The organism is Streptomyces sp. CLCI03 (assembly GCF_053615355.1).
Genome location: NZ_CM132132.1, coordinates 3373141 through 3426888 on the forward strand (window position 1 = coordinate 3373141; position 53748 = coordinate 3426888).

Genomic DNA, 53748 nt, shown 5'->3' on the forward strand with positions numbered 1-53748 from the left:
CAAACGAGCTACGCCCCTCGCCGCCCGGCAATCAGCGGGGTGACCAGGGGCGCAGCTCAAAAGCAGTACTGAAGAAGAGAATTACTTCTCGACGATCGCGAGCACGTCGCGAGCCGAGAGGACGAGGTACTCCTCGCCGCTGTACTTCACTTCGGTGCCGCCGTACTTGCTGTAGAGCACGATGTCGCCGACGGTGACGTCCAGCGGGAGACGCTGGCCGTCCTCGAAGCGGCCCGGGCCCACCGCGAGGACGACGCCCTCCTGGGGCTTCTCCTTCGCGGTGTCCGGGATGACCAGGCCGGAGGCCGTGGTCTGCTCGGCGTCCAGCGGCTGGACCACAATGCGGTCCTCAAGCGGCTTGATGGCAACCTTGGAGCTGGTGGTCGTCACGATCCGACCTCCCCCTTCGGAGATCCGGGGTTAACTGTCTGAGGTGGCGACCAGGTCGATCCGTCGTCGCGGGTGCCGGATCTGCCTGTCGCTGTGTTGGCACTCACCAGGGGTGAGTGCCAGGTGCGAGACTATTCCGGCGATTAGCACTCGGTCAAGCGGAGTGCCAATTCCCGCCACCGGGCGTTGCGCGGACCGGGCCCGGAACCCCGGAACCGCGAGCGTACGAACGTTCGGAATCGCTACTGTCCCCGCATGACCAGGCAGAGCTCGGGCGTGGACGTGCAGCACGCCATCCCCATCGTCATCGGCCTCGCGTGCGGGATCTACGCGTTCTCGGTCGGCGTACCGCGGCTGGTGACCCAGCTGACGGGGGTGGAGGGCTCCTTCACCGCCGAACGCTGCACCTGGGAGCTGGATTCCGAGGGCGAGACGCAAGGAGAGTGCGAGGGCTCCTTCACCGCCTCCGACGGCTCGTTCACGATCCGCCCGATCGAATCCGAGGGCGTCTTCCACAGTCGGCCGCAGGAGCCGGTGACCCGCCTCGTCGGCGGACCGTCGGCCGACAAGGCGGTCCCGCCGGACCTGGCGACCTCGCTGATACCCATGGGGTTCGGCCTGACCGCTTTCGCGTTCCCCGCGTGGGCGCTGACGGCGGCCACCCGCGACGCCGCCGAACGCCGCCGGCGCCGCCGGGCATGGCCCGCCGCGGCCGACCTCCCCCCGAACTTCGGGCCGGTCAGGATCCCGCACGCCGGATCCGGTACCGAAACCGGTGCCGGATGGTCCGCCGACACCGCCGCCGGGTCCTCCGCCGGATCCGCTGCCGGGTCCGCTGCCGGGTCCGCCGCAGCCGTGGGGTCGGAACCGCCCGTCGGCACGACACCGAAGCACCACTCCTGAGGGTTTCACCGATATGTGACGCTTGAGCCGTGCGCATCCTCGTGGTCGAAGACGAAGAAGGCCTCGCCGAATCCCTGCGGCGGGGCCTCTCCGCCGACGGGCACCGGGTCGACGTCGCCCACGACGGCCACCGCGGGCTGGACCTCGCCCTCGCCGGCGGCCCGTACGACGTCGTCCTCCTCGACCTGATGCTCCCGGGTCCCGGCGGCCACGAGATCTGCACCCGCATGCGCGCCCACGGCGACACCACCCCGGTCCTCATGCTCACCGCCCGCGACGGCGAGCACGACGAGGCCGAGGGCCTGGACTCCGGCGCCGACGACTACCTGGCCAAGCCGTTCTCCTTCGTGGTCCTGGCCGCCCGGATCCGGGCGCTGGCCCGCCGCGCCGGCACCCCCGACCGCGGCACGCTGCAGGCCGGCGACCTCGTCCTGGACCCGCAGGGCCGCCGCTGTCGTCGCGGCGACCGGGACATCGAGCTCACCGCCCGGGAACTGGGTGTGCTCGCCTGTCTGATGGAGCAGCCGGGCCGGGCCGTCGCCAAGCAGGACATCCTGGACGAGGTCTGGGACACCCCGCACGGCATCGACCCGAACATCGTGGAGGTGTACGTCTCCTCCCTGCGCAAGAAGATCGACGCCCCCTTCGGCCGCCGCTCGATCCGCACCGTCCACGGCACCGGCTACCGGATGGCCCCCGACGGTGGTTAGCGGTATCCGGGCGCGTACCGCCGCGGCCGCGGCACTGGCCATGGCCGCCGTCCTCGCCGGCGGCGGGCTGTGGCTGCACGCCCTGCTGCGGGCCAACCTCCTCGACAACACCACCGGTCGCGCCGAACTCGCCGCCCGCAAGGTCGCCGCCCAGCTCGACAACCGGACCCTGCCGCCCGGCGGACGGCTGCCCGTGCCCGAGAGCGGGGTGGACCTGGTCCTCGTACAGGACGCGGCCGGCCGGACGGTCGCCACCACCGGCGACCCGAAGCACACCCCCGACCTGACCGGCGCCCCGCTGCCCGGCCCCGGCGCGGACTCCCGGTCGGCCGTACTCCCGCCCGCACGCCCCGGCGGGGAACGCCGCGCGGTGGTCGTCGTCGAAGCTCCGGGCGCGCACCGGGTGTACGCGATGACCGTGCTCGGCGACGTGGACGACGCGACCCGAGCCGTGGCGATCGGACTCCTGGCGGGCGCGCCGCCCTTGACCGCCTTCGCCGCGGCCCTGGCCTGGTGGGTGACCGGCCGCGCGCTGCGACCGGTGAGCGCGATCCGTGCCGAACTGGCGGCGGTCACCGGGAGCGAGCTGGACCGGCGGGTTCCGGACCCGGGCGGGGCGGACGAGATCGCCCGGCTGGCCCGGACCGTCAACGACACCCTCGACCGGCTGGAGCGTTCCGACGCCCGGCAGCGGCAGTTCACCGCGGACGCCTCCCACGAGCTGCGCAACCCGCTGGCCGCCGTGCGGTCCCGGCTGGAGGTGGCCCTCGCGATGGACCGCCCCGACCGGGAATCGGTCGCGGCCGCGCTGACCGACACCGAACGGCTGCAGGCGATCGCGGCGGACCTGCTGCTGCTGGCCCGCCTCGACGGCGGACCGGCACCCCGGAGCGAGCCGGTGGACCTGGCGCTGCTGGCCGCGGAGGACGCGGCCCGGCGGGGCGGGGAGCGGGGCGGGGAGCGGGGCGGGCCGCGGGTCGCGCTACGGCTCGACGCGGGGGCGCCCGTACCGGCGTCCGGCGACCCGGCGCGGCTGGAGCGGGCCTTGGCCAACCTGGTGGACAACGCCCTGCGGTACGCCCGCGCGGAGGTGGTCGTACGGGCGGCGGAGCGCGACGGCTGGGCGGTGCTGGAGGTCACGGACGACGGCCCGGGCATCCCGGAGGCGGACCGGGACCGGGTGTTCGAGCGGTTCGTCCGCCTGGACGCGGACCGTGGCCGGGCCAGCGGCGGCACCGGGCTGGGGCTGGCCATCACCCGGGAGATCGCGCGGGCGCACGGGGGCGACGTACGCGCGCTGCCGGCGCCCACCGGGGGCGCGCGGCTGGTACTGCGCATCCCGTAGCGCCGGGACCCCCTCGTGGTTCCGCGCCGGGCGCTCTCAGGATTCCTTCAGCGCTCCTCCCCCACCATCGACAGGCATGAGCGCGCACCGGAGGAAGCCGACGACCCGATCCCGCCGCCACCCGTCCCGCCGCCGACGAGCGGCCCGCACGCTGCTGGTCTGCGGCTGCGCGCTGGTGGCCCTGACCGGGGGCGGTGCCTGGTACCTGTACCGCGACCTCGCCGCCGGCATCGGCAGCTCCAAGGCCCTCGAAGGCGCGGAGAGATCGAAGTTCGGCGACAGCAACATCCTGCTCATGGGCCTGGACAGCCGCCGGGACCAGAACGGCGAGAAGCTCCCGGCCGAGGTCCTCGACAAGCTGCACGCCGGCAGCTCGGACATCGGCGGCTACAACGCGAACACCCTGATCCTGCTGCACGTGCCCGGGGACGGCAGCCAGGCGAAGGCCTTCTCGGTGCCGCGCGACGACTTCGTCGACATACCCGGCCACGGGAAGGACAAGATCAAGAAGGCGTACGGGCTGGCGAAGGAGAAGAAGCAGGAGCAGCTCGCGGCGCGGGGGGTCGAGGACGGTCGGCACCGCGAGCAGGCCGGCCGTGAGGCGGGGCGCGCGGCACAGATCGAGACGGTGCGGAACTTCCTGGGGGTCCCGATCGATCACTTCGCCGAGCTGAACCTGGCCGGTTTCCACCACCTGGCGGACGCGCTGGGCGGCGTACCGGTGTGCCTGAACAAGGCGGTGAAGGACACGTACTCGGGCGCCGACTTCCCCGCGGGTCCGCAGACGCTCGACGGCGGACAGTCGCTCGCCTTCGTACGGCAGCGGCACGGTCTGGACGGCGGCGACCTGGACCGCACCAAGCGGCAGCAGGCCTTTCTCGCGGGCGCGGCGAAGAAGCTGAACTCGGCCGGGACCTTCACGGATCCGGCGAAGTTGATCAAGTTGCTCGACGTCGCGAAACAGGACGTGGTGACGGACGAAGGGTGGGATCTGTCGGCGTTCTTGAAGCAGGCGAAGAACCTGTCCGGAGGGAAGGTGCGCTTCACGACGCTTCCCGTCGAGCGCTTCGGAAGGAACCATGGGGAGGACATCAACGTCGTAGATGATATGAAGATAAAGCGCCTCATTGCCGAACAGATCGGACCCAAAGATTCCGCCGCCCCCGGCACACCGGGCGCCCCGTCCTCACCCTCACCCTCCCCCTCGTTCTCGCCTTCGCCCTCGTTCTCACGCGAGGCAGCACCCCCGCCGTCCTCCCCGTCCGTCCCGTCCGCCCCCCAGGACGTCGGCGGCATCCCGTGCGTGGACTGAAACCACTGACGACGGCGGTCGCCCGACGGCGCACCGAGGCGCTGCTCCTGGTCTTCGTCACCGGCATCGCCGTCTTCGGCCATGCCGCCGCGGGCCTCGCCATGAACGGCGAGCTGCCACCCAAATTCATCGACTTCGCCATCAGCATGACCCTGCTGTCGCTGGTGGGGCACCTGGGCATACGCCGGTTCGCGGCCTACGCGGACCCGCTGATCTTCCCGCTCGCCATGCTGCTGACCGGCCTGGGGCTCGTACTGATCCACCGGCTCGACCAGGGCTACATCGAGCGGTGGAACTCGGAGGCGAACGCCCCGGGCCAGCTGCTGTGGACGGTGGTCGGCGTGGCCGCCTGCATCGCGGTCCTGGCCCTGCTGCGCGACCACCGGCTGCTCCAGCGGTTCATCTACATCACGATGGCGGTCGCGCTGGTCCTGCTGATCGCGCCCGCGTTCTTCGGCGCGGACACGTACGGCGCCAAGCGGTGGATCATCCTCTTCGGCTTCTCGATCCAGCCCGGCGAGTTCGTGAAGATCATGATCGCGATCTTCTTCGCGGGCTACCTGGTCATCCACCGCGACTCGCTGGCCCTGACGGGCCGCCGGTTCCTCGGCATGCGCCTGCCTCCGATGCGGCAGCTCGGACCCATCATCACGGTGTGGATCCTCTCGATGCTGGTACTGGTCTTCGAGCGGGACCTGGGCACGTCGCTGATCTTCTTCGGCGTCTTCGTGGTGATGCTGTACGTCGCCACCGAGCGCACCAGCTGGATCGTGTGCGGCCTGGTCATGGCCTCGGCGGGCGCCTTCGTGGTCGGCTCGACGGAGCCGCACGTCAAGGCGCGCGTGGCGGCCTGGCTGAACCCGCTCTCCGTCTACTGGGAGAACCCGCCCCCGGGCATCACCTCGGACCAGTCGGCGCAGGCGCTGTTCAGCTTCGGCACGGGCGGCATCTCGGGGACCGGCCTCGGCATGGGACACCCCGAGCTGATCAAGTTCGCCGGCCGCAGCGACTTCATCCTGACGACGGTGGGCGAGGAGCTGGGCCTGGCCGGGGTGATGGCCGTACTGATCCTCTACGCGCTCCTCGTGCAGCGCGGGCTGCGCATGGCACTCGGCGCCCGCGACCCCTTCGGCAAGCTGCTGGCGGTGGGCCTGGCCGCGGCGCTGGCCTTGCAGGTCTTCGTGGTCGCCGGAGGCGTCACGGGCCTGATCCCCCTCACGGGCAAGGCCCTGCCCTTCCTGGCCAAGGGCGGCTCGTCCCTCCTGGCCAACTGGATCATGATCGCGCTGCTCCTACGCATCAGCGACAGCGCGGAACGCCAACGCGAGGCGGACAGCCACGGCCCGGTGGAAACGACGATCACCCCGGTGGTGCGGGTGTAGGGGGACGGGGCTTCGGGACGGCGGGCCCGCTCGGGCGGCGCCGGGCGGGTGCGACGGGGCTTCGGGGAGCGGGGTCCACTCGGGCGGCATCAGGGTGGGGTATGGGGGTTTCCCGTCAGTCCCATCGTCCCTCCGGGTCGGGCCGGTCCCTCAAGGGCGCTCCTTCGTCGCGTCGCTTCGCGATGGCCTGCGGCCACCCTTGACCGACCGTCCCGCCCCGGAGAAACGAAAGACTGCCGAGAAGCCCCCAAAAGAACGAGTCGGTCGAAGCTTTCAGGAACGGGGCGATCAGAGATGCCCAGGGAGATACAGGTGGGCACGGCCCCGAGGCGAGGCCCATCCGGACCACGGCCCGCGCCGGGGACGCGCATCCGATCGCTACACGCTCCCCACCTCTCAGCGTCCGACGACCGTCCTGGGCTGGACATAGGCCGCCCAGGACGCGTTGGCGCTCCTCACTCACGCGTCCGACGGCCGCCTGTGGCCGTTGCGAGGCCTGCACGGCCCTGGAGCCGGCGCCGCGCGCACGACGCCCCTCGTCAGGCAGGCTGCACATTGGCGACCGAGGTGGTGAACTCACGACCGGACGCACCACGGATGTATGCCAGCTCCATCCAGCGCTCGACGCCGGCATCGGAGACGTTCTCGTTGATCACTGCCATCAACTCGCCCTCGACACCTGAAGCGATGTCACGGACGCGGCGGCGCGGGAGTCGGTGCGGCACGTACTCGTACCGATCACTCATCCGCCACCCCGTAGGTGCCGAGGAAGCGTTCCCACCCGACCAGCGCCCGGTCCAACAGATCCGTGCCGGGCTCGTCCATCACTGCCGTCCGGACCGATGGGTCGTCTTCCCTCGTGATGAAGACCATCTCGCGGTGTCGACCCACGAAGACCACTCCTCCGTCGTGAGATCGCTGCGCGAGCGGATCTCCTCCGGGGCGTCGACTCTGGTGTAGCGAAAGAGACATGACTTGATGTTCCGTCCCTCGTCAGAGCGTTGCCACTGCGTTCACAGGACGTTTGGGACGCTCTGTCGCTACGGTTCGTACGTCCCTGACCCAGCGCGGAGGCGAACCGTGAATCATTCGCTGCGTCGAGCCATGGCGAATGCCAGGATGACCGAAGTGCAGCTCGCAGAAGCCTGTCGGGTCGACGCGAAGACGGTCGGTCGCTGGATCACCGAGCCGAATCGTGTGCCCCCTGCGCGGCACCGATGGGCGGCCTGCGAGGCATTAGGCGAGGAGGAGGCAGCCTTGTGGCCCAACGCAGTCCGGTCGGCCCTCACCACGGGGCCGGACAGAGAAATAGTCCAGGTCTTTCCCTATCGATCGGCCGCGCCGGCGAGCCTGTGGAAGTCCCTCGTGACAAAAGCGCATCGCGAGCTGGTGTTCGCCGGCTACACCAACTACTTCCTTTCGCTGGAGCAGGCCAACCCGGCAGGCGCCCTGCGCCGCAAGGCCCAGGGCGGATGCCGGGTGCGGTTCCTGATCGGTGACCCGAGCAGTCCCGTAACGGCAGCACGAGAGGCAGAGGAAGACGTACCGCTGACCCTTTCCACGCGCATCGCCGTGACCCTGAGCGAGCTGGAGAAGCTACGCGACGTCAGTGGTATCGAAGGCCGTTTCGAAACCGGGCACGTCAACCTTTCCGTCTTCCGGTTCGACGACGAGATGATCGTTACTCCCATCCTCGCCCGCAGGGTCGGCCATGGTTCACCGATGATGCACCTGCGGCGCAGACAGGCGGATGGAATGTTCGACCGGTTCGCCGCTCATGTGGAAGAGCTGTGGAGCCGTGGACGTGACATCCGGGAGGAGGGTCGTGATGGCCCGGCGTGACTACGAGGACGACCCCGAAGCCCCCGAAGCGAACAACCTGGTGCCGGCCGCTTCCGCGATCGTCGTCGACGGCGACGGCCGGGTATTGCTGCAGCGACGTACGGACAACGGGATGTGGGCCCTGCCCGGCGGAAGGATGGAACTCGGGGAGAGCATCGGCGAATGCGCGGTCCGGGAGACACTTGAGGAGACCGGCATCACGGTCGAGATCGCCGGGATCGTCGGTACGTACACGAACCCCGGACACGTCTTCGCCTATGACAACGGGGAAGTCCGTCAGGAATTCTCGATCTGCCTTCTCGCCCACCCCACCGGCGGAACCCTCAGGACGTCCGACGAGTCTTTCGAAGTCGCGTGGTTCACCCCCGAAGCGACCGAGAACCTCCCGATGGTGCCCAGCATCCGCAAACGCATCAACGACTGGCGAGCGGCCGACGGCCCTGTCGTGCGCTGACCTCAAGGAGTGGTTTCATGACCGGCCAGGACATCTCAGGCCGATCGTTCAGGCCCCTGCGGCGGCGCGGTATTCAGCGGCTGGCGCAGGAGCGGTGGGGATCGGGACGTTCCGTCTGGTCCACCGATACCGAGGATCGAGAGCTGGTCGTCGATCAGATCGAGGTACGTGAGGAAGATGCGAACGGGCGAGTCTGCGACGTGCTCGGCGTTGCGACGGGGACTCGGGTGTGGGCGCGCAGCCGCCGCTTCGTGCTCGACGGCAAGCCCGTGCTGTTCGCGATGTCGTACCTGCCGTCGGACGTCGTCGCGGACTCGGCCATCACGCAGGTCGACACCGGCCCCGGTGGGGCGTACGCGCGGCTGGCCGAACTGGGGCATGCGCCCGTGCATTTCCGGGAGGAGGTCCGGTCCCGGATGCCTTCGGCGGACGAGGCCGAGCGGCTCTCGCTCTCCATGGGCACACCCGTCATCCACATCGTCCGCACCGCGTTCGCCGAAGGTGGGCGGGTCGTCGAGGTCAACGAGATGACGCTGGACTCCGCCTCCTACGTGCTGGAGTACGACTTCGACGCCTAGACGACCGGCTGCGGTGGCGGGACCGGGCGAGAACCCTTGTCTGCTCCAGGCGGGCCGCGTCCCTTCCGGTGACAACCGGGCGCCTCGTGCGCCAAGTACGCGCCGGTCCGGGTACGTCCTCTTCGCAACGACGCCGACCACCGTTGAGGAGATCGACCATGTACGCAGCTGTCCGGCGGTATGAAGGCGTGACCGACCCGGCCGAGGCCGGGCGCATCGTCGACGAGGGGTTCGTGCCGATCATGCGGCAGGTCGCCGGATTCGTGGCGTACTTCTGGGTCGACGCCGGAGGCGGGGTGATGGTGTCCACCAGCGTCTTCCGGGACCGTGCGGGCGCCGACGAGTCGATCGAGCGGGCGGCGGACTTCGTACGCGCCAACCTGGCCCAGTACCTGCCCAACCCGCCGCAGGTCACAGCCGGCGAGGTCGTCGCCTCCGCCTAGCCGTCGGAACGAGGCCGCGGGCCACCTGTGTCCGGCCCAGGACGGGCTGGAGACGCTGAGAGGTGGGGAGCGCGTAGCGATCGGACGCGCTCCCCCGAAGCCGCCGCCCCGCCCCGCCTCTCCCCGCCCTACAAGTAGTCCTCCAGCCGCCCGATCCGGTAGCCCTGTTCCTGGATGCGCTGGAGCATGCGCGTCGTCATCTGGGTTTCCGTCGTGCCCTTGAGCTCACCGGGGCCGCGGAAGTGGGCCAGGATGATGTCGCCCGGCTTGAGGGCGGAGCCCTCGGCGTACTGGAAGTTGTTGATCTGCATCGAGACCCGCCACAGCACCAGGGACGAGACTCCGCACTCCGAGGCCGCCCGGAGGGTGTCGTCGTTGTAGTTGCCGAAGGGCGGGCGGAAAAGCGGCGGGCGCCGGCCGAAGCGCTTCTCCAGGCGTTCCTGCTGGCCGCATATCTCCTTCTTCTGCCCCTCGAAGGAGAGGGTGCGCAGATTCGGGTGCGTCAGCGTGTGGTTGTTTATCGTGCTCGCGGAGCCGTTGTCGCGGATCTTCTCGAAGTGTCCGTAGTCCGCCGAGGCCACGCTGTCCGTGAGGAACATGCTGATCGGCAGCTTGAGGTCGGCCGCCATCTTCAGGAACTCGGGGTCCTTCTCCGCACCGTCGTCGAAGGTCAGGAAGACGACCTTGTCGTCGGCCGGGACGGGTATTCGGTCTATCACGGGGACCTTGCCCGGCCCGGTCTTCGGGATCTGCGGTTTCCGGGCCGGCTTGGGCGCGTACTGGAGGGGGGCCGTCAGGCCCCACTTCTTGTACGCCTCGTCGGATGCGCCCCCCGGCGCCGGCGACGGCGACCGCGACGCCGTCGACGGCGTGGCGCCGTCCGCCCCGGCCGTCGGCTGCGCCGTCTTGGCGGCCAGTCGTTCGGTGGGGTCCGCGCTGTCCCCGCACCCCGTCAGGGACAGCGCGAGCGCGCCGGCCGCCAGCGTTCCGGCTACCAACCGGCGCGCGTGCTTCACAGATAGTCCTCCAGGCGAGCCACGGCGTATCCCTTGTCCGTGACGGTCTTCATGACATGACGGATCATGTCAGGCATCGTGCCCTTCCAGTCCTCCTTGCCCCGGAAGTGAGTGAGGATGATGTCACCGGGGTGCAGATCGCGGTCCCATTCCCGGTAGTCCATCCGATTGGTGAACGCCTCCGCGTTCCACAACGGGACCGCCTTGATGCCGCAGGACTTCGCCGCGCGCAGGGTGTCCTGGTTGTAGTTGCCGTACGGCGGCCGGAAGAGGGTCGGTCGCTTGCCGAACTGCTTCTGGATCGTGTCCTGCTGGCCGCAGATCTCCTCGCGCTGCTGCTCGTAGGACAGGCCGGGCATGTAGCGGTGGTTGAGCGTGTGGTTGTTCAGGGTGACGCCCGCGTCCTGCATCTTCTTGAAGTACGGGTAGTTGTCCCGTACGACGTAGTCGCTGAGGAAGGCCGTGTACGGGATCTTCAGCTCCTGCATCATCTTCAGGAACTCGGGGTCCTTCTCCGAGCCGTCGTCGATCGTCAGGAAGACGACCTTGTCCTCGGTCGGGACGGTGGTGAAGACGTTCGGGTACTCCTCCTGGTCCTCCACCTCGAAGCCGTCGCGCGTGTGGATCTCGGGCTTCTCCTTCGGTGCCGGCGGGGCGGCGAGCGGGGTCTTGCGCAGTCCCCACTTCTTGGCCGCGACGACGCGCGCCTGTTGGGCCGCCTTGGCCTTCTCGGCGGCGCTGAGGGCGCCCGCGGCGCCCGCCTCCGCAGCCTTGGCGGCCTTCTCCTTCGCGGCCTTGTCCGGCCCGGAGTCCCCGGAGCCGCACGCCGTACCGAGGGCGGCGACGAGCAGGGCCGCCACGGCCACCCCGAACCGGCCGCGCGGACCTGCCGCGTACCGGTGACCCTGTTGCGACTTATTTCCCTTTTGTCGTACTAGCTGCATAGCAGCGCATCCTGACACCCGACACACGGTCTCCCCGGAAGACACCGCGAACGCGGTCCCACCTTCCTTCGACTGGCCCACACCGGCCGCGTCCGCCCCGTCGCCGACAATGGACCCGTGACCCCCGAAGACTTCGCCGCCCTCCTCACCCCCGAGGGCCGCGCCCTCCTCGACTCGCTCCGCGACCACGACCCCGCGCAGGAGCTGGCCCTCGCCACCCGGCTGCGCCGCGAGCACCCCGCCGCCCTGGTCTCCGCCGCGCTCGGGCAGGCCCGGCTGCGGCAGCGCGCGGTGGCGAAGTTCGGCGCCGAGGACGCCTTCCGGATGTACTTCACGCCCGGCGGCGGGGAGATGGCCACCCGCGCGTCCGTGGCCTCGTACCGGGCCGAGCGGCTCGCCGCCCTCGGCGTACGCAGCCTCGCGGACCTGTGCTGCGGCATCGGCGGCGACGCCCTCGCGCCGGCCCGGCTCGGCATCCGGGTGCTCGCGGTGGACCACGACCCGCTCACGGTCGCCGTCGCGCGCGCCAACGCCGAGGCGTTGGGCCTGGCGGACCTGATCGAGGTCCGGGAGGCGGACGTGGCGGAGGTGGACACCGCCGGCTACGACGCCGTCTTCATCGACCCGGCCCGGCGCGGGGGCCGCGGCCGGATCTTCGACCCGGAATCCTACTCACCACCGCTGTCGTGGGCGGTGGAGACGGCCCGGGCGGCGAAGTACGCCGCCATCAAGATCGCGCCCGGGATCCCGCACGAGGCCGTGCCCGCGGAGGCCGAGGCCGAGTGGGTCTCCGACCAGGGGGAGGTCAAGGAGGCCGTGCTCTGGTTCGGGACCGCGCCGGGGACCGTGCGCGCCACCCTGCTCCCCGGGCCGCGCGAGCTGCACACCACCGATCCGCTGCCGGATCCGGAGGCCGGACCGGTCGGCCGCTGGCTCTACGAGCCCGACGGCGCCGTCATCCGCGCCCATCTGGTCGCCGAGGTCGCCGAGCAGCTGGACGGGCGGCTGATCGACCCGACCATCGCCTACATCACCGCCGACGAGCTGCGCGCGACGCCGTACGCGACGGCGTACGAGATCACCGATGTGCTGCCCTTCGGCCTGAAGAAGCTGAAGGCGCTGCTGCGCGAGCGCGGCGTCGGGATCCTGACCGTGAAGAAGCGCGGCTCGGCGATCGAGCCCGAGGAACTGCGCAGGAAGGTCAAGCCGCAGGGACCGAACTCCGCGACCGTCTTCCTGACCCGGGTGGCGGGTGCCCCCTCGATGCTGATCGGCGCCCCTGCGCCGGCCCCCGCCGACACCCCTTAGCCCTGGGCACCGGGCCTGACCCGGCCGCGGCTCCGGCCCGCTCAGCCGCCGTCGACCTCCACCGATTCGAAGCGCCAGCGGTGCACCGCTCGGGTGATCAGGTCGGCGGCGGGTTCCGGCAGCTCGGGAAGGTCGGCCGCGACGCCCTCGGCGGCCTCCCACCAGGTGATCACGAGCACCCGGTCCTGCGGGGCCCGGAACACTTCGCGGCGCACCGGCTCCCGGGCGAGGACCTGGGCGCGGGCCCACTCCAGCAGCTCGTTGCCCCGGCCGTCGGCGGCCCGGGCCTCCCACATCAGCGCGACGGTGCTCACGAGTACAGGTTGTCCTTGCTCAGTTCGTGCACGTGGTCGTGGTCGTGATCGTGACTGTGCCCGTGGCCGTTCCCGCTCCCGTGCTCGTGCGCGGTGCCCGGCACGTGCGGGTCCGTCACCGGCAGCGAGGAGTCGGCCGACAGGTCCCAGTCCGAGGCGGGCCGGTTCCGCTTGACCATCTCCGCGCCCAGGGCCGCGACCATCGCGCCGTTGTCGGTGCACAGCTTCGGCCGCGGCACCCGCAGGATGATCCCCGCGTCGTCGCACCGCTCCTGCGCCAGCGAGCGCAGCCGCGAATTGGCCGCGACACCGCCGCCGATCATCAGGTGGTCGACGCCCTCGTCCTTGCACGCGCGAATCGCCTTGCGCGTCAGCACGTCCACCACGGCCTCCTGGAAGGACGCCGCCACATCGCGCACCGGGACCTCCTCGCCCGCCTTCCGCTTCGCCTCGATCCAGCGGGCGACGGCCGTCTTGAGGCCGGAGAAGGAGAAGTCGTACGCGGCGTCGCGCGGGCCCGTCAGGCCGCGCGGGAAGTTGATCGCCTTCGGGTCGCCCTCGCGTGCGAGCCGGTCGATGACCGGGCCGCCGGGGAAGCCCAGCTGGAGCACGCGTGCGATCTTGTCGAAGGCCTCGCCCGCCGCGTCGTCGATGGTCGCGCCGAGCGGCCGTACGTCGGAGGTGATGTCCGGGGCCAGCAGCAGCGAGGAGTGCCCGCCGGACACCAGCAGCGCCATCGTGGGTTCCGGCAGCGGCCCGTGCTCCAGCTGGTCCACGCAGATGTGGGAGGCGAGGTGGTTCACCCCGTAGAGCGGCTTGCCGAGCGCGTAGGCGTAGGCCTTGGCCGCCGAGACGCCCACGAGCAGCGCGCCCGCGAGGCCGGGACCGGCGGTGACGGCGATGCCGTCGAGGTCGCGGGCGCTGACCCCGGCCTCCTTCAGGGCGCGTTCGATGGTGGGGACCATCGCCTCCAGATGGGCCCGCGAGGCCACCTCGGGCACGACGCCGCCGAAGCGGGCGTGCTCGTCGACGCTCGACGCGATCGCGTCCGCGAGCAGGGTGGTGCCGCGGACGACGCCGACGCCGGTCTCGTCGCAGGAGGTCTCGATGCCGAGGACGAGCGGTTCGTCAGCCATTGCTCTCACTGCTCTCAGTTCGTGCTTGTGCGGGGTCGGTCAGTCGCATGACGAGCGCGTCGACGTTGCCGGGCTGGTAGTAGCCGCGCCGGAAGCCGATGGGCTCGAAGCCGAAGCGCTCGTAGAGCTTCTGGGCGCGGGTGTTGTCCACCCGTACCTCCAGCAGCACCTCGGCGCACTCGAACGCGGTGGCGGCGCGCAGCAGGTCGGTCAGGAGCCGGGCGCCGAGCCCGGTCCCCCACTGGTCGCGGGCGGCCGCGATGGTCTGTACGTCGGCCAGGTCACCGGCGGCGGCCAGTCCGGCGTAGCCCACCAGACGGCCCGCCGCGTCCTCGGCGACGATGTAGTGGCGCGTGGCCTGGGGGCCTCGGGCGTGGGCGAGTTCTGACCAGAACATGCCGGCGGACCAGGCGTCCTCGGGGAACAGCTCGTGCTCCAGTTCCAGCACGGGCCCGATGTCCCACCAGCGCATCGCACGCACGGTGTGGGGGGTCGCCGGGGTCACTGTGGGGTGACCACCTTGTAGTTCTTCGGCACCTGGGCGTCGGGCCGGCGCAGGTAGAGCGGGGTCGGAGGCAGGAACTCCAGGCCCGCCGCCAGGCGTTCCGCGGCCAGCGAGGCCATGGCGGCGGCCGACTGGTGCTCGGGGTTCCGGGCGTCCGTGAAGACCTCGGGGTAGAGGAGCGCGCCCTGGCCCACGGCGGGCAGGCCCGCGACCTGCTCGGCGATGTCGGCGGGGCGGTCCACGGCCGGCTCGCCGACGCGCGTGCGCGGGTCCTCGTACCGGGCCCAGTAGACCTCCTTGCGCCGCGCGTCGGTGGCGACGACGAAGGGGCCTTCGATGCCGGCGGCGCCCGCGGCGTACGCGAGGCCGTCGAGCGTGCACAGGCCGTGCACGGGCACGCCCAGCACGGCGGCGAAGGTGGAGGCGGTGACGAGGCCGACGCGCAGCCCGGTGTAGGGGCCGGGGCCGACCCCGACGACGACGCCGGTGACGGCTTCGAGCGTGACCCCGGCCTCGGCGAGGACCTTGTCCACGGAGGGCAGCAGGAGCTCCCCGTGGCGGCGGGCGTCGACCTGGTTCGACTCGGCGACGACGGACTCACCGTCGTGCAGGGCGACGGTGACGGCGGGCGTGGCGGTATCTACGGCGAGCAAGAGCACGCGAACAGCCTACGACTCCGGCGGCCGCACCCCTTGCGGCCGGTCTCGGAGCAGGGCGGCTGCTACCTTTCGACGGGGTACCTGACGTGGTATCGGTCGGCGCGGAAAGGTGGAGCAAGGTGGCACGCAGCAGCTCGGGAATCGTGGCCGGGCTCACCGCCGCGGCAGTGGCCGTCGTCGGCTTCCTCGGCTACCAGGCTTCCGCCACGGCTCCCGCGCACCCTCCGAAGGCGGCCGCGCAGGAGCCGGCCCCCGCCGCGAGCCCGGCCGCCAAGCAGGATCCGGCGAAGCCGGTGGCCGTGCCCGAGGGTTCCGGCACCGGGGTGCGCGTCGTGTACTCGGTGGGTCAGAAGCGGGTGTGGCTGGTGGGCGACCCCGCGCAGCCGCCGAAGTCGTTCACGGTGATGCCGAGCACGGTGCACCCGAAGCCGGGCACGTACACGGTCGGTTCGCGCTCGGGTTCGGTCACCGGGTCGGACGGTGTACCGATCGAGCACGTCGTGCGGTTCGCGAGTACGGAGGGTGTGGCGGTCGGTTTCAGCGCCCGTACGGACGGCGCGCTGCCGGAGCCCGACCCGAACAAGAAGACCGGCGGCATCCGGATGACCCGTGCCGACGGCGACGCGATGTGGGCGTTCGCGACGATCGCCGCGAAGGTCGTCGTCGTTCCCTGACGGACCGCTGACGGATCACGGGCGGGGCGCCCGCTCATTCACCCGACCGGGTGATGCGCCGGGACAGCCACGACGTCCGGGACGCCCGCGGGCCACTGCCGGGACGCCCCTCAGGCCGCTTCGGACTCCGGAGCGGCCTCTTCGTGTGCCGTGTCCACGGGCCCGATCGGGCGCGTGGCGTACTCCCGCGCGGGTGGGGTCGAGACGGCGGTGGCGGCCACGCCGGCGGCGAGGAGCGTCCACATGGAGACGGTGGACGGGCGGGGTTCGCGATGTGCTCCTGCTGGTGCCGACATGGCTGCCTCCTGGACCCGGGACACCGTGCTTAGGCATACCTAAGAAACTCTCGGTACCATGTCACCACGAGGGCCGCCGACAGCGCAATATCTTGCCGACGAGTTGTCGGTACGTTTACTCCGAGAGGGCCCCGGCCAGGGCGTCGAGTCCGGCGCCGGCGCTCCAGCGCTCCCCGACCCCGCGCACCAGGACCTCTCGTACGTCGTCCAGGACCTCCTCGTGGCCCACCGCCCGCGCGATCACCACGTGCAGCCGGTCGTCGGAGAGCTCCTCCACCTTGCCGTCGCCCCACTCCACGACGACCACGGACTCGGGCAGCGAGACGTCGAGGTCGAGGTCCTCCATCTCGTCCAGCCCGCCGCCCAGGCGGTACGCGTCCACGTGCACCAGCGCCGGTCCGCCGGTCAGTGAGGGGTGCACGCGGGCGATCACGAAGGTCGGCGAGGTCACGGCCCCGCGCACGCCCAGGCCCTCGCCGAGGCCCCGGGTGAGCGTGGTCTTGCCCGCGCCCAGCTCGCCGGTCAGCAGGACGAGGTCGCCGGGGCGCAGCAGGGCGGCGATCCTGCGGCCCAACTCCTGCATGGCGTCCGGGGAGTCGATGGTGATCCGGGTCTCCGCGCCGGCCGCGGCCTCAGGTGCCGGCGCCTGGCTGCGCTGTGCTTCCAGCGGTACTTCTTCCATGCCCGCCAACGTTAGTCGCTGCGGGGAGGGCCGCCGCCCCGGTGCGCGCCAGCAGCTCGGTGAGCAGCCGCGTCACGGTCTCCGGGCGTTCCAGCATCATCAGGTGCCCGGTGGACTCCAGGACCACGAGGTCGGCGCCGGGGAGCGCCTCCTTGATGGCGACGCTGTGCGCGGCCGGGGTGATCATGTCCTTGTCCCCGGCGATGACCGTGACCGGCAGGTCCGCGAACAGCTGGAGCGCGGAGGTCTTGTCGTGGGTCTGGAAGGCCGGGTAGAACTCGGCGACCACGTCGATGGGCGTGGCCTCGATCAGCCGCTCGGCGAACCGCGCGACGCCCGGGTCCACGTCCCGGGAGCCGAACGAGTACATCTTGATCATTCCGGCGAAGAGGTCCGCGGTCGCCCGCCGGCCCTTCTCCACCAGCTCCACCTGCGAGCCGAGCGCCTTGAGCACGCCCGGCAGGATCCGGCGCACGGCGCCCATGCCGACGGCCGGAAGCCCGTAGGTCACCTCGCCGAGCCGGCCGCTGGACGTGCCGACCAGGGCGACGCCGACGACGCGGTCGCGCACGAGCTCGGGATACTGCTCGGCGAATCCCATGATGGTCATGCCGCCCATCGAGTGACCCACCAGGATCAGCGGCCCCTCGGGGGCGGTCGCGTCGATGACGGCCTTGAGGTCCCGGCCGAGCTGGTCGATGCTCACCGGCTCGCCGTCCGCCTGGGCGAGGCCGCGGGCGCTGCGGCCGTGGCTGCGCTGGTCCCAGTAGACCGCGCGGACCACGCCGCGCAGGGCGGCGCGCTGGAAGTGCCAGGAGTCCTGGCCGAGGCAGTAGCCGTGACAGAAGACGACGGTGGCCTGGGGTTCGGCCTTGCGCCGCAGCCGCCGCCGTTTGCCGTCCTCGGGGAGCTCGTCGACCTCGTAGTAGAGCTCGGTGGCGTCCTCGGCCCGGCAGATCCCCTCGGCGCCGCGCAGGGAGCCGTAGTCCCCGGCCGCGTCGAGGGCCAGGCGTGCCTTCATCCGCATGCCGCGCCCGACGGTGATCCGTTCGACCGCGACACCGGCCGCCGCGCCCGCGGCTATCACGCCGATGGCGGCGCCCGCCCAGCCGGCCTTGCGCCAGTTCTCGCTCACGCCGCCGCCCTCACTCCGCTCAGCCGCCCAGGTACACCCGGGGTACACGTGCACCGATACGGGTGACGATCTCATACGCGATCGTGTGCGCCGCTCGTGCCCAGTCCTCGGCGGTCGGTTCACCGCGCTCCGCGTCCCCGAAGATGACGGCCTCGTCACCCGCGCGGGCGTGGTCCTCCCCCAAGTCGACCACGAACTGGTCCATCGCGACGCGCCCGGCGACCTGGCGGATCCTGCCGCCGACGAGCACCGGGCCGAGGCCGGAGGCCTGCCGCGGGATGCCGTCGGCGTAGCCGGCCGGGATCAGCGCGAGGTTCGTCTCGGTGTCGGTGACGTAGTGGTGGCCGTAGCTCACGCCGTGCCCGGCGGGGACCGTCTTGACCAGCGCGAGGGAGGCCTTGAGGGTCATCGCGGGCCGCAGGCCCAGCTGGGCCGGGGTGCCGAGCTCGGGGGCGGGCGAGACCCCGTAGACGGCCAGCCCGCAGCGCACCAGGTCGAAGTGCGACTCGGGCAGGGTGAGGGTGGCCGGCGAGTTGGCGATGTGCCGGACCTCGGGCTCGACGCCCTCCTTCTCGGCGTACGCGAGCATGTCGCGGAAGGCGGCCAGCTGGAGCTGGATCGAGGGGTGCCCGGGCTCGTCGGCGCAGGCGAAGTGCGACCAGAGGCCGGTGACCTGGACGGTTCCTTCGGCCTGGGCGGCGACGGCCGCCGCGACCAGGGCCTCCCAGTCGGCGGGCTGGCAGCCGTTGCGGCCGAGGCCGGTGTCGGCCTTGAGCTGGATGCGCGCGGTGCGGCCGGCCGCGCGGGCGGCCCGGCGCACCTCGTCGAGGGCCCACATTCCGCTGACGGAGACGTCGATGTCGGCCTCGACGGCCTCCCGCCAGGGCCCGCCGGGGGTCCAGAGCCAGCACATCAGGCGCCCCTGGATCCCGGCGGCGCGCAGCGCGAGGGCCTCGTCGGGCGTGGCGGTACCGAGCCAGGTGGCCCCGGCCTCCTGGGCGGCCCGGGCGCACCGCAGGGCGCCGTGCCCATAGGCATTCGCCTTGACCACGGCCATCAATGCGGCTCGGGGCGCCCGCTCGCGCAGTGCGCGCACGTTCGCCCGTACGGCGTCAAGATCGATCTCGGCGTACACGCGCGTCGCTGTCTCGTTCATCGGGGTCAGTCTCTCAGAACCCCCGCCAGGGCCTGCGGGGGCTGGCCCAACCGGTCACCGCGCTTCCGCCACGGGGGCCGGTGGACGCGGCGCCGCCGCCGCGCGGAGCCGCTCCCCGCGGCCCTTCTCGCCGTCAGGGGCGGCGGGTGTCGCGCCAGGCCTCCGGGAGGGCTTCGGCGACCTGGTGGGCCAGCAGGGGGCCGCCGACGCGGCGCGCCGCCAGGCCGTGGAGGTACGCGCCCACCGCGCCCGCGTCCGCCCCGGACAGCCCGCCCGCCAGGAGCGACCCGGCCAGCCCGGACAGCACGTCGCCGCTGCCCGCGGTGGCCAGCCACGGGGTGCCCGTCGGGTTCACCCGAACGGTGCTCTCCGCATCGGAGGCGACCAGGGTCGTCGAACCCTTCAACAGCACCGCCGCCCCGTACCGCCGCGCCAGCGCCCGTACGGCGTCCAGCCGGCCCGCCTCCACCGTCTTGCGCTCCACCCCCAGCAGCGCCGCCGCCTCCCCCGCGTGCGGGGTCAGCAGGGTGGGGGCCGTCCGGGCCCGCAGCGCCGCCGGGTCCAGTCCGCGCAGCCCGTCCGCGTCGACCAGCACCGCCGTGTCCCCCGCCAGCAGTTCCGCGACCTCCCCCGCGCGCCCCTCGCCCAGCCCCGGGCCGACCACCCACGCCTGCACCCGGCCGGGCCCGATCAGTGTCTCGGGGTAGCGGGCGAGCACCGCCTCCTGGGCGGCCGCCGGCCCCACGTACCGCACCGCTCCCGCGCCCCCGCGCAGCGCCCCCGCCACGGCGAGCACCGCCGCGCCGGGGTACCGGGCGGACCCGGCGACGATCCCGACCACGCCCCGCCGGTACTTGTCGCTCGTCGCCGTCGGCTCCGGCAGCAGCCTCGCCACATCCGCGTGCTGCAGCGCCTGCACCTGCGGCGACGGGAGTTCCAGCCCGATGTCGACGAGGTGCACCGCGCCCGCCCGCGAGGCCCCGGGGTCGATCAGCAGGCCGGGCTTGTACGCCCCGAAGGTCACCGTCACCGCGGCGGTCACGGCCGGACCCGCCACCTCCCCGGTGTCCGCGTCGACCCCGCTCGGCAGGTCCACCGCGACCACGGGGACCCCCGGCGGGACGCCCTCCACCAGGGCCGCGGCCGCCGGGCGCAGGCCGCCCTTGCCGCCGATCCCGAGCAGCCCGTCCAGGACGAGGTCCGCCCGCTGCGGTACGGCCCGTTCCACCCGTCCACCGGCGGCCCGTAGCGCGGCCAGCCCGCCCGGGTGCATCCGCTCGGGGTCCATCGGCACGGCCGTCACCCCGGCCCCGCGCCGGGCCAGCCGGGCACCCGCGTACAGCGCGTCGCCGCCGTTGTCCCCGGGGCCGACGAGCAGCACGACCCGGGCCCCGTAGACCCCGCCGCGGGCCCGCCGCAGCAGCCCGGCGCAGGCGGCGGCGAGGCCGGCCGCCGCCCGCTGCATCAGGGCGCCTTCGGGCAGCCGGGCCATGAGCTCGCGCTCGGCGGCCCGTACGGTCTCCACGCTGTGAGCAGTGCGCACGGACTACCCCTACCCTTCTGCGATCACCACGGCGGAGGCGACACCGGCGTCGTGGCTGAGCGAGATGTGCCAGGACGTGACGCCCAGCTCCAGGGCCCGCGCCTCGACCGTCCCGGACACCCGCAGCCTCGGCCGGCCGCTGTCCTCGACGTACACCTCGGCGTCGGTCCACAGCAGCCCGGCGGGCGCGCCCAGCGCCTTGGCCAGTGCCTCCTTGGCGGCGAACCGGGCGGCGAGCGAGGCGGTCCCGCGCCGCTCGCCGCTCGGCAGTGTCAACTCGGCGTCGACGAACAGCCGTCCGGCCAGGTTCGGGGTGCGCTCCAGTGCCGCGCCGAACCTCTCGATCTCCGCTACGTCGATCCCGACGCCGATAATCACAACGACAACTCCAGCCGCCTACTACTCCACCGTCACCGACTTGGCGAGGTTACGCGGCTGATCCACTTCGTTGCCGCGCGCCGTCGCCAGCTCGCACGCGAACACCTGCAGCGGAACCGTCGCCACCAGCGGTTGGAGCAGCGTCGGCGTGACCGGGATCCGGATCAGGTGGTCGGCGTACGGGACGACCGCCTCGTCGCCCTCCTCCGCGATCACGATGGTCCGCGCCCCGCGCGCGCGGATCTCCTGGATGTTCGAGACGATCTTGTCGTGGAGCACCGACCGGCCGCGCGGCGACGGTACGACCACCACCACCGGCAGGTCCTTCTCGATCAGGGCGATCGGCCCGTGCTTGAGCTCGCCCGCCGCGAAGCCCTCGGCGTGCATGTACGCCAGCTCCTTGAGCTTGAGCGCACCCTCCAGCGCCACCGGGTATCCGACGTGCCGGCCCAGGAACAGCACGGTGTTCTTGTCGGCGAGGGAGCGCGCGAGTTCGCGTACCGGCTCCATGGTCTCCAGGACCGTGTCCACGGCCGCGGCGATGTCCGACAGTTCGCGGATGACGGCCTCGATCTCGTCGCCCCACTTCGTGCCCCGGACCTGGCCGAGGTAGAGCGCGACCAGGTAGCAGGCCACCAGTTGGGTCAGGAAGGCCTTGGTCGAGGCGACGGCCACCTCGGGACCGGCGTGCGTGTAGAGCACGGCGTCCGACTCGCGCGGGATCGTCGACCCGTTCGTGTTGCAGATGGCCAGCACCTTGGCGCCCTGCTCGCGCGCGTGGCGCAGCGCCATCAGGGTGTCCATGGTCTCGCCGGACTGCGAGATGGCGACGACCAGCGTCCGCTGGTCCAGGATCGGGTCGCGGTAGCGGAACTCGCTCGCCAGCTCCGTCTCGCACGGGATGCGGGTCCAGTGCTCGATGGCCAGCTTCGCGATCATGCCCGCGTGGTACGCCGTACCGCAGGCCACGATGACGACCTTGTCGACCTCCCTGAGCACCGAGACGGGGATGCGTACCTCGTCCAGGGTCAGCGAGCCGCTCGCGTCGATCCGGCCCAGGAGGGTGTCGGCGACGGCCTTCGGCTGCTCGGCGATCTCCTTGAGCATGAAGTAGTCGTAGCCGCCCTTCTCGGCCGCCGAGGCGTCCCAGTCCACGTGGTACGCCCGCACGGTCGCGGCGGTGCCGTCGAAGTTGGTCACCGTGACGCCCTCGCGGCGGAGCTCGACGACCTGGTCCTGCCCCAGCTCGATCGCGGACCGGGTGTGGGCGATGAAGGCGGCCACGTCCGAGGCGAGGAAGTTCTCGCCCTCGCCGACACCGACGACCAGGGGCGAGTTGCGGCGGGCGCCGACGACCACGTCGGGCTCGTCGGCGTGCACGGCGACGAGGGTGAAGGCGCCTTCCAGGCGCCGGCAGACGTGGCGCATGGCTTCCGCGAGATCGCCGGTGGCCGAGAACCGCTCCGCCAGCAGGTGCGCGACGACCTCGGTGTCCGTCTCGGACTCCAGGCGGTGTCCGCGTTCGGTGAGCTCGGCCCGCAGCGCGGCGAAGTTCTCGATGATGCCGTTGTGCACGACGGCGACGCGTCCCGAGTTGTCGAGGTGCGGGTGGGCGTTGGCGTCGGTGGGCCCGCCGTGGGTCGCCCATCGAGTGTGTCCGAGCCCCGTGGAACCGGACGGCAGCGGGTGCCCGACCAGCTCCTTCTCCAGATTGACCAGCTTCCCGGCCTTCTTGACGGCCGCCAGGCCGCCGTCCGCGAGTACGGCGACCCCGGCCGAGTCGTAGCCGCGGTACTCCAGCCGCTTGAGTCCGGCGATGACCACATCGAGCGCCGACTGCGCTCCCACGTAACCCACAATTCCGCACATAGGCCGCAGCGTACGCCGTAGTTGGCCGTCTGCCCCGTAGCCGAACAAGACGAAAAGCCCGCCCCGGCGCGTGCGCCGGGGCGGGTCGATGGGTCTGCGGGCAGACGTGTCTGCGGGCAGACGTCAGCCGAGCTTCTTGACCTGCGCGTCGACGATGTCCTTCGAGAGCACCGGCTTGCCGCTCATGTTCTGCACCGAGAACGTGGCGAGGGTGTTGCCCTTGCGCACCATGACCACCTGGCCGGCCATCGGGGTCTCGGCGTCACCGAAGTCCGCCAGGAAGGAGACGGACTCGTCGCCGGCCGTGACGGCGTCGCCCGCGACGACCTTGTTGATCTTCAGGGCATCGCCGTCCTGCGTCATCGTGTACCCGCCCGCGCAGGCGGTGCCCGCCTTCTTGAAGGCGGCGAACGCCTCCTCGGCGCCCTTGCCGTCGTAGGAGGTCAGGGTCACCGAGGTGCCGGTGGCGCCGGCGAGCAGCTCCAGGCCGGCCTTGAACTTGTCCTCGGCCGAGGCGTTGGGGTCGGCCGCCTTGCCGGAGGTGCCGCCGACCTGCGTGCGGGCCACACCGGTGGAGGTGCCCTGGGGCTCCATCGAAGCGGCCTGGCCGAGCGGCTTGCACTCGGCCTTGTCGGTGGTGGCCGCGAGCTTCTTGAGCTGGTCCGCGGAGGGCGCCTTGACGAGGCTGTCCTTGGGGGCCTCGGCCTGGGTCAGCAGGAGGGGCGCCAGCTCGGCGTCCGTCTTCCCCTTGGCCGCGGCGGCGGGGGCCGACGAGGAGGCCCCGGACGGCTTGGCGTCGGCCTTGGCGTCGTCCTTCTTGTCGGAGCCACAGGCGGTCGCCAGCAGGGCCAGGGACACCGCGGACGCGGTCAGGACGGTACGACGGACGAGAGTGTTGCGCACGAGAGGGCTCCCCCATGGAGACGGCTGCGAAAGGGCAGCACGAACCGCGCCCCCGAAGCGGGGGCGTGGACATGACTGCGGTGATCAACAATGTACGGGTCGATCGATCACCGTGTGGCCCGGGGTGGCGTTCGTCGGCGATCGTGACCCGGACGAGACCCCATGAATTCCCTATCGCAACCAGTGCGCGTACAACCTCAGGCCCACGAGTCGGGCCCCGGCCCGGTGGCCGTCCCTCCCCTCGGGCACGTGACCGACCACACCACCCACAACCGCCCCGGAGCCCCGACAATGGCGGTGTGATCACTTCGCCGCCACGAAGCAACACGCCGGACAACGCAACGGAGCGCACCGGCCGGGACGGGCACCCCGCCCGCCCCGGACACCGCCGCGGTCCCGAGGCCTCGCCCTACGTCGACCTCACCCGCGCCGAGTGGAGCGCGCTGCGGGAGCGGACCCCGCTGCCGCTCACGGCCGACGAGGTGGAGCGGCTGCGCGGTCTCGGCGACGTCATCGACCTCGACGAGGTACGCGACGTCTATCTGCCGCTGTCCCGGCTCCTCAACCTCTACGTCGGCGCCACCAGCAACCTCCGCGGCACCCTCAACACCTTCCTCGGTGACGCGGGCAACGGGCACGGCGCCCAGCAGGGCACCCCCTTCGTCATAGGGGTCGCCGGTTCGGTCGCCGTCGGCAAGTCCACCGTGGCCCGCCTGCTGCAGGCCCTGCTGGCCCGCTGGCCCGAGCACCCGCGCGTGGAGCTGGTCACCACCGACGGCTTCCTGTATCCGATGAAGGAGCTCCAGCGGCGGGGACTGACCTCCCGCAAGGGCTTCCCGGAGTCCTACGACCGCCGCGCGCTCACCCGCTTCGTCGCCGACATCAAGGCCGGCAAGGACGAGGTCCGGGCCCCGGTCTACTCCCACCTGATCTACGACATCGTCCCCGGCGAGGAGCTCGTCGTCCGCCGCCCGGACATCCTCATCGTCGAGGGCCTCAACGTGCTCCAGCCGGCCCTCCCCGGCACCGACGGCCGTACCCGCGTCGCCCTCGCCGACTACTTCGACTTCAGCGTGTACGTGGACGCCCGCCCCGAGGACATCGAGCGCTGGTACCTGAACCGGTTCCGGAAGCTGCGCGCGACCGCGTTCCAGAACCCCTTCTCCTACTTCCGCAAGTACACCCAGGTCTCCGAGGAGGAGGCCATGGAGTACGCGCAGACGATGTGGCGGACGATCAACCGCCCCAATCTGCTGGAGAACGTGGCGCCCACCCGCGGCCGGGCCACCCTCGTCGTCCGCAAGGGGCCCGATCACAAGGTGCAGAAGCTGAGCCTGCGCAAGCTCTAGGGGGACACGCCCTGGCGCCAGAGGGTGTCTTGTCGATCAGGGCGGGCTCGCCCTGACCGGCGAGGCACCACCTGGTCGCTAGGGTGCGGAAATGCTGCATCTGCGGATGATCACCCCCCATCACCTCACCGAACAGGTGGTGGCGTTGATCGACCGGACGGTCGGAACCACCCATCTGGTCGTACTGTCCGGCGCCGCCCGCGACCCCGAGGGCGATCTCGTCCTGTGCGACGTCGCCCGCGAGGCGGCGGACGAGCTCCTGCAGGCGATGCGCCACCTCGGTATCGATCGGACCGGTTCGATCGCCGTGGAGAACATCGACCTGTCGATCTCCACACGCGCCGACGACGCCGAGCGGGAAGCGCCGGGCGAGGCCGCCGACGCCGTGGTCTGGGAACAGCTCGCCGAGTCGACGCACGAGGAGTCCACCCTCACCATCACCTACGCCGCCTTCATGATCGTGGCGACGATGATCGCGGCGTGCGGTGTGGTCCTGGACAACGCGATCCTGATCGTCGGCGCCATGGCGGTCGGCCCGGAGTTCGGCCCGCTCGCCGGTATCTGCACCGGCCTGGTGCAGCGCCGTCGCAGACTGGCCGGCCGCTCGCTCTTCGCGCTGTTCATCGGCTTCACGGTGGCGATCGTGGCGACGACGCTCTTCAGTCTGGGGATGAACGCGCTCGGACTGTTCCAGGAGGGGATGCTGGAGAACCCCCGGCCGAACACCAGCTTCATCTGGCAGCCCGACCCGTTCTCCTTCGTCGTGGCGCTGCTCGCCGGTGTGGCCGGCATGCTGTCGCTGACCTCGGCGAAGGCCGGTGCGCTGGTGGGCGTGGCGATCTCCGTCACCACCGTCCCGGCGGGCGCGAACGCGGCGGTGGCCCTCAGCTACGGCGACTTCTCCCAGATGTGGGGCTCGGCCGCCCAGCTGGCCGTGAACCTGGGCGGAATCATCCTCGCCGGGACGCTCACCCTCATCTGCTGGAAACTGCTGTGGCGCACCCAGGAGAGCCGGATGATCCGGAAACCGGGTGCGCCACACAGGCCTGGCAGCGGGCTCTAGGCCCTAGCCGAGCGCGGACTTCACGACGTCCGCGAGGCGGCCGGCGATCGAGCGGGCCTGCTCGATGTCGGCGGCCTCGACCATCACCCGTACGAGCGGCTCCGTGCCGGACGAACGCAGCAGCACCCGTCCGGTGGTGCCCAGCTCGCGCTCGGCGTCGGCGACCGCCGCCGCCAGCTCGGCGGAGGTGGTGACGCGGGACTTGTCCACGTCGGGAACGTTGACGAGCACCTGCGGCAGCCGCTGCATGACGCCCGCCAGCTCGGCGAGGGGCGTGCCGGTGGCCGCGACGCGCGCCGCCAGCAGCAGGCCGGTCAGCGTGCCGTCGCCGGTCGTCGCGTGGTCGAGGATGATCACGTGGCCGGACTGCTCGCCACCGAGCGCGTAGCCGTTCTCCTTCATCGACTCCAGCACGTAGCGGTCGCCGACCCCGGTCTGTACGACCTGGATGCCCTCGGCCTCCATCGCCAGCTTGAAGCCCAGGTTGGACATCACGGTGCCGACCACGGTGTTCTCGCGCAGCTGGCCGGCCTCGCGCATGGCGAGGGCCAGCACGGCGAGGATCTGGTCGCCGTCGATCTCCTCGCCGGAGGCGTCCACGGCCAGGCAGCGGTCGGCGTCGCCGTCGTGCGCGATGCCGAGGTCGGCGCCGTGCTCGACCACGGCCGCCTTGAGCAGGCCGAGGTGGGTGGAGCCGCAGCCGTCGTTGATGTTGAGGCCGTCGGGCTCGGCGCCGATCGTGACGATCTCCGCGCCGGCCCGGGTGAAGGCCTCGGGCGAGACGTACGCGGCCGCGCCGTGGGCCTCGTCCAGGACGACCTTCAGGCCTTCGAGGCGGTTCGGGAGGACACCGATGAGGTGGGCGACGTACCGGTCGAAGCCCTCGGTGTAGTCGGAGACGCGGCCGACGCCGGAGCCGGTGGGTCGGTCCCAGGGCGCGCCGGTGCGGTGCTGCTCGTAGGTCGACTCGATGCGGTCCTCCAGCTCGTCGGCGAGCTTGTGGCCGCCGCGGGCGAAGAACTTGATGCCGTTGTCGGGCATGGCGTTGTGGCTGGCGGAGAGCATCACGCCGAGGTCGGCGCCCAGCGCACCGGTGAGATACGCCACCGCCGGGGTGGGCAGCACACCGACGCGCAGGACGTCCACGCCCGCGCTCGCGAGTCCGGCCACGACCGCGGCCTCCAGGAATTCGCCGGAGGCGCGGGGATCCCTGCCGACCACGGCGGTCGCCCGGTGGCCTTCGAAGGTGCCCGCCTCGGCCAGTACGTGGGCAGCCGCCACGGAGAGGCCGAGCGCGAGCTCCGCCGTCAGATCCGCGTTGGCGACGCCGCGTACACCGTCCGTCCCGAAGAGTCGTCCCACTGTTGTCCTCCCGAGTTTCCGCTTCGCGTATGACCGCTTGTGACAGGTATTTGCCGCTTGTGGCGGTAAACGAACCGCCCCGACAGCACAGAGAGTGCTGCCGGGGCGGTTTCGTTGCAGAACAGCAGGCGCAGATTAACGCTTGCTGTACTGCGGAGCCTTACGGGCCTTCTTGAGACCGGCCTTCTTGCGCTCGACCGCACGGTCGTCGCGGGAGAGGAAGCCGGCCTTCTTCAGCGCCGGGCGGTTGTTGTCCACGTCCGCCTCGTTCAGCGCACGGGCCACGCCGAGGCGCAGGGCGCCGGCCTGGCCGGACACGCCGCCACCCGAGATGCGGGCGATGACGTCGTAGCGACCGTCGAGCTCCAGGAGCTTGAAGGGCTCGTTGACTTCCTGCTGGTGCACCTTGTTGGGGAAGTAGTCCTCAAGGGTGCGACCGTTGATCTTCCACTTGCCGGTGCCCGGAACGATCCGGACGCGGGCGATGGCGTTCTTGCGACGGCCCAGGCCGGCGGCCGGCTGGGGGTCGCCGAAGCGGCCGGCAAGGGACTCGGAGGTGTAGTCGCCCTCGACGACGACGTCCGACTCGGTGGTGTACTCCTCGACGTTGCCCTCGAACTCTTCGACGGGGGTCGTCTCGGCGGTGGTCTCGGCCACGATGCTCCTCAGAATTTTCTACGTCTTAGGGGGTGGCCGGAACTACTGCGCGACCTGGGTGATCTCGAACGGCACCGGCTGCTGAGCAGCGTGGGGGTGCACATCGCCCGAGTAGACCTTCAGCTTCGAGAGCATCTGACGGCCCAGGGTGTTCTTGGGGAGCATGCCCTTGATGGCCTTCTCGACGGCCTTCTCCGGGTTGTTCGCCAGGAGGTCGTCGTAGCGCACGGAGCGGAGACCGCCCGGGTAGCCGGAGTGGCGGTACGCCATCTTCTGCGACGCCTTGTTGCCGGACAGGTGAACCTTGTCGGCGTTGACGATGATGACGAAGTCGCCCATGTCCATGTGGGGGGCGTAAGTCGGCTTGTGCTTGCCGCGCAGGAGGGCTGCGGCCTGGGTCGCCAGACGGCCGAGGACAACGTCCTGGGCGTCGATGACGAGCCACTGGCGCGAGATGTCGCCGGGCTTGGGGCTGAACGTACGCACGCGTATGCCTTCGCTTCTTCGGTGGTGGTATCCCAAGGGCGCAAGCCCCGATGGGAAGGTCCTGACAGGGTCACCACGGACGATCACGACAGCCCACATTCACAACGGGGACGCACCCGCGTGAAACTGCTGGTCATCGGTCCGGTGGACCGGCGCAAGGCCCTTTCACGTGAGAATGAGAAAGCCAATACGCATAACAAACCAGCAGGATACCCAAGCAGACCCGTACGGGTCAAAACGCGGTCCGCGATGCCGATTCTGCTGGCTTCGCGGCGCACTCCGGTTCGGTCCTGGGTGGGGACCCCGCAGTTGTTACGGGCTCCAGAGTAACCCGCCCGGAGCGCACCGCACGACACGCCAGCACGATCGTGAGCCCGCACAGGGTGGCGCAGTCCTTGAACGCCCGCCGCTTGGCCTCCAGCTCGGACGGCCACGGAACGCCCGCCACCTGGGGCCCCAGCACCGCCCAGAACCAGGGCGAACGCGCCGCCGCGTCCGACCGCACCACCGAGGCCATCAGCAGCGGCAGGACCACCAGCAGGTAGTGGTCGAAGGACGGCCGCGACACCAGGAATGCGGCGAGCATCACCATGCAGGCCGTCTCCACCAGGCGCAGCTCACCCCCGTCGGTGTCCTCCCGCCGCCACCGCACCCAGGCCGCCCACAGGCCCGCACAGGCCCCGGCGAAGGCCACCGGCACCGCCACCGCCGCAGGCACGCCCAGCCGTGGCAGCACGGCGATCGGCGAGGCGTCCCACGGCAGCGCGTACGCGTCCTGCCCCTGGAGCAGGAAGGGCAGGGTCTTGGTGAAGAACAGCGACGGGCTCGGCATCACCAGCGCGCCGGCCAGCGAGAACCCCAGCGGCACCAGCACGGCCGCGGCCAGGGCGCGCCACCGCCGGGAGACCAGGAAGAGCAGCCCCAAGGGCACCAGCATCGGCTTGCACGCGATCGCGAGCCCCACCACCAGGCCGGCCGACCCCCACCTGCTCCGGTGGGCGAGCAGCAGCGCCACGGGCAGGGCGGCCGCCGAGATGGCGGTCCAGTTCCCGATCAGCACGAGGTTGATGTACGGCTTGTAGAGGAGGGCGAACACCGCGAGACCGCCGACGGCGAAGCGCGACCGCAGCGGCACCGCGAACATCCGCAGCGCGGCCAGCCAGCCGATGCCCAGCAGCCCCGACATCCCGAGCGGCAGCACCCACCGCAACACCTCACGCGGCAGCAGCGCCTCGGGAACCGCCATCAGCACGGCGCTGGGCAGGTAGAGGAAGCGTTTGTCCTCGTACGGGGACCCGCCCGCCAGCAGCGTCTCCGCCGCCTTGACCACGAACGCGTTGTCGGAGCCCCAGTTCGCCCGCAGGCTCGTGGAGACGGCGATCCCGAGGAGCACCGCGAGGGAGACCACCCGCCAGGACCGGGCGGCCGGCTGCAGCGACCAGTCGATCAGCCTGCTCCCGGTGCCCCCGCCCCCCGTCGCCCGACCCCCGGCGTCCCCGTCCCCGGCCCCCCGGTTCCTGACGCCCTGGTTCTCCCACCTCAACAGCCAGATGCTAGGCCGCAGCCCCACGACGCCTGCCCCTCACTCGGCCCAGGGGGCGACGGTCGGTCTCCCCCTAGCGCTTGCGTTCGACTCTACGTTCGTCCCAGACGGGTTCCTGAGTCTCCCGCACAACACCGTCCGAACCGAAGACCAGGTAACGGTCGAATGTGCGCGAGAACCACCTGTCGTGCGTGACGCACAGCACAGTGCCGTCGTACGCCTCCAGCCCGTCCTGCAGGGCCTCCGCCGACTCCAGGTCCAGGTTGTCCGTCGGCTCGTCCAGCAGCAGCGCCGTGGTGCCCGCCAGCTCCAGCAGCAGGATCTGGAAGCGCGCCTGCTGCCCGCCCGAGAGCTTCTCGAACGGCTGGTCGCCCTGGCGCTCCAGCTCGTACCGGCGCAGGGCGCCCATGGCCTGCCCCAGCGGCTTCGCCGCCTCCGTCCACAGGATGTCGACGAGGGTCCGCCCGAACAGCTCCGGGTGCGCGTGGGTCTGCGCGAAATGGCCGGGAACCACCCGCGCGCCCAGCTTCCAGGTACCGGTGTGCTTGACGTCCTCGCCCGCCAGCAGGCGCAGGAAGTGCGACTTGCCCGAGCCGTTCGAGCCGAGGACGGCGACCCGCTCCCCGTAGAAGACCTCCAGGGAGAACGGCTTCATCAGGCCGGTCAGCTCCAGGTTCTCCACGGTCAGGGCGCGCACGCCGGTCCGCCCGCCCTTGAGCCGCATCTTGATGTCCTGCTCACGCGGCGGCTCCGGCGGCGGGCCGGCGTCCTCGAACTTCTTGAAGCGGGTCTGCATCGCGTGGTAGCGCGAAGCCATGTCGGGGCTGATCGCGGCCTGGTTGCGCAGCCGCAGCACCAGCGCCTTCAGCCGCGCGTGCTCCTCGTCCCAACGCCGCTTGAGCTCCTCGAAGCGCGCGAAACGCTCCTTGCGGGCGTCGTGGTAGGTCGCGAAGCCCGCACCGTGCACCCAGACGTCGGAGCCCGTCGGGCTCGCCTCCAGGCTGATGATCTTCTCGGCGGCCTGGGTCAGCAGCTCCCGGTCGTGGGAGACGAAGAGCACCGTCTTGCGGGTGGCCTTCAGCTGCTCCTCCAGCCAGCGCTTGCCGGGGACGTCCAGATAGTTGTCCGGCTCGTCGAGCAGCAGCACCTCGTCGGGCCCGCGCAGCAGCGCCTCCAGCACGAGGCGCTTCTGCTCACCACCGGACAGCGTGCGCACCTCGCGGAACTGCGCGCTGTCGTACGGGATCGCCAGCGCGGCCATGGTGCAGACGTCCCACAGCGTCTCCGCCTCGTACCCCTGGACGTCCGCCCAGTCGCTCAGCGCCTGCGCGTAGGCCATCTGGGCGGCCTCGTCGTCCACCGTCAGGATCAGCTGCTCGGCGGCGTCCACCGCCTTGGCCGCCTCCCGGATGCGCGGCTGGGCCACCGAGACCAGCAGGTCCCGTACGGTCGTCTCGTCCCGCACCGAGCCCACGAACTGCGACATCACGCCGAGGCCGCCGGAGACGGTGATCCCGCCGCCGTGCGGCTTGAGCTCGCCGGAGATCATCTTCAGCAGGGTGGTCTTACCGGCCCCGTTCGCCCCGACGAGCGCGACGACCGACCCCTCCCCCACACGGAAGGAGACGTCAGGGAGCAGTACCCGCCCGTCGGGAAGGTAGTACTCCAGGTGGCTGGCTTCGAGATGTCCCATGCCGGGCATTGTCCCGGTCCGGTGCCGATCCGCCCAAACGGATTAGCCGGACGCCCGCGGGGGCGGTCAGCAGCAGCCGGCGGCCGGCAGGGTCCGCATGTTGCGCGCTTCCTTGCTGCGGGCGGCCAGCAGCTCGTCCGCCGGGTAGCCGACCTCCTCCAGGGTCAGGCCGTGCGGCTTGACCACGTGCACCGAGGAGTCCCGTACGCCGGCCGCCAGCACCTTGCCGGGCCAGTCGGTGGACCGGTGCCCGTCGCCGACGTGCAGCAGCGCGCCCACCAGCGAGCGGACCATGTTGTGGCAGAAGGCGTCGGCGCGGACGGTCGCGGTGATGATCCCGTCCTCGGCGCGCTCCCAGCTGAGCTGCTGGAGGGTCCGGATGGTCGTGGCGCCCTCGCGCTTCTTGCAGTACGCGGCGAAGTCGTGCTCGCCGAGCAGCGGGGCGGCGGCCTCGTTCATGGCGTCCACGTCGAGCGGCCACTGGTGCCACAGCACGTGCCCGCGGCGCAGCGGGTCGACGCCGCCCTGGTGGTCGCCGACGCGGTAGGCGTAGCGGCGCCAGATGGCGGAGAACCGCGCGTTGAAGCCCTCGGGGGCCTCGGCGACCTTCCATACCCGCACGTCGTGCGGCAGCCGCCCGGCGAGGCGGCGCAGCAGCTTGTCGTGGTGCTCGGCCCACACCTCCTCGGCGAGGTCGAACTGCGCGACCTGGCCGCGGGCGTGCACCCCCGCGTCGGTCCGTCCGGCCACGGTCAGCTCGACCGGCTCGGACAGCCGCATCACGGTCCGCAGGGCCGACTCCAGCTCGCCCTGGACGGTCCGCAGCACGCGCTGCTTCGCCCAGCCGGAGAAGTCCTTGCCGTCGTAGCTCAGGTCCAGCCGCACCCGGACGTGCCCGGGTTCCACCTCGTCACTCACGTGACCGATCCTCTCAGAAGCACCCATATGCAGAACGGGCCCGCCCCGGAAGGGGGCGGGCCCGTTCAGAGCCGTTCAAGCAAGCGTGATCCCGAGGGATCAGGCCTCCTTGGTCTCCTCGGCGGGGGTCTCGACGGCCTCCGCCTCCTTGACCGCGCGCTTGGTGGCGGCCTCGGCCTCACCGGTGGCCTGCTGGGCGACCGTGAGGGCCTCGACCAGCTCGATCACGGCCATCGGGGCGTTGTCGCCACGACGGTTGCCGATCTTGGTGATGCGCGTGTAACCACCGGGGCGGTTCTCGTAGCGCGGGGCGATCTCGGTGAACAGCGTGTGCACGATGCTCTTGTCCGTGATCGTCTGCAGCACCAGGCGACGGTTGTGGATGTCGCCCTTCTTGGCCTTGGTGACCAGACGCTCGGCGTAGGGACGCAGGCGGCGGGCCTTGGCCTCGGTGGTGGTGATGCGGCCGTGCTCGAAGAGCGCCTTCGCGAGGTTCGCGAGGAGGTGCTTCTCGTGCGCGGCGCTGCCGCCCAGACGGGCACCCTTTGCGGGACGCGGCATGGTGTTACTCCTTCATATCTGCACCGGCCGTGTCAGGTACCGGTGTCAGTTCCCCCGAGGCGGATGCCGCGGGAAAGTCTTGGTTCCGAGCCCGGCCGGCGACCACGGTCCGAAGACCTCGGCCGCCGGCTGCGGGACGGATCAGTACTGCTCGGTCTCGACGAAACCGGCGTCCGCGTCGTCGTCGGCGCCGAAGGCGTCGGCGGCGGCGGTCGGGTCGAATCCGGGCGGGCTGTCCTTGAGGGCCAGGCCCATGCCGGCCAGCTTCGCCTTGACCTCGTCGATCGACTTCGCACCGAAGTTGCGGATGTCGAGCAGGTCGGCCTCGGAGCGGGCGACGAGCTCACCCACGGAGTGGATGCCCTCGCGCTTGAGGCAGTTGTACGAGCGGACCGTGAGCTCGAGCTCCTCGATCGGCAGCGCCAGGTCGGCGGCCAGGGCGGCGTCCGTGGGGGACGGGCCCATGTCGATGCCCTCGGCGTCGATGTTGAGCTCGCGCGCCAGACCGAACAGCTCGACCAGGGTCTTACCGGCGGACGCCATGGCGTCACGCGGGCGCATGGCCTGCTTGGTCTCGACGTCGACGATCAGCTTGTCGAAGTCGGTGCGCTGCTCGACTCGGGTCGCCTCGACCTTGTAGGTGACCTTGAGGACCGGGCTGTAGATGGAGTCGACCGGGATACGGCCGATCTCCTGGCCCAGCTGCTTGTTCTGGACGGCGGAGACGTAGCCGCGACCGCGCTCGACGGTCAGCTCCATCTCCAGCTTGCCCTTGCCGTTGAGCGTGGCGAGGACCAGGTCCGGGTTGTGCACCTCGACACCGGCCGGGGGCGCGATGTCAGCAGCGGTGACCAGGCCGGGACCCTGCTTGCGCAGGTACATCACGACCGGCTCGTCGTGCTCCGAGGAGACGACCAGCTGCTTGATGTTGAGGATGATGTCGGTGACGTCTTCCTTGACGCCCGGCACGGTGGTGAACTCGTGCAGGACGCCGTCCACGCGGATGCTGGTGACAGCGGCACCCGGGATGGAGGACAGGAGGGTACGGCGCAGGGAGTTGCCGAGGGTGTAACCGAAGCCCGGCTCCAGCGGCTCGATCACGAACCGCGAGCGGTACTCGTCGACGACCTCTTCGGTCAGCGAAGGACGCTGAGCGATAAGCATGTCTGTGTTCCTTCATTCGTGGACGCCCACTATTTGACGCCCGACGGGATGCCGTACCGGGGGTACGGCTACTGCAAGGGTACGGGCGGCACGTCCCCCGAAGGGGTCGTACCGCCCGGACACTCAAGAACGCACAGGTGCGTCCGCTGCGTCAGACGCGGCGGCGCTTCGGCGGGCGGCAGCCGTTGTGCGGGGTGGGGGTGACGTCCTGGATCGAGCCGACCTCAAGGCCGGTGGCCTGGAGGGAGCGGATCGCGGTCTCGCGGCCGGAGCCCGGACCCTTCACGAAGACGTCAACCTTGCGCATGCCGTGCTCCTGCGCGCGACGGGCGGCCGACTCGGCGGCCATCTGCGCGGCGAAGGGGGTGGACTTGCGCGAGCCCTTGAAGCCGACGTGGCCGGCGGAGGCCCAAGAGATCACGTTGCCCGAGGGGTCGGTGATCGAAACGATGGTGTTGTTGAACGTGCTCTTGATGTGGGCGTGCCCGTGAGCGACGTTCTTCTTTTCCTTGCGGCGCACCTTCTTGGCAGCGCCCTGACGACCCTTGGGGGGCATCTAAATCTCCTACGGGAGGTGGTCGGTCCTACAGCGCAAGACCGCTGAACAGGACTACTTCTTGCCCGGCTTCTTCTTACCGGCGATCGCGCGACGCGGGCCCTTGCGGGTACGCGCGTTGGTGCTGGTGCGCTGACCGTGCACCGGCAGGCCACGACGGTGGCGGATGCCCTGGTAGCACTGGATCTCGATCTTGCGGCGGATGTCGCCCTGGATCTCGCGGCGGAGGTCACCCTCGGTACGGAGGTTGGCGTCCACGTACTCGCGGATCTTGACGAGGTCCTCTTCGGCCAGGTCACGAACGCGGGTGTTCGGGTTCACGCCGGTGGAGGCGAGGATCTCCTTGGACCGGGTGCGCCCGATACCGAAGACGTAGGTGAGTGCGATCTCCACGCGCTTTTCGCGCGGGATGTCAACACCGGAAACGCGTGCCATTCAATGGCTCCTGTGTGTTCGGGGGTCTTCAGCAGAACCGACCCCGACCGCCGACCACCCGAAAGTGGGTGATGGTACGCCCGGGTCCCCGGCCCCCGCCGGAGGTACCGCCGGCCCCGTACAGGGCTGGGCGGGTTCTGCGTATGTACGTTTTCTTACGTCGCGCGAAGAACTGCGGAAGGCAGGTCGGTCGGCGTGCGTCAGCCCTGGCGCTGCTTGTGGCGCAGGTTGTCGCAGATGACCATGACCCGGCCGTGACGGCGGATCACCTTGCACTTGTCGCAGATCTTCTTGACGCTCGGCTTGACCTTCATGTTGGTGAGGTTCTCCGGGTCAGTGCCACCACCCGCACCGGGACGGATGCCCAGGCAGGAGTGAGAGCAAGATCTACTTGTATCGGTAGACGATCCGGCCACGCGTCAGGTCGTACGGAGACAGCTCCACAACGACCCGGTCATCGGGGAGGATGCGGATGTAGTGCATACGCATCTTGCCGCTGATGTGCGCGAGGACCTTGTGACCGTTCTGGAGTTCCACCTTGAACATCGCGTTCGGGAGGGACTCGATCACGGTGCCCTCGATTTCGATGGCACCTTGCTTCTTGGCCACGCTTCGCCTTTCGAATCGGCTACCTTGATCGGCTCCGTGCGCCATGCAGGCATGGAAGTGCACGAGAGCCGACGAGTCAGTCTACGTCAGGGCACCCAGAAAGACGAATCCGGAAAGTTTGCCCCAGAGTCTAGATCATTAACCGAGGGGGTCCGGAGCCGTGGTGACTCCGTACTCCGACAGCTTCGCCTTGCCGCAGTCCGGGCTGGTCAGGACGATGGGCCCGGCCTCGGTCAGCGCGATGGAGTGCTCCCAGTGCGAGGACCAGGTGCCGTCCGTCGTGATGACCGTCCAGTCGTCCGAAAGGACCTCCGTCTGGGCGGTGCCCAGGGAGACCATGGGCTCGATCGCCAGGCAGATGCCCGGTACGAGCTTGATCCCCTTGCCCCGCTTGCGCGAAACGTAGTTCAGCAGGTGGGGGTCCATGTGCATCTCGGTGCCGATGCCGTGGCCGCCGTAGTCCTCGATGATCCCGAACTTGCCGAGGCTGTGCTCACCGGTGGAGGGGCGGGGCTGGCGCTTGATGTACGTCTCGATCGCCTTGGAGATGTCCACGAGGCGGTTGCCGAGCTTCATGGCGGCGATGCCGGCCCACATGGACTCCTCGGTCACCCGGGACAGCTCCACGAGCTCAGGGGCGTGCCCGGTGCCGACGAAGGCGGTGTACGCGGCGTCGCCGTGCCAGCCGTCGACGATCGCGCCCGCGTCGATCGAGATGATGTCGCCGTCCTTGAGGACCGTCTTGTCGTCCGGGATGCCGTGGACGACGACCTCGTTCACCGAGGTGCAGATCGTCGCGGGGAAGCCGCCGTAGCCGAGGAAGTTCGACTTGGCACCGGCGTCGGCGATGACCTTGCGGGCCACCATGTCCAGATCCCGCGTCGTGGCGCCCGGAACGGCCGCCTCACGGGTCGCAGCGTGGATCGCCGCGACGACCAGCCCTGCCTCGCGCATCTTCGCGATCTGCTCGGGGGTCTTGATCTGGACCATGGGAAATGCCTTCCACCTTCGGATCTGCGTTGTTCAGGTCTTCTCAACAGTACGGCCGCGATGCCCTGGGGACACCGCGGCCGTACCTGCACACAAAGGGTTACTACTTCTTGAGGGCGTCCATCGCGCGCTTCGTGACGTCCGCGACCTCACCGAGGGCCGGGATGGTCACCAGCAGGCCCTGGGCCTTGTAGTAGTCGATGATCGGCTCGGTCTGCGTGTGGTAGACCTCAAGCCGGTTGCGCACCGTGGCCTCGGAGTCGTCGCCGCGCTGGTACAGCTCGCCACCGCAGGTGTCGCAGACACCCTCGGCCTTCGGCGGGGCGTACGTCACGTGGAAGACGTGCGAGGAGTCGTTGCGGCAGATGCGCCGACCGGCGATCCGCTTCACGACCTCGTCCTCCTCGACCTCCAGGTCGAGGACGGCGTCGAGCTTCATGCCTGCGGCCTGGAGCATCACGTCGAGCGCCTCGGCCTGCGAGACGTTGCGCGGGAAGCCGTCGAGCAGGAAGCCGTTCACGGCGTCCGACTGCTCCATACGGTCCTTCGCCATGCCGATGGTCACCTCGTCGGGAACCAGGTCGCCGGCGTCCATGTACGCCTTCGCCTGCTTGCCGAGGTCGGTGCCCTGGCTGATGTTGGCCCGGAACAGGTCGCCCGTGGAGATGTGCGGAATCGACAGGTTCTTGGCAAGGAACGCGGCCTGCGTTCCCTTGCCCGCACCGGGCGGTCCAACGAGGACGATTCGCATCAGCGGAGGAACCCTTCGTAATTACGCTGCTGGAGCTGGCTCTCGATCTGCTTCACGGTTTCCAGACCCACACCCACGATGATCAGGATGCTCGTCCCGCCGAACGGGAAGTTCTGGTTCGCTCCGAAGCCGGCCAACGCCATCGTCGGCACAAGAGCGATGAGACCCAGGTACAGCGACCCCGGCCAGGTGATCCGGTTGAGTACGTAGCTGAGGTACTCGGCGGTGGGCCGACCGGCGCGGATGCCCGGGATGAACCCACCATACTTCTTCATGTTGTCTGCAACTTCCTCGGGGTTGAACGAGATCGCCACGTAGAAGAACGCGAAGAAAACGATCAGGAGGAAGTAGGCGGCGATGTAGTACGGGTGGTCGCCCTTGACGAAGTGCTTGTTGATCCAGGTGGCCCACCCGGCCTTGGATCCACTGAACTGGACGATCAGGGCCGGGATGTACAGCAGCGACGAGGCGAAGATGACGGGGATGATGCCCGCCTGGTTCACCTTGAGCGGGATGTAGGTCGAGGTACCGCCGTAAGCACGGCGGCCGATCATGCGCTTCGCGTACTGGACCGGGATCCGGCGCTGCGCCTGCTCGACGAAGACCACCAGGCCCACCATCGCGAGGCCGACGAGCATCACGACGCCGAACTCGACCCAGCCGTCGGCGATCTTGCCCTGGAGCTTGATCTGCCAGAGGGCGCCGATGAAGCCGGCGGCGATCGAGATGAACATGAGGATCGACATGCCGTTGCCGATGCCGCGGTCGGTGATGAGCTCACCGAGCCACATGACGACGCAGGTACCGGCGGTCATGGTGACGACCATGACGACCGTGGTGAAGATCGAGCGGTCGGGAACGATCTCGCTGGCGGCCTGGCACCCCTGGAACAGGGCGCCGGTGCGGGCCGTGGCGACGAGGCCCGTGCCCTGCAGGATCGCGAGCGCGACCGTCAAATAGCGCGTGTACTGAGTGATCTTCGCCGTGCCGGACTGTCCCTCTTTTTTGAGAGTCTCCAGCTTCGGGATGACCACGGTCAGCAGCTGCAGAATGATGCTCGCCGTGATGTAGGGCATGATGCCGAGCGCGAAGATCGTGATCTGCAGCAGCGCACCGCCGCTGAACATGTTGACCAGGCCGAACAGGCTGTTGCTGCTGCCTGCCTGCTCCACACAGATCTGAACGTTCTTGTAGCTCACGCCGGGTACCGGGACGTGGGACCCCAGCCGGAACAGCACGATGATGCCGAGCGTGAAGAGCAGCTTCTTGCGCAGGTCGGGCGTCTTGAACGCCCGGGCGAACGCGGTGAGCACGGTGCCTCCTGCGACCCCCGCGCTACTGCGTCAGAGGTGACGGTCTGAGGGATCGACGAATACGACAAAGCAAAGGTGCACGCCACCTTACCGGCGAGTGTGCCTTCCGTGGAACGACCGACCGGGGATGCCCCATATGTGAGGCATCCCCGGTCGGGTTTCGAGCTATTCAGCCACTGAAATCGTCTTAGACGAGCTCGGTGACGGTGCCGCCGGCAGCGGCAATCTTCTCCTTGGCGGAGGCGGAGACGGCGTCAACCGAAACCTGCAGCGCCACGGAGATCTCGCCCTGGCCCAGGACCTTGACGAGGCTGTTCTTGCGAACCGCGCCCTTGGCGACCAGGTCGGCCACCGTGACTTCTCCACCCTCGGGGTAGAGAGCGCCGAGCTTGTCCAGGTTGACAACCTGGAACTCGGTGCGGAACGGGTTCTTGAAGCCCTTGAGCTTCGGCAGGCGCATGTGGAGGGGCATCTGCCCACCCTCGAAGCGCTGCGGGATCTGGTAACGGGCCTTCTGGCCCTTCGTACCACGACCGGCCGTCTTACCCTTCGACGCCTCACCACGACCGACACGGGTCTTCGCGGTCTTGGCGCCGGGGGCGGGACGGAGGTTGTGGGCCTTCAGCGGGCTGTTCTCAGCCATGATTAGTCAACCTCCTCAACCGTCACGAGGTGGCGGACGGTGTGAACCATTCCGCGGAACTCGGGGCGGTCCTCCTTGACGACGACGTCGTTCAGGCGCTTGAGCCCGAGCGAACGCAGCGTGTCGCGGTGGTTCTGCTTGCTGCCGATGTACGACTTCGTCTGCGTGATCTTGAGGCGAGCCATTACGCACCCGCCCCAGCACGTGCACGAAGCAGAGCCGCGGGGGCGACGTCCTCGAGGGCGAGACCACGGCGAGCCGCGATCTCCTCGGGACGCTGCAGGCCCTGGAGGGCCGCCACGGTCGCGTGCACGATGTTGATCGCGTTGTCGGAGCCCAGGGACTTCGACAGGATGTCGTGAACGCCGGCGCACTCCAGAACGGCGCGCACCGGGCCACCGGCGATAACACCGGTACCGGGGGAAGCAGGCTTCAGCAGGACGACGCCCGCAGCCTTCTCGCCCTGGATCGGGTGAGGGATGGTGCCCTGGATGCGCGGAACCTTGAAGAAGTTCTTCTTGGCTTCCTCGACACCCTTGGCGATGGCCGCGGGAACTTCCTTGGCCTTGCCGTAACCGACACCTACAGTGCCGTCACCGTCGCCCACCACGACCAGCGCGGTGAAGCTGAAGCGGCGACCACCCTTGACAACCTTGGCGACGCGGTTGATCGCGACAACGCGCTCAACGTAAGCGGTCTTCTCGGCGGCAGGGCCACCGTCGCGACCCTTCCGGTCCCGCCGCTCGCCGCCACCGGCACCGCTTCCGCGGCGCTGGGGTCCAGCCATTGGATTACCTCTCTCTGTTACGTCCGTGAGTCCCGGAACCGGGGCTTAGAACTTCAGCCCGGCTTCGCGGGCGGCGTCAGCCAGAGCGGCAATGCGCCCGGCGTATCGGTTGCCACCGCGGTCGAACACGACGGTCTCGACACCCGCAGCCTTGGCACGCTCGGCGACGAGCGCGCCGACAGCCTGGGCCTGCGAGCTCTTGTCGCCTTCGCCACCGCGGATCGAAGCGTCCAGGGTCGACGCCGACGCCAGGGTGTGGCCCTGGAGGTCGTCGATGACCTGAGCAACGATGTTGCGGTTCGAACGCGTCACGACGAGGCGCGGACGCTCCGCCGTACCCGAGACGTTCTTGCGGATGCGGATGTGGCGGCGAGCCTTGGCAGCGCGCTTGTACGCGTCGCCCTTGGCGATCTTCACACCGTATGCCATGGCTACTTACCAGCCTTTCCGACCTTGCGGCGGATGACCTCGCCGGCGTACTTGACACCCTTGGCCTTGTACGGGTCGGGCTTCCGCAGCTTGCGGATGTTGGCGGCGACCTCGCCGACCTTCTGCTTGTCGATGCCCTCGACCGTGAACTTGGTCGGCGACTCGACCTTGAAGGAGATGCCCTCGGGCGCCTCCACCAGGATCGGGTGGCTGTAACCCAGCTGGAACTCCAGGTTGGAGCCCTTCGCCAGGACACGGTAACCGACACCGCTGATCTCGAGAGCCTTGACGTATCCCGTGGTCACACCGGTGATCATGTTCGCCACCAGCGTGCGGGACAGGCCGTGCAGGGCCTTGTTCTGACGCTCGTCGTTCGGACGGGTGACGTTCAGAACGCCGTCCTCGCCCTTAACAACGGCGATGGGAGCCTTGACGGTGTGGGAGAGGGAACCCTTGGGGCCCTTCACCGCAACCGTGCTGCCATCGATGGTGACGTCCACACCGGCGGGAACCTGGATGGGGAGCTTGCCGATTCGCGACATTGCTTTTCCTCCGTTCCCGACTACCAGACGTAGGCGAGGACTTCCCCACCTACGCCCTTCTTGCCTGCCTGCTGGCCGGTGAGCAGACCGTGCGACGTGGAGATGATCGCCACGCCCAGGCCGCCGAGCACCTTCGGCAGGTTGGTGGACTTCGCGTACACGCGCAGACCGGGCTTCGAGATCCGCTTGATGCCCGCGATGGAGCGCTCACGGTTCGGCCCGAACTTCAGCTCGAGGACGAGGTTCTTGCCGACCTCGGCGTCCTCGACCTTCCAGCCGGTGATGAAACCCTCCTGCTTGAGGATCTCTGCGATGTGCGACTTGATCTTGCTGTGCGGCATCACGACGGTGTCGTGGTACGCCGAGTTAGCGTTACGCAGACGGGTCAGCATGTCTGCGATCGGGTCAGTCATGGTCATGAAGTGGCCTTCGGCCTCTCTCGCCGGGGTTTCCTGTATGCGCCATCCCTCTCCCCACTCAGTGGCGGGACGGGTGCGGTGCGGGGACCTACGGCGTAGTAAGTCGACAGGGCGGTGGACGCCCAACCCCACAAGCCTACGGCATGCGGTGCTGGGCACCCACCGACCAGATGCTTACCGAGAGTCTCTGGTACTTCCCAAGTCCTTACGGACAGAAGGGAATTACCAGGAGCTCTTGGTCACGCCCGGCAGCTCGCCACGGTGAGCCATCTCACGAAGGCACACGCGGCACAGGCCGAACTTGCGGTACACGGAGTGAGGGCGACCGCAGCGCTGGCAGCGGGTGTACGCACGCACACCGAACTTGGGCTTGCGGGCAGCCTTCGCGATGAGAGCCTTCTTCGCCATCTCGCTTACGCCTCCTTGAAGGGGAAGCCGAGGTGACGAAGGAGGGCACGGCCCTCGTCGTCGTTGGTCGCCGTGGTGACCACGGTGATGTCCATACCCCGGGTACGGTCGATCTTGTCCTGGTCGATCTCGTGGAACATGACCTGCTCCGTGAGACCGAAGGTGTAGTTACCACGGCCGTCGAACTGCTTCGGCGACAGACCACGGAAGTCACGGATACGCGGCAGCGCGAGCGACAGCGTACGGTCCAGGAACTCCCACATGCGGTCACCACGGAGGGTGACGTGGCAGCCGATCGGCTGACCCTCGCGCAGCTTGAACTGCGCGATGGACTTGCGGGCCTTCGTGACGGCCGGCTTCTGACCGGTGATCGTCGTCAGGTCGCGGATGGCGCCGTCGATCAGCTTGGAGTCGCGGGCGGCGTCGCCCACACCCATGTTGACCACGATCTTCACGAGGCCGGGGATCTGCATGACGTTCTCGTAGGAGAACTCCTCACGCAGCTTGCCCGTGATGTCCTCGCGGTACTTCGTCTTGAGACGCGGAGTGGTAGCCATCAGATGTCCTCACCCGTCCGCTTGGCAACGCGGATCTTGTTGCCCTCGTCGTCGAAGCGGTAGCCGACGCGGGTGACGACCTTCTTGCCGTCCTTCTCCACAACCAGCTGAACGTTGCTGACGTGGACCGGGGCCTCGGTGATCACAATGCCACCGGCCTGGTTCTGCGCAGCCTTGGTGTGCTTCTTGACCCGGTTGACACCCTCGACGAGGACACGGTTGTCGGCGGGGAAGGCAACGATGACCTTGCCCTGCTTGCCCTTGTCCTTACCGGTGATGACCTGGACCAGGTCGCCCTTCTTGATCTTCATGCTTACAGCACCTCCGGCGCGAGCGAGATGATCTTCATGAACTTCTTCTCGCGCAGCTCACGGCCCACCGGGCCGAAGATACGGGTGCCGCGAGGGTCGCCGTCGTTCTTGAGAATGACGGCGGCGTTCTCGTCAAAGCGGATGTACGAGCCGTCCTGGCGGCGACGCTCCTTGACGGTGCGAACGATGACCGCCTTGACGACGTCACCCTTCTTCACGTTGCCACCGGGGATCGCGTCCTTGACGGTGGCGACGATGACGTCACCGATGCCCGCGTAGCGGCGACCGGAACCACCGAGAACACGGATGCAAAGGATTTCCTTGGCACCAGTGTTGTCGGCGATACGCAGTCGCGACTCCTGCTGGATCACGTGTATCTCCTGTTTGTCTGCCGGTTCCCGGCGGGGGCTTCACTCCGGAGAGCGTCGCCCCCACCGAGCCTGGCGGAACGAACCTGAGGGAAACCCCTCAGATAATTACTTGGCCTTCTCGAGGATCTCGACGATGCGCCAGCGCTTGCTCGCCGACAGCGGACGCGTCTCCATGATGAGGACGCGGTCGCCGACGCCGGCAGCGTTCTGCTCGTCGTGAGCCTTGAGCTTGTTCGTACGGCGGATGACCTTGCCGTACAGGGCGTGCTTCACGCGGTCCTCGACGGCGACGACGACGGTCTTGTCCATCTTGTCGCTGACGACCAGACCCTCACGGGTCTTGCGGAAACCGCGCTCGGTCTTCTCAGTCACGTTGTTCTCGCTCATCAGGCGCTCTCCACCGTCTCGATACCGAGCTCACGCTCGTGCATCAGGGTGTAGATGCGAGCGATGTCCTTACGGACGGACTTGAGCCGGCCGTTGTTCTCCAGCTGACCCGTGGCCGCCTGGAAGCGGAGCTTGAACAGCTCCTCCTTGGCCTCGCGCAGCTTGCCAACGAGCTCCTCGTTGCCGAGCTCACGCAGCTCGGACGCCTTGGTTCCCGTCGCCATCACGACTCACCTGCCTCGCGCCGAACAATCCGGCACTTCATCGGAAGCTTGTGAGCAGCGCGGGTGAGCGCCTCACGAGCAATCTTCTCGTTCGGGTAGGACAGCTCGAACATGACCCGGCCCGGGTGCACGTTGGCGATCCACCACTCAGGAGAACCCTTACCGGAACCCATGCGGGTCTCGGCAGGCTTCTTCGTCAGCGGGCGGTCCGGGTAGATGTTGATCCAGACCTTGCCGCCACGCTTGATGTGGCGGGTCATCGCAATACGAGCCGCCTCGATCTGACGGTTCGTCACATACGCCGGGGTCAGCGCCTGGATACCGTACTCGCCGAACGTGACCTCAGTACCGCCCTTGGCCATACCGCTGCGCTTCGGGTGGTGCTGCTTGCGGTGCTTGACCCTACGAGGGATCAGCATGTCGGTCAGGCCTCCGTTCCGGTGCTCTCGGCCGGAGCGGCGGCGGGAGCGTCGGCCTTGGGGGCCTCGGCACCAGCAGCCTGCTGCGGCTTGCGGCCACCACGGCCGCCGCGCTCGCCACCACGGCCACCACGGCCGGCGGGACGGTCGCCAGCGCCCTGCGCGCCACGGGCCGGGCGGTTACCCGCACGGGCCGCAGCGTTCTCGGCGCGAACCTCGGCGATGTTCTTGACGTCGCCCTTGTAGATCCAGACCTTCACACCGATACGGCCGAAGGTGGTCTTGGCCTCGAAGAAGCCGTAGTCCACGTTCGCGCGCAGCGTGTGCAGCGGCACACGACCCTCGCGGTAGAACTCGGAGCGGGACATCTCGGCGCCGCCGAGACGGCCGCCACACTGGATCTTGATGCCCTTGGCGCCGGCCTTCATCGTGCCCTGCATGCTCTTACGCATGGCGCGACGGAAGGAGACGCGGGAGGAGAGCTGCTCGGCAACGGCCTGGGCGACCAGCTGGGCATCGAGCTCGGGGTTCTTGACCTCGAGGATGTTCAGCTGGACCTGCTTGCCCGTGAGCTTCTCGAGGTCACCGCGGATGCGGTCGGCCTCGGCGCCACGGCGGCCGATGACGATGCCCGGACGAGCGGTGTGGATGTCCACACGCACGCGGTCACGGGTGCGCTCGATCTCAACCTTCGAGATGCCGGCGCGCTCCATGCCGGACGTCATCATCCTGCGGATGGCGACGTCTTCCTTGACGTAGTCCTTGTACAGCTTGTCGGCGTACCAACGCGACTTGAAGTCGGTGGTGATGCCGAGCCGGAACCCGTGCGGGTTTACCTTCTGGCCCATTACCGGGAACCTTCCTTGCTGCTGACGACCACGGTGATGTGGCTGGTCCGCTTGCGGATCCGGTAGGCACGGCCCTGGGCACGCGGACGGAACCGCTTCAGGGTCGGGCCCTCGTCCACGTACGCCTCGCTGATGACCAGCGTGGAGGCGTCCGGGTGGTTGTAGTTGTGTGCGGCGTTGGCGATGGCGCTGTCAAGCACCTTGCCAACCGGCACGCTCGCGGCCTGCGGGGCGAAACGCAGGACCGCCTGAGCCTCCGTGGCATCCATGCCACGGATAAGGTCCACCACTCGGCGGGCCTTCATGGGCGTGACGCGGATGTACCGCGCCTGGGCCCTGGCTTCCATGGTTGTCCCTTCGGTGTAAGTCATAGTCGTAACCACCCCGCCTTTAGCGGCGCTTCGACTTCCGGTCGTCCTTGACGTGGCCGCGGAAGGTGCGAGTCGGCGAGAACTCGCCGAGCTTGTGGCCGACCATCGACTCGGTGACGAACACCGGGACGTGGGTCTTGCCGTTGTGCACCGCGATGGTGTGACCCAGCATGCTGGGGATGATCATCGAGCGACGGGACCAGGTCTTGATGACGTTCTTGGTGCCGGCTTCGTTCTGGACGTCCACCTTCTTTACGAGGTGGTCGTCGACGAAGGGCCCCTTCTTGAGACTGCGCGGCATCTAAACCCGCTCCTAGCGCTTCTTGTTCGTCTTGCGGCGGCGGACGATGTACTTGCTCGAAGCCTTCTTCGGCGAGCGAGTACGACCCTCCTTCTGACCCCACGGGGAGACCGGGTGGCGACCACCACTGGTCTTGCCCTCACCACCACCGTGCGGGTGGTCAACCGGGTTCATCGCGACACCGCGGACGGACGGGCGAACGCCCTTCCAGCGCATACGGCCGGCCTTGCCCCAGTTGATGTTCGACTGCTCGGCGTTGCCGACCTCGCCGACCGTGGCGCGGCAGCGCGCGTCGACGAGACGGATCTCACCGGACGGCATACGAAGGTGGGCCATGGTGCCCTCCTTCGCCAGCAGCTGCACGGAGGCACCCGCGGAACGGGCGAACTTGGCGCCACCACCGGGACGGAGCTCGATCGCGTGGATCGTGGTACCGACCGGGATGTTGCGAAGCGCGAGGTTGTTACCGGGCTTGATGTCGGCCGTGGGGCCGTTCTCAATCCGGTCGCCCTGCTTCAGAGCCTTCGGCGCGATGATGTAGCGCTTCTCGCCGTCCGCGTAGTGCAGGAGCGCGATGCGCGCGGTGCGGTTGGGGTCGTACTCGATGTGCGCGACCTTGGCCGGCACGCCGTCCTTGTCGTGACGACGGAAGTCGATCACGCGGTAGGCGCGCTTGTGTCCACCACCCTGGTGGCGAACGGTGATCCGACCGGTGTTGTTACGGCCGCCCTTGCTGTGCAGGGGGCGAACCAGCGACTTCTCCGGCGTGGACCGCGTGATCTCGACAAAGTCGGCGACGCTGGAGCCACGACGGCCCGGGGTCGTCGGCTTGTACTTGCGGATACCCATTTCTCAGTCCTCGTCCGATTCCGGACGACTAGACCTCCGTTAGGAGGCCTGGCCGCCGAAGATGTCGATACGGTTGCCCTCGGCAAGGGTCACGATGGCGCGCTTGGTGTTGGCGCGCTTGCCGAAACCGGTCTTGGTGCGCTTGCGCTTACCCTGACGGTTGATCGTGTTGACCCCGGTGACCTTGACCGAGAAGACCGCTTCCACGGCCTGCTTGATCTGGGTCTTGTTGGCGCCGGGCGCGACGATGAACGTGTACTTGTTCTCGTCCAGCAGCGCGTAGCTCTTCTCCGACACAACCGGCTTGATCAGCAGGTCACGCGGGTCGGTGAAGGTCTTGCTGGTAACGGTCGCCTCAGACATCAGGCGTCGCTCCCTTCGGTCTCATCGGCCTTGGGGCCAGACACGAAGGACTCGAAAGCGGCCTGGGTGAAGACCACGTCGTCAGAGACGATCACGTCGTACGTGTTCAGCTGGCCCGGCTCCAGGATGTGAACCTGGGGCAGGTTGCGGGCGGACAGCCACGCGGCCTCGTCGGCGCGCTCGACGACCAGGAGCAGGTTCTTGCGCTCCGAGATCTTGCCGAACAGCGTCTTGGCGGCCTTCGTGGAGGCGGCACCCTCGACCACGCCGGTGACGACGTGGATGCGGGAGTGACGCGCACGGTCCGAGAGGGCACCGCGGAGGGCGGCGGCCTTCATCTTCTTCGGGGTCCGCTGGGAGTAGTCACGCGGCTGCGGGCCGTGGACGACGCCACCGCCGACGAACTGCGGCGCACGGGTCGAACCCTGGCGCGCACGGCCGGTGCCCTTCTGGCGGTACGGCTTGCGGCCACCACCACGGACTTCGCCGCGACGCTTGGTCTTGTGCGTGCCCTGACGGGCAGCAGCCAGCTGAGCGACAACGACCTGGTGGATCAGCGGAACGCTGGTCTTCGCGTCGAAGATCTCCGAGGGGAGCTCGACGGTACCGGCCTTGTCGCCTGCCGGCGAAAGGATGTCAATGGTGCTCATTACCTCAAGCCCCCTTGGCCGCGGTACGGACCAGGACGAGGCCGCCGTTCGGACCGGGGACTGCGCCCTTGATGAGGAGCAGACCCTTCTCCGCGTCAACCGCGTGGATGGTCAGGTTCTGGGTGGTGACGCGCTCGTTACCCATACGACCGGCCATGCGCATGCCCTTGAAGACACGCCCAGGGGTGGCGCAGCCACCGATCGAACCGGGGGAGCGGTGCTTGCGCTGCACACCGTGACCGGCGCCGAGGCCCCGGAAGTTGTGCCGCTTCATGACACCGGCGAAGCCCTTGCCCTTGCTGTTGCCCGTGACGTCAACCTTGACGCCGGACTCGAACACCTCAGCAGTGATCTCCTGGCCGAGCGTGTACTCGCTGGCGTCGGAGGTGCGGAGCTCCACCAGGTGGCGGCGGGGGGTCACGTCGGCCTTGGCGAAGTGGCCCTTGAGGGGCTTGTTCACCTTGCGCGGGTCGATCTCGCCGAAGGCGATCTGGACCGACTCGTAGCCGTCGATGTCGTTCGTACGGACCTGGGTAACGACGCAGGGTCCGGCCTTGACCACGGTCACCGGGACGACACGGTTGTTCTCGTCCCAGACCTGGGTCATGCCGAGCTTCTCGCCCAGGACGCCCTTGATCTGCTTTGCCATCTTCTCGACGCCTCTCAGAGCTTGATCTCGATGTCAACGCCGGCCGGAAGGTCCAGGCGCATCAGCGAGTCAACGGTCTTGGGGGTCGGGTCGAGGATGTCGATCAGGCGCTTGTGCGTGCGCATCTCGAAGTGCTCGCGCGAGTCCTTGTACTTGTGCGGCGACTTGATGACGCAGTACACGTTCTTCTCAGTGGGCAGCGGCACCGGGCCCGCGACCGACGCACCAGTGCGCGTCACCGTCTCGACGATCTTCTTCGCCGAGGAATCGATGACCTCGTGGTCGTAGGCCTTGAGCCGGATGCGGATCTTCTGTCCCGCCATGGCTACTCCGTAGTCCTGTCTCTATGTGGAAACGCTCTGGCTCCCGGTCGGCTGCGGGACGGATCCCGCGGCCTCTCCTCCGACCCACGCGGTCGGGCGTGTCGCACTCCCTCTACAGAAAATTCCCATACGGAAATTCCCTCGTCCAAGGGGGTGCGGTCCCTGTGACCGCGATTCGGGGGAGAAACACCCACCGAGTGCCTGGTGGGCACCGTGCTGACACTTCCCAGAAGATTCCCGTACGTCCGTCCCCATTGCTGCCCCGAGAGGCAGATTAAGGACGACGAGTACTGTGGGACTCGCTTCCGGTCCTCCCGGCGGGAGGCGCGCAGCATCGGCACTCAGCCGAGCAACTTGAGTAGTCTGCCATACGAGGCACGTACCTGGCCAATCGGGCCGAAGAGAATACCCCGCCACGCTGAGTGGTCAAACTGCACCACGCCCTTCTCCCGCCGGGGCCCTCGCCAGGCGAGGTGGGCGTGACCAGCGACAGCCGGAACAGCGCGTCGAGCACGTATCCCAGGGCCGGCGCCGACGGCACCACCCACCGGGCGTGCCACCGGGTCGCCGCCGGAGGCTTTCCGCCGGGGAGTCCCCGGTGGACCGGTTGCTCTCCGGGCCGGCGGGAGACAGTGGGCCGGCCTCGTCATGGTGCGTTCCGGGCCCCGTCGACGACGTGCGCGTGCAGGCGATCAGCCTCTCCGAATCACCTGGCGGAAGGCAGTCTCAGCAGTTCGGAGAAGGCCGGGCGGGTGATCGCCTCGGCGAGCTGAACCCGCCAGTCGGCCAAAGGTTCGAGCCCCGCGGCCGACCAACCGTCGTGGGCGAGGACACTGAAGGCCGGGCGCGCGGCACGACGTACGAACGCGTCGGAGGTGGTCGGCCGGATCCGCTCCGGGTCGAGTCCGCTCAGCCGGTAGGCCTCGCGCGCCAGGCCCATCCAGGTCGTCCGGCCGCTCGCGGTGCCGTGGTAGACACCGCCCGGGGCCTTCCCCGCCAGCGCGGCGAGGCCCAGGTCGACGAGGTGGCGGGCCAGCGCGTAGGACCAAGTGGGCTGGCCGTGCTGGTCGTCGACCACGTCGAGGGTGTCCCGCTGGGCGGCCAGCTTCAGCATGGTGGCGACGAAGTTCGGCCCGTGCTCCCCGTACAGCCACGCGGTCCGCACGATGTAGCCGTCCTGCGGGAGGAGCTCGGCTACGGCCTGTTCGCCGACCAGCTTCGAGCGTCCGTAGGCGTTGACCGGACCGGTCTCGGTGTCCTCGCGGTACGGCTGCGTGGCGTTGCCGGGCAGCACGTAGTCGGTGGAGAGGTGCAGCAGGCGGGCACCGACCTCGGCGCAGGCCGCGGCGAGGACGCGTACGCCGGTGCCGTTGACGGCGGTGGCGGCCTCCTCGGCGGTCTCGGCGCCGTCCACGTCGGTCCAGGCCGCGCAGTTGACGACGACCGCGGCACCCTCGACGGCGGCCCGGACGGCTGCCGGGTGGGTGATGTCGAGGTCGGCGCGGCGCAAGCCCTCGGCTTCGACACCGGAGTCCTTCAGGACGGCCAGGACGTCCTGGCCGAGCATTCCGGCGGCTCCGGTGACGAGCCAGCGGCCGGCTCGCGGGTTCGCGATCACTTCTGCAGGGCCGCCTTCACCTTGAGCGGCTCCCACCAGGCACGGTTCTCGCGGTACCAGTCGACGGTGGCCTTGATGCCGTCCTCGAAGGTGACCTGCGGGGCGTAACCGAGTTCGGCGCCGATCTTGCTGATGTCGATGGAGTAGCGCAGGTCGTGACCCTTGCGGTCCTCGACGTGCTCGACCATGTCCCAGCCGAGGCCCGCGGCCTCCAGCAGGACACCGGTGAGCTCCTTGTTGGTGAGCTCCGTGCCGCCGCCGATGTTGTAGACCTCGCCGGCCCGGCCCCCCCGCATGGCCAGGTCGATGCCGCGGCAGTGGTCGGAGACGTGCAGCCAGTCGCGGACGTTGCCGCCGTTGCCGTACAGCGGGACCTTCTTGCCGTCCATCAGGTTCGAGACGAAGAGCGGGATGACCTTCTCGGGGAACTGGTAGTGCCCGTAGTTGTTGGAGCAGCGGGTGACCACCACGTCCATGCCGTGGGTGCGCGCGTAGGCCAGCGCCAGCAGGTCGGACGACGCCTTCGATGCGGAGTACGGGGAGTTCGGCACCAGCGGCCACTCCTCCGTCCAGGAGCCCGCGCCGATCGAGCCGTAGACCTCGTCGGTGGAGATGTGGACGAAGCGGCCGACACCGTGCTTGCGGGCGGAGTCGAGCAGCACCTGGGTGCCGACCACGTTGGTCATCACGAACGGGCCCGCACCGGCGATCGAACGGTCGACGTGGGACTCGGCCGCGAAGTGCACGACGACGTCGTGACCGGGCATGACCTGGTCGACGGCGTCCGCGTCGCAGATGTCGCCCTTGACGAAGGTGTATCCGGGGTGATCGGCGACCGGGGCGAGGTTCGCCTCGACGCCCGAGTACGTCAGCTTGTCGAAAACAGATATCTGCGCCGTGCCATCTGCAGTTAACTGCTGGCGAACGAATTCCGAACCGATGAAGCCGGCGCCGCCGGTCACAAGAATGCGCATAATACGAAGAGTCTAGCGGCCGACCAACGTCACATGTGCTGAACTCCGATGCCCCCCACACGCTCTCGCATAGGGTTCCCCCCATGCGTGGAATCCTCTTAGCCGGTGGCACCGGATCTCGACTCTGGCCGCTGACCCGGGCAGTCTCCAAGCAGCTGCTCCCCGTCTTCGACAAGCCGATGATCTATTACCCCCTGTCCACCCTGGTGATGGCGGGCATCAGTGAAATCCTGATCATCACCACCCCGGACGACCGCGAACAGTTCGAGCGACTGCTCGGCGACGGCTCACAATTCGGCCTGCGGCTGGAATACGCCGTCCAGGAGCGCCCGGAAGGCATCGCCCAGGCGTTCGTCCTCGGCGCCGACTTCATCGGTGACGAGTCCGTCGCGCTGATCCTCGGCGACAACATCTTCCACGGCAGTGGCCTCGGCACCCGCCTCGCCCAGCACACGGACGCCAAGGGCGGCCGCGTGTTCGCGTACCCGGTGGCGGACCCCACCGCCTACGGCGTGGTCGAGTTCGACGAGCACGGCCAGGCCGTCTCCATCGAGGAGAAACCCGAGAAGCCCAAGTCCCGCTACGCCGTGCCGGGTCTGTACTTCTACGACAACCGCGTCGTCGAGATAGCCGAGGGCCTGGAGCCCAGCGCCCGCGGCGAGCTGGAGATCACCGCCGTCAACGACACCTACCTCCAGGCCGGCGAGCTCAACGTGACCATCCTCGACCGCGGTACCGCGTGGCTGGACACCGGCACCTTCGTCTCGATGGTGCAGGCCTCCGAGTTCGTCCGCGTGATCGAGGAGCGCCAGGGCTTCAAGATCGGCTGCATCGAGGAGGCGGCCTGGCGGGCCGGCCTCATCGACTCCGCGCAGCTGCGCGCGCTCGCCGAACCGCTGACCAAGAGCGGCTACGGCGACTACCTGCTGATGCTGCTCGGCGAGGAGGACGCCCGATGAAGTTCCGCGAACTCTCCATCGCCGGCGCCTTCGAGATCACCCCGCAGCTGCACGGCGACCCGCGCGGCCTGTTCACCGAGTGGTACCGCTTCGACCGCCTCGCCGAGGTCGTCGGCCACCCGCTGAACCTGGCGCAGGCGAACCTCTCGGTCTCCGCCGCGGGCGTGGTCCGCGGCATCCACTTCGCCGACGTACCGCGCGGCCAGGCCAAGTACGTGACCTGCGTACGCGGCGCCGCGCTCGACATCACCGTCGACCTGCGGGTCGGCTCCCCCACCTTCGGCCGGTGGGAAGGTGTCCGCCTCGACGACGTGGACCGCCGCGCGGTCTACATCCCCGAGGGTCTCGGCCACGGCTTCTGCGCGCTGAGCGACGACACGACGCTGTCGTACCTCTGCTCGGAGACCTACAACCCGACCGGCGAGCACGCGGTGCACCCGCTCGACCCCGACCTGGGCATCGAGTGGCCGGCCGAATTCCCGCAGCTGTCCGCCCGCGACGAGGCCGCGCCCTCGCTGGCCGAGGCCCTCGCGACCGGTCTGCTGCCCGACCACGCCGCCTGCCTGGAGTTCACCGAGTCCCTGCGCGTGAACTGACCCATCGCCGTGCGCGGCCGAGGGCCGCACCCCGCCCGGGGTGCGGCCCTCGCTTCGTACCCGGACATGCCGAAGGGCCCCGTCCCACCGCCGAAGCGATGGGCCGGGGCCCTTCAGTGCAACTTGGTGCCCGGTGAACGGGCTACCAGGTCAGAGCACGAAATTACTTCGTGATCTTGGTGACCTGGCCGGCGCCCACGGTACGACCACCCTCACGGATGGCGAACTTCAGGCCCTCCTCCATGGCGACCGGCTGGATCAGCGCGACCGTCATCTCGGTGTTGTCGCCCGGCATGACCATCTCCGTGCCGGCCGGCAGGGTGACGACACCCGTGACGTCCGTGGTACGGAAGTAGAACTGCGGGCGGTAGTTGTTGAAGAACGGGGTGTGACGGCCACCCTCGTCCTTCGACAGGATGTAGG

General features: G+C 69.4%; 70 protein-coding genes and 1 pseudogene (1 of these 71 only partly in view). 15 read left to right on the plus strand and 56 right to left on the minus strand.

From position 1 onward, the window contains the following. Positions 1-81: 81 nt before the first annotated feature. A complete protein-coding gene (gene groES / locus ACWG52_RS15315) occupies positions 82-390 on the minus strand; it encodes a co-chaperone GroES (RefSeq protein WP_030389102.1) in 309 nt (102 codons plus the stop codon). Between the two features lie 255 nt (positions 391-645). Here groES and ACWG52_RS15320 point away from each other — a divergent pair, with 255 nt between their 5' ends. From ACWG52_RS15320 to ACWG52_RS15340, 5 genes are all read left to right on the plus strand, one after another. Continuing rightward, the gene (locus tag ACWG52_RS15320; protein WP_390169072.1) at positions 646-1293 is read left to right on the plus strand and encodes a hypothetical protein; all 648 of its coding nucleotides are present in this window, start codon (positions 646-648) and stop codon (positions 1291-1293) included. A gap of 29 nt (positions 1294-1322) precedes the next feature. Continuing rightward, on the plus strand, positions 1323-2003 hold the full coding sequence (locus ACWG52_RS15325) for a response regulator transcription factor (protein WP_389807768.1): 681 nt from the start codon (positions 1323-1325) through the stop codon (positions 2001-2003). Continuing rightward, the gene (locus tag ACWG52_RS15330) at positions 1996-3348 is read left to right on the plus strand and encodes a sensor histidine kinase (RefSeq protein ID WP_390169074.1); all 1353 of its coding nucleotides are present in this window, start codon (positions 1996-1998) and stop codon (positions 3346-3348) included. The genes ACWG52_RS15325 and ACWG52_RS15330 overlap by 8 nt, the downstream gene beginning before the upstream one ends. 76 nt (positions 3349-3424) lie before the next feature. Further along, the gene (locus ACWG52_RS15335; protein ID WP_389807773.1) at positions 3425-4660 is read left to right on the plus strand and encodes an LCP family protein; all 1236 of its coding nucleotides are present in this window, start codon (positions 3425-3427) and stop codon (positions 4658-4660) included. Beyond that, the gene (locus ACWG52_RS15340; RefSeq protein WP_389807776.1) at positions 4648-6042 is read left to right on the plus strand and encodes an FtsW/RodA/SpoVE family cell cycle protein; all 1395 of its coding nucleotides are present in this window, start codon (positions 4648-4650) and stop codon (positions 6040-6042) included. Before ACWG52_RS15335 ends, ACWG52_RS15340 begins: the two co-directional genes overlap by 13 nt. Positions 6043-6581: 539 nt before the next feature. Here ACWG52_RS15340 and ACWG52_RS15345 read toward each other — a convergent pair. After that, complete coding sequence (locus ACWG52_RS15345; RefSeq protein ID WP_389807779.1) at positions 6582-6788, minus strand: hypothetical protein; 207 nt, start codon at positions 6786-6788, stop codon at positions 6582-6584. Beyond that, positions 6781-6933, minus strand: coding sequence for a hypothetical protein (locus tag ACWG52_RS15350; protein ID WP_389807781.1), 153 nt, complete (start codon positions 6931-6933; stop codon positions 6781-6783). The genes ACWG52_RS15345 and ACWG52_RS15350 overlap by 8 nt, the downstream gene beginning before the upstream one ends. Positions 6934-7122: 189 nt before the next feature. Between ACWG52_RS15350 and ACWG52_RS15355 the strand changes: the two genes are divergently transcribed. From ACWG52_RS15355 to ACWG52_RS15370, 4 genes and pseudogenes are all read left to right on the plus strand, one after another. Beyond that, complete coding sequence (locus ACWG52_RS15355; RefSeq protein WP_453128915.1) at positions 7123-7884, plus strand: XRE family transcriptional regulator; 762 nt, start codon at positions 7123-7125, stop codon at positions 7882-7884. Beyond that, positions 7871-8236: pseudogene (locus tag ACWG52_RS15360) on the plus strand (NUDIX domain-containing protein); the annotation flags it as partial. The gene ACWG52_RS15355 and the pseudogene ACWG52_RS15360, both read left to right, overlap by 14 nt. Continuing rightward, entirely contained in the window at positions 8167-8916 is a 750-nt protein-coding gene (locus ACWG52_RS15365) for a UTRA domain-containing protein (protein ID WP_389808247.1), read from the plus strand. The pseudogene ACWG52_RS15360 and the gene ACWG52_RS15365, both read left to right, overlap by 70 nt. A 158-nt stretch (positions 8917-9074) precedes the next feature. Next, positions 9075-9359, plus strand: coding sequence for a hypothetical protein (locus ACWG52_RS15370; RefSeq protein ID WP_389807784.1), 285 nt, complete (start codon positions 9075-9077; stop codon positions 9357-9359). 128 nt (positions 9360-9487) lie between these two features. On the opposite strand, the gene ACWG52_RS15375 is transcribed toward ACWG52_RS15370, so the two are convergent. Together ACWG52_RS15375 and ACWG52_RS15380 are read right to left on the minus strand one after the other, a co-directional pair. Continuing rightward, positions 9488-10375: a polysaccharide deacetylase family protein gene (locus tag ACWG52_RS15375; protein ID WP_389807786.1), complete on the minus strand. Its 888-nt coding sequence runs from the start codon at positions 10373-10375 to the stop codon at positions 9488-9490. Then, positions 10372-11241 (minus strand): polysaccharide deacetylase family protein, encoded by an 870-nt coding sequence (locus ACWG52_RS15380; RefSeq protein WP_030725860.1) that lies wholly within the window; start codon positions 11239-11241, stop codon positions 10372-10374. The genes ACWG52_RS15375 and ACWG52_RS15380 overlap by 4 nt, the downstream gene beginning before the upstream one ends. A gap of 195 nt (positions 11242-11436) precedes the next feature. Here ACWG52_RS15380 and ACWG52_RS15385 point away from each other — a divergent pair, with 195 nt between their 5' ends. After that, positions 11437-12627: a class I SAM-dependent methyltransferase gene (locus ACWG52_RS15385; protein WP_453128916.1), complete on the plus strand. Its 1191-nt coding sequence runs from the start codon at positions 11437-11439 to the stop codon at positions 12625-12627. 41 nt (positions 12628-12668) lie between these two features. Here ACWG52_RS15385 and ACWG52_RS15390 read toward each other — a convergent pair whose 3' ends face one another. Genes ACWG52_RS15390 through tsaB form a run of 4 tightly spaced genes read right to left on the minus strand, consistent with a single transcriptional unit; the run spans position 12669 to position 15241 of the window. Then, on the minus strand, positions 12669-12941 hold the full coding sequence (locus tag ACWG52_RS15390; RefSeq protein ID WP_030725866.1) for a hypothetical protein: 273 nt from the start codon (positions 12939-12941) through the stop codon (positions 12669-12671). Next, complete coding sequence (gene tsaD / locus ACWG52_RS15395) at positions 12938-14077, minus strand: tRNA (adenosine(37)-N6)-threonylcarbamoyltransferase complex transferase subunit TsaD (protein WP_453128917.1); 1140 nt, start codon at positions 14075-14077, stop codon at positions 12938-12940. The genes ACWG52_RS15390 and tsaD overlap by 4 nt, the downstream gene beginning before the upstream one ends. Further along, positions 14070-14549, minus strand: a complete 480-nt coding sequence (gene rimI, locus ACWG52_RS15400) for a ribosomal protein S18-alanine N-acetyltransferase (protein ID WP_051763744.1) — start codon at positions 14547-14549, stop codon at positions 14070-14072. Before rimI ends, tsaD begins: the two co-directional genes overlap by 8 nt. 29 nt (positions 14550-14578) lie before the next feature. After that, on the minus strand, positions 14579-15241 hold the full coding sequence (gene tsaB / locus ACWG52_RS15405) for a tRNA (adenosine(37)-N6)-threonylcarbamoyltransferase complex dimerization subunit type 1 TsaB (protein ID WP_033225084.1): 663 nt from the start codon (positions 15239-15241) through the stop codon (positions 14579-14581). Between the two features lie 119 nt (positions 15242-15360). On the opposite strand from tsaB, the gene ACWG52_RS15410 reads away from it, so the two are divergent. Beyond that, positions 15361-15915: a hypothetical protein gene (locus tag ACWG52_RS15410; protein ID WP_030725877.1), complete on the plus strand. Its 555-nt coding sequence runs from the start codon at positions 15361-15363 to the stop codon at positions 15913-15915. 110 nt (positions 15916-16025) lie between these two features. Here the strand turns inward: ACWG52_RS15410 and ACWG52_RS15415 are convergent, their stop codons facing one another. From ACWG52_RS15415 to ACWG52_RS15450, 8 genes are all read right to left on the minus strand, one after another. After that, a complete protein-coding gene (locus ACWG52_RS15415) occupies positions 16026-16211 on the minus strand; it encodes a hypothetical protein (protein ID WP_389807794.1) in 186 nt (61 codons plus the stop codon). Positions 16212-16326: 115 nt separating this feature from the next. Next, the gene (gene tsaE / locus ACWG52_RS15420; RefSeq protein WP_267882833.1) at positions 16327-16893 is read right to left on the minus strand and encodes a tRNA (adenosine(37)-N6)-threonylcarbamoyltransferase complex ATPase subunit type 1 TsaE; all 567 of its coding nucleotides are present in this window, start codon (positions 16891-16893) and stop codon (positions 16327-16329) included. Next, a complete protein-coding gene (locus tag ACWG52_RS15425; RefSeq protein WP_389807796.1) occupies positions 16844-18103 on the minus strand; it encodes an alpha/beta fold hydrolase in 1260 nt (419 codons plus the stop codon). The genes tsaE and ACWG52_RS15425 overlap by 50 nt, the downstream gene beginning before the upstream one ends. Further along, a complete protein-coding gene (alr, locus tag ACWG52_RS15430) occupies positions 18048-19184 on the minus strand; it encodes an alanine racemase (protein WP_389807799.1) in 1137 nt (378 codons plus the stop codon). The genes ACWG52_RS15425 and alr overlap by 56 nt, the downstream gene beginning before the upstream one ends. Before the next feature lie 133 nt (positions 19185-19317). Beyond that, positions 19318-20727 (minus strand): NAD(P)H-hydrate dehydratase, encoded by a 1410-nt coding sequence (locus ACWG52_RS15435; protein WP_453128918.1) that lies wholly within the window; start codon positions 20725-20727, stop codon positions 19318-19320. 9 nt (positions 20728-20736) lie between these two features. Next, positions 20737-21105, minus strand: a complete 369-nt coding sequence (locus tag ACWG52_RS15440) for a holo-ACP synthase (protein ID WP_033225080.1) — start codon at positions 21103-21105, stop codon at positions 20737-20739. A gap of 21 nt (positions 21106-21126) precedes the next feature. Then, positions 21127-22974, minus strand: a complete 1848-nt coding sequence (glmS, locus tag ACWG52_RS15445; protein ID WP_389807804.1) for a glutamine--fructose-6-phosphate transaminase (isomerizing) — start codon at positions 22972-22974, stop codon at positions 21127-21129. 123 nt (positions 22975-23097) lie between these two features. Next, positions 23098-23877, minus strand: a complete 780-nt coding sequence (locus ACWG52_RS15450) for a hypothetical protein (RefSeq protein WP_389807806.1) — start codon at positions 23875-23877, stop codon at positions 23098-23100. Positions 23878-24176: 299 nt separating this feature from the next. Between ACWG52_RS15450 and coaA the strand changes: the two genes are divergently transcribed. Then, positions 24177-25226, plus strand: coding sequence for a type I pantothenate kinase (coaA, locus tag ACWG52_RS15455; protein WP_389807808.1), 1050 nt, complete (start codon positions 24177-24179; stop codon positions 25224-25226). Between the two features lie 91 nt (positions 25227-25317). Beyond that, the gene (locus ACWG52_RS15460; RefSeq protein WP_389807811.1) at positions 25318-26289 is read left to right on the plus strand and encodes a DUF389 domain-containing protein; all 972 of its coding nucleotides are present in this window, start codon (positions 25318-25320) and stop codon (positions 26287-26289) included. 3 nt (positions 26290-26292) lie between these two features. Here the strand turns inward: ACWG52_RS15460 and glmM are convergent, their stop codons facing one another. From glmM to rfbB, 38 genes are all read right to left on the minus strand, one after another. After that, positions 26293-27651, minus strand: coding sequence for a phosphoglucosamine mutase (gene glmM, locus ACWG52_RS15465; RefSeq protein ID WP_390138766.1), 1359 nt, complete (start codon positions 27649-27651; stop codon positions 26293-26295). Between the two features lie 135 nt (positions 27652-27786). Next, positions 27787-28308, minus strand: a complete 522-nt coding sequence (gene rpsI, locus ACWG52_RS15470; protein ID WP_030725908.1) for a 30S ribosomal protein S9 — start codon at positions 28306-28308, stop codon at positions 27787-27789. Positions 28309-28350: 42 nt separating this feature from the next. Then, complete coding sequence (gene rplM / locus ACWG52_RS15475) at positions 28351-28794, minus strand: 50S ribosomal protein L13 (protein ID WP_030725911.1); 444 nt, start codon at positions 28792-28794, stop codon at positions 28351-28353. 232 nt (positions 28795-29026) lie between these two features. Then, positions 29027-30337 carry a glycosyltransferase family 87 protein gene (locus ACWG52_RS15480; RefSeq protein ID WP_389807817.1) on the minus strand — a complete coding sequence of 437 codons (1311 nt, stop codon included), beginning with the start codon at positions 30335-30337 and terminating at the stop codon, positions 29027-29029. A 73-nt stretch (positions 30338-30410) separates the two neighbouring features. Then, positions 30411-32039: an ABC-F family ATP-binding cassette domain-containing protein gene (locus ACWG52_RS15485; protein ID WP_389807820.1), complete on the minus strand. Its 1629-nt coding sequence runs from the start codon at positions 32037-32039 to the stop codon at positions 30411-30413. Positions 32040-32096: 57 nt separating this feature from the next. Then, a complete protein-coding gene (gene truA / locus ACWG52_RS15490) occupies positions 32097-32948 on the minus strand; it encodes a tRNA pseudouridine(38-40) synthase TruA (RefSeq protein WP_375973091.1) in 852 nt (283 codons plus the stop codon). Between the two features lie 99 nt (positions 32949-33047). After that, positions 33048-33509 carry a 50S ribosomal protein L17 gene (rplQ, locus tag ACWG52_RS15495; RefSeq protein WP_030154710.1) on the minus strand — a complete coding sequence of 154 codons (462 nt, stop codon included), beginning with the start codon at positions 33507-33509 and terminating at the stop codon, positions 33048-33050. A gap of 141 nt (positions 33510-33650) precedes the next feature. Then, a complete protein-coding gene (locus tag ACWG52_RS15500) occupies positions 33651-34673 on the minus strand; it encodes a DNA-directed RNA polymerase subunit alpha (protein WP_007265920.1) in 1023 nt (340 codons plus the stop codon). Between the two features lie 151 nt (positions 34674-34824). Continuing rightward, a complete protein-coding gene (gene rpsK / locus ACWG52_RS15505) occupies positions 34825-35229 on the minus strand; it encodes a 30S ribosomal protein S11 (protein ID WP_003956432.1) in 405 nt (134 codons plus the stop codon). Positions 35230-35283: 54 nt separating this feature from the next. Next, positions 35284-35664 carry a 30S ribosomal protein S13 gene (gene rpsM, locus ACWG52_RS15510; RefSeq protein WP_007265919.1) on the minus strand — a complete coding sequence of 127 codons (381 nt, stop codon included), beginning with the start codon at positions 35662-35664 and terminating at the stop codon, positions 35284-35286. A 200-nt stretch (positions 35665-35864) separates the two neighbouring features. Continuing rightward, entirely contained in the window at positions 35865-35978 is a 114-nt protein-coding gene (gene rpmJ / locus ACWG52_RS15515; RefSeq protein ID WP_003956441.1) for a 50S ribosomal protein L36, read from the minus strand. 73 nt (positions 35979-36051) lie between these two features. Then, on the minus strand, positions 36052-36273 hold the full coding sequence (gene infA, locus ACWG52_RS15520; RefSeq protein WP_003956442.1) for a translation initiation factor IF-1: 222 nt from the start codon (positions 36271-36273) through the stop codon (positions 36052-36054). Between the two features lie 138 nt (positions 36274-36411). Then, positions 36412-37263: a type I methionyl aminopeptidase gene (gene map / locus ACWG52_RS15525; protein WP_389807825.1), complete on the minus strand. Its 852-nt coding sequence runs from the start codon at positions 37261-37263 to the stop codon at positions 36412-36414. Between the two features lie 103 nt (positions 37264-37366). Further along, positions 37367-38014 (minus strand): adenylate kinase, encoded by a 648-nt coding sequence (locus ACWG52_RS15530; protein WP_389807827.1) that lies wholly within the window; start codon positions 38012-38014, stop codon positions 37367-37369. Further along, positions 38014-39327: a preprotein translocase subunit SecY gene (gene secY, locus ACWG52_RS15535; protein ID WP_389807830.1), complete on the minus strand. Its 1314-nt coding sequence runs from the start codon at positions 39325-39327 to the stop codon at positions 38014-38016. The genes ACWG52_RS15530 and secY overlap by 1 nt, the downstream gene beginning before the upstream one ends. 187 nt (positions 39328-39514) lie before the next feature. After that, on the minus strand, positions 39515-39970 hold the full coding sequence (rplO, locus tag ACWG52_RS15540) for a 50S ribosomal protein L15 (RefSeq protein ID WP_030008473.1): 456 nt from the start codon (positions 39968-39970) through the stop codon (positions 39515-39517). Positions 39971-39972: 2 nt separating this feature from the next. Next, a complete protein-coding gene (rpmD, locus tag ACWG52_RS15545) occupies positions 39973-40155 on the minus strand; it encodes a 50S ribosomal protein L30 (RefSeq protein WP_005313525.1) in 183 nt (60 codons plus the stop codon). Next, complete coding sequence (rpsE, locus tag ACWG52_RS15550; protein ID WP_375937982.1) at positions 40155-40757, minus strand: 30S ribosomal protein S5; 603 nt, start codon at positions 40755-40757, stop codon at positions 40155-40157. Before rpsE ends, rpmD begins: the two co-directional genes overlap by 1 nt. A 45-nt stretch (positions 40758-40802) precedes the next feature. Beyond that, a complete protein-coding gene (gene rplR / locus ACWG52_RS15555) occupies positions 40803-41186 on the minus strand; it encodes a 50S ribosomal protein L18 (protein WP_030008471.1) in 384 nt (127 codons plus the stop codon). A gap of 2 nt (positions 41187-41188) precedes the next feature. Further along, positions 41189-41728, minus strand: coding sequence for a 50S ribosomal protein L6 (gene rplF, locus ACWG52_RS15560; RefSeq protein ID WP_030008470.1), 540 nt, complete (start codon positions 41726-41728; stop codon positions 41189-41191). Positions 41729-41748: 20 nt separating this feature from the next. After that, positions 41749-42147 carry a 30S ribosomal protein S8 gene (gene rpsH / locus ACWG52_RS15565; protein WP_007265911.1) on the minus strand — a complete coding sequence of 133 codons (399 nt, stop codon included), beginning with the start codon at positions 42145-42147 and terminating at the stop codon, positions 41749-41751. Positions 42148-42369: 222 nt separating this feature from the next. After that, positions 42370-42555, minus strand: coding sequence for a type Z 30S ribosomal protein S14 (locus tag ACWG52_RS15570; RefSeq protein WP_003956452.1), 186 nt, complete (start codon positions 42553-42555; stop codon positions 42370-42372). A 5-nt stretch (positions 42556-42560) separates the two neighbouring features. Next, positions 42561-43112, minus strand: coding sequence for a 50S ribosomal protein L5 (rplE, locus tag ACWG52_RS15575; protein WP_033225059.1), 552 nt, complete (start codon positions 43110-43112; stop codon positions 42561-42563). Continuing rightward, positions 43112-43423: a 50S ribosomal protein L24 gene (gene rplX, locus ACWG52_RS15580; protein WP_030008468.1), complete on the minus strand. Its 312-nt coding sequence runs from the start codon at positions 43421-43423 to the stop codon at positions 43112-43114. Before rplX ends, rplE begins: the two co-directional genes overlap by 1 nt. A 2-nt stretch (positions 43424-43425) precedes the next feature. Continuing rightward, positions 43426-43794 carry a 50S ribosomal protein L14 gene (gene rplN, locus ACWG52_RS15585; RefSeq protein ID WP_008739701.1) on the minus strand — a complete coding sequence of 123 codons (369 nt, stop codon included), beginning with the start codon at positions 43792-43794 and terminating at the stop codon, positions 43426-43428. Positions 43795-43899: 105 nt separating this feature from the next. Further along, entirely contained in the window at positions 43900-44181 is a 282-nt protein-coding gene (rpsQ, locus tag ACWG52_RS15590; protein ID WP_030008467.1) for a 30S ribosomal protein S17, read from the minus strand. After that, positions 44181-44405, minus strand: coding sequence for a 50S ribosomal protein L29 (rpmC, locus tag ACWG52_RS15595; RefSeq protein ID WP_008739703.1), 225 nt, complete (start codon positions 44403-44405; stop codon positions 44181-44183). The genes rpsQ and rpmC overlap by 1 nt, the downstream gene beginning before the upstream one ends. Continuing rightward, on the minus strand, positions 44405-44824 hold the full coding sequence (gene rplP / locus ACWG52_RS15600; RefSeq protein WP_008739704.1) for a 50S ribosomal protein L16: 420 nt from the start codon (positions 44822-44824) through the stop codon (positions 44405-44407). Before rplP ends, rpmC begins: the two co-directional genes overlap by 1 nt. A gap of 5 nt (positions 44825-44829) precedes the next feature. Continuing rightward, positions 44830-45672: a 30S ribosomal protein S3 gene (gene rpsC, locus ACWG52_RS15605; protein WP_008739710.1), complete on the minus strand. Its 843-nt coding sequence runs from the start codon at positions 45670-45672 to the stop codon at positions 44830-44832. After that, positions 45672-46019, minus strand: a complete 348-nt coding sequence (gene rplV, locus ACWG52_RS15610) for a 50S ribosomal protein L22 (protein WP_007265904.1) — start codon at positions 46017-46019, stop codon at positions 45672-45674. Before rplV ends, rpsC begins: the two co-directional genes overlap by 1 nt. Positions 46020-46062: 43 nt before the next feature. Next, positions 46063-46344: a 30S ribosomal protein S19 gene (rpsS, locus tag ACWG52_RS15615; protein ID WP_008739713.1), complete on the minus strand. Its 282-nt coding sequence runs from the start codon at positions 46342-46344 to the stop codon at positions 46063-46065. Between the two features lie 12 nt (positions 46345-46356). Beyond that, the gene (gene rplB, locus ACWG52_RS15620) at positions 46357-47193 is read right to left on the minus strand and encodes a 50S ribosomal protein L2 (protein ID WP_008739715.1); all 837 of its coding nucleotides are present in this window, start codon (positions 47191-47193) and stop codon (positions 46357-46359) included. Positions 47194-47232: 39 nt separating this feature from the next. Further along, entirely contained in the window at positions 47233-47556 is a 324-nt protein-coding gene (gene rplW / locus ACWG52_RS15625; protein ID WP_007265901.1) for a 50S ribosomal protein L23, read from the minus strand. Beyond that, entirely contained in the window at positions 47556-48206 is a 651-nt protein-coding gene (gene rplD / locus ACWG52_RS15630; RefSeq protein ID WP_030767300.1) for a 50S ribosomal protein L4, read from the minus strand. The genes rplW and rplD overlap by 1 nt, the downstream gene beginning before the upstream one ends. A 4-nt stretch (positions 48207-48210) precedes the next feature. Further along, positions 48211-48855: a 50S ribosomal protein L3 gene (gene rplC / locus ACWG52_RS15635; RefSeq protein ID WP_007265899.1), complete on the minus strand. Its 645-nt coding sequence runs from the start codon at positions 48853-48855 to the stop codon at positions 48211-48213. 14 nt (positions 48856-48869) lie between these two features. After that, positions 48870-49178, minus strand: coding sequence for a 30S ribosomal protein S10 (gene rpsJ, locus ACWG52_RS15640; RefSeq protein ID WP_003948644.1), 309 nt, complete (start codon positions 49176-49178; stop codon positions 48870-48872). Between the two features lie 706 nt (positions 49179-49884). Beyond that, entirely contained in the window at positions 49885-50796 is a 912-nt protein-coding gene (gene rfbD / locus ACWG52_RS15645) for a dTDP-4-dehydrorhamnose reductase (RefSeq protein ID WP_390168081.1), read from the minus strand. Then, a complete protein-coding gene (gene rfbB / locus ACWG52_RS15650; protein ID WP_390168079.1) occupies positions 50793-51770 on the minus strand; it encodes a dTDP-glucose 4,6-dehydratase in 978 nt (325 codons plus the stop codon). The genes rfbD and rfbB overlap by 4 nt, the downstream gene beginning before the upstream one ends. 83 nt (positions 51771-51853) lie before the next feature. On the opposite strand from rfbB, the gene rfbA reads away from it, so the two are divergent. Then, entirely contained in the window at positions 51854-52729 is an 876-nt protein-coding gene (rfbA, locus tag ACWG52_RS15655) for a glucose-1-phosphate thymidylyltransferase RfbA (protein WP_389807849.1), read from the plus strand. Then, positions 52726-53325: a dTDP-4-dehydrorhamnose 3,5-epimerase gene (gene rfbC, locus ACWG52_RS15660; protein ID WP_389807852.1), complete on the plus strand. Its 600-nt coding sequence runs from the start codon at positions 52726-52728 to the stop codon at positions 53323-53325. The genes rfbA and rfbC overlap by 4 nt, the downstream gene beginning before the upstream one ends. A gap of 163 nt (positions 53326-53488) precedes the next feature. Here the strand turns inward: rfbC and tuf are convergent, their stop codons facing one another. Then, positions 53489-53748: the 3' portion of an elongation factor Tu gene (gene tuf / locus ACWG52_RS15665; protein ID WP_030008455.1), read on the minus strand. 934 nt of this gene lie beyond the right edge of the window; the window shows 260 of its 1194 coding nt (coding positions 935-1194); the start codon falls outside the window, past its right edge — the gene reads right to left on this strand; its stop codon occupies positions 53489-53491.

Bases quoted from the DNA above. Each gene is read 5' to 3' on its own strand.
- ACWG52_RS15320 (WP_390169072.1), top strand. From the start codon at position 646: ATGACCAGGCAGAGCTCGGGCGTGGACGTGCAGCACGCCATCCCCATC.
- ACWG52_RS15335 (WP_389807773.1), top strand. From the start codon at position 3,425: ATGAGCGCGCACCGGAGGAAGCCGACGACCCGATCCCGCCGCCACCCG.
- ACWG52_RS15345 (WP_389807779.1), bottom strand. From the start codon at position 6,788: ATGAGTGATCGGTACGAGTACGTGCCGCACCGACTCCCGCGCCGCCGC.
- ACWG52_RS15370 (WP_389807784.1), top strand. From the start codon at position 9,075: ATGTACGCAGCTGTCCGGCGGTATGAAGGCGTGACCGACCCGGCCGAG.
- tsaD (WP_453128917.1), bottom strand. From the start codon at position 14,077: ATGGCTGACGAACCGCTCGTCCTCGGCATCGAGACCTCCTGCGACGAG.
- rimI (WP_051763744.1), bottom strand. From the start codon at position 14,549: ATGCGCTGGTGGGACATCGGGCCCGTGCTGGAACTGGAGCACGAGCTG.
- ACWG52_RS15415 (WP_389807794.1), bottom strand. From the start codon at position 16,211: ATGTCGGCACCAGCAGGAGCACATCGCGAACCCCGCCCGTCCACCGTC.
- tsaE (WP_267882833.1), bottom strand. From the start codon at position 16,893: ATGGAAGAAGTACCGCTGGAAGCACAGCGCAGCCAGGCGCCGGCACCT.
- ACWG52_RS15425 (WP_389807796.1), bottom strand. From the start codon at position 18,103: ATGAGATCGTCACCCGTATCGGTGCACGTGTACCCCGGGTGTACCTGG.
- alr (WP_389807799.1), bottom strand. From the start codon at position 19,184: ATGAACGAGACAGCGACGCGCGTGTACGCCGAGATCGATCTTGACGCC.
- glmS (WP_389807804.1), bottom strand. From the start codon at position 22,974: ATGTGCGGAATTGTGGGTTACGTGGGAGCGCAGTCGGCGCTCGATGTG.
- ACWG52_RS15460 (WP_389807811.1), top strand. From the start codon at position 25,318: ATGCTGCATCTGCGGATGATCACCCCCCATCACCTCACCGAACAGGTG.
- ACWG52_RS15485 (WP_389807820.1), bottom strand. From the start codon at position 32,039: ATGCCCGGCATGGGACATCTCGAAGCCAGCCACCTGGAGTACTACCTT.
- rplQ (WP_030154710.1), bottom strand. From the start codon at position 33,509: ATGCCGCGTCCCGCAAAGGGTGCCCGTCTGGGCGGCAGCGCCGCGCAC.
- ACWG52_RS15500 (WP_007265920.1), bottom strand. From the start codon at position 34,673: ATGCTTATCGCTCAGCGTCCTTCGCTGACCGAAGAGGTCGTCGACGAG.
- rpsK (WP_003956432.1), bottom strand. From the start codon at position 35,229: ATGCCCCCCAAGGGTCGTCAGGGCGCTGCCAAGAAGGTGCGCCGCAAG.
- rpsM (WP_007265919.1), bottom strand. From the start codon at position 35,664: ATGGCACGCGTTTCCGGTGTTGACATCCCGCGCGAAAAGCGCGTGGAG.
- rpmJ (WP_003956441.1), bottom strand. From the start codon at position 35,978: ATGAAGGTCAAGCCGAGCGTCAAGAAGATCTGCGACAAGTGCAAGGTG.
- map (WP_389807825.1), bottom strand. From the start codon at position 37,263: ATGGTCCAGATCAAGACCCCCGAGCAGATCGCGAAGATGCGCGAGGCA.
- ACWG52_RS15530 (WP_389807827.1), bottom strand. From the start codon at position 38,014: ATGCGAATCGTCCTCGTTGGACCGCCCGGTGCGGGCAAGGGAACGCAG.
- rplO (WP_030008473.1), bottom strand. From the start codon at position 39,970: ATGGCTGAGAACAGCCCGCTGAAGGCCCACAACCTCCGTCCCGCCCCC.
- rpmD (WP_005313525.1), bottom strand. From the start codon at position 40,155: ATGGCTCGCCTCAAGATCACGCAGACGAAGTCGTACATCGGCAGCAAG.
- rpsE (WP_375937982.1), bottom strand. From the start codon at position 40,757: ATGGCTGGACCCCAGCGCCGCGGAAGCGGTGCCGGTGGCGGCGAGCGG.
- rplR (WP_030008471.1), bottom strand. From the start codon at position 41,186: ATGGCATACGGTGTGAAGATCGCCAAGGGCGACGCGTACAAGCGCGCT.
- rplF (WP_030008470.1), bottom strand. From the start codon at position 41,728: ATGTCGCGAATCGGCAAGCTCCCCATCCAGGTTCCCGCCGGTGTGGAC.
- rpsH (WP_007265911.1), bottom strand. From the start codon at position 42,147: ATGACCATGACTGACCCGATCGCAGACATGCTGACCCGTCTGCGTAAC.
- ACWG52_RS15570 (WP_003956452.1), bottom strand. From the start codon at position 42,555: ATGGCGAAGAAGGCTCTCATCGCGAAGGCTGCCCGCAAGCCCAAGTTC.
- rplE (WP_033225059.1), bottom strand. From the start codon at position 43,112: ATGGCTACCACTCCGCGTCTCAAGACGAAGTACCGCGAGGACATCACG.
- rplX (WP_030008468.1), bottom strand. From the start codon at position 43,423: ATGAAGATCAAGAAGGGCGACCTGGTCCAGGTCATCACCGGTAAGGAC.
- rpsQ (WP_030008467.1), bottom strand. From the start codon at position 44,181: ATGAGCGAGAACAACGTGACTGAGAAGACCGAGCGCGGTTTCCGCAAG.
- rpmC (WP_008739703.1), bottom strand. From the start codon at position 44,405: ATGGCGACGGGAACCAAGGCGTCCGAGCTGCGTGAGCTCGGCAACGAG.
- rplP (WP_008739704.1), bottom strand. From the start codon at position 44,824: ATGCTGATCCCTCGTAGGGTCAAGCACCGCAAGCAGCACCACCCGAAG.
- rpsC (WP_008739710.1), bottom strand. From the start codon at position 45,672: ATGGGCCAGAAGGTAAACCCGCACGGGTTCCGGCTCGGCATCACCACC.
- rplV (WP_007265904.1), bottom strand. From the start codon at position 46,019: ATGGAAGCCAGGGCCCAGGCGCGGTACATCCGCGTCACGCCCATGAAG.
- rpsS (WP_008739713.1), bottom strand. From the start codon at position 46,344: ATGCCGCGCAGTCTCAAGAAGGGGCCCTTCGTCGACGACCACCTCGTA.
- rplB (WP_008739715.1), bottom strand. From the start codon at position 47,193: ATGGGTATCCGCAAGTACAAGCCGACGACCCCGGGCCGTCGTGGCTCC.
- rplW (WP_007265901.1), bottom strand. From the start codon at position 47,556: ATGTCTGAGGCGACCGTTACCAGCAAGACCTTCACCGACCCGCGTGAC.
- rplD (WP_030767300.1), bottom strand. From the start codon at position 48,206: ATGAGCACCATTGACATCCTTTCGCCGGCAGGCGACAAGGCCGGTACC.
- rplC (WP_007265899.1), bottom strand. From the start codon at position 48,855: ATGGCAAAGCAGATCAAGGGCGTCCTGGGCGAGAAGCTCGGCATGACC.
- rpsJ (WP_003948644.1), bottom strand. From the start codon at position 49,178: ATGGCGGGACAGAAGATCCGCATCCGGCTCAAGGCCTACGACCACGAG.
- rfbB (WP_390168079.1), bottom strand. From the start codon at position 51,770: ATGCGCATTCTTGTGACCGGCGGCGCCGGCTTCATCGGTTCGGAATTC.
- rfbA (WP_389807849.1), top strand. From the start codon at position 51,854: ATGCGTGGAATCCTCTTAGCCGGTGGCACCGGATCTCGACTCTGGCCG.
- rfbC (WP_389807852.1), top strand. From the start codon at position 52,726: ATGAAGTTCCGCGAACTCTCCATCGCCGGCGCCTTCGAGATCACCCCG.